46 protein-coding genes and 2 riboswitches are annotated in these 43,248 nt (G+C 28.4%); of the genes, 41 read left to right on the forward strand and 5 right to left on the reverse strand.

Translation table 11 applies throughout. The features are described 5' to 3' along the window. Positions 1–63 precede the first annotated feature (63 nt). Positions 64–184: riboswitch (SAM riboswitch) on the forward strand. A gap of 83 nt (positions 185–267) precedes the next feature. Beyond that, positions 268–368, forward strand: a riboswitch (SAM riboswitch). 121 nt (positions 369–489) lie between these two features. The 5 genes from KPL54_RS11950 to rbr all read left to right on the forward strand — a co-directional run bounded on the left by KPL54_RS11950 (position 490) and on the right by rbr (position 5,008). Beyond that, on the forward strand, positions 490–1,485 hold the full coding sequence (locus KPL54_RS11950) for a methionine ABC transporter ATP-binding protein (RefSeq protein ID WP_216106768.1): 996 nt from the start codon (positions 490–492) through the stop codon (positions 1,483–1,485). Beyond that, positions 1,486–2,142, forward strand: a complete 657-nt coding sequence (locus KPL54_RS11955; RefSeq protein ID WP_216106769.1) for a methionine ABC transporter permease — start codon at positions 1,486–1,488, stop codon at positions 2,140–2,142. Between the two features lie 80 nt (positions 2,143–2,222). Further along, complete coding sequence (locus KPL54_RS11960; RefSeq protein ID WP_216106770.1) at positions 2,223–3,023, forward strand: MetQ/NlpA family ABC transporter substrate-binding protein; 801 nt, start codon at positions 2,223–2,225, stop codon at positions 3,021–3,023. A 121-nt stretch (positions 3,024–3,144) separates the two neighbouring features. Next, the gene (locus tag KPL54_RS11965) at positions 3,145–4,329 is read left to right on the forward strand and encodes a MalY/PatB family protein (RefSeq protein WP_216106771.1); all 1,185 of its coding nucleotides are present in this window, start codon (positions 3,145–3,147) and stop codon (positions 4,327–4,329) included. Between the two features lie 94 nt (positions 4,330–4,423). Continuing rightward, positions 4,424–5,008 (forward strand): rubrerythrin, encoded by a 585-nt coding sequence (gene rbr / locus KPL54_RS11970; RefSeq protein ID WP_216106772.1) that lies wholly within the window; start codon positions 4,424–4,426, stop codon positions 5,006–5,008. Between the two features lie 73 nt (positions 5,009–5,081). Here the strand turns inward: rbr and KPL54_RS11975 are convergent, their stop codons facing one another. Next, positions 5,082–5,801, reverse strand: coding sequence for an EcsC family protein (locus tag KPL54_RS11975; RefSeq protein ID WP_216106773.1), 720 nt, complete (start codon positions 5,799–5,801; stop codon positions 5,082–5,084). Positions 5,802–6,056: 255 nt separating this feature from the next. On the opposite strand from KPL54_RS11975, the gene KPL54_RS11980 reads away from it, so the two are divergent. The 7 genes from KPL54_RS11980 to KPL54_RS12010 all read left to right on the forward strand — a co-directional run bounded on the left by KPL54_RS11980 (position 6,057) and on the right by KPL54_RS12010 (position 12,525). Then, on the forward strand, positions 6,057–6,749 hold the full coding sequence (locus KPL54_RS11980; protein ID WP_071614550.1) for an iron-sulfur cluster assembly scaffold protein: 693 nt from the start codon (positions 6,057–6,059) through the stop codon (positions 6,747–6,749). Positions 6,750–6,771: 22 nt separating this feature from the next. After that, positions 6,772–7,773 carry a GGGtGRT protein gene (locus KPL54_RS11985; RefSeq protein ID WP_216106774.1) on the forward strand — a complete coding sequence of 334 codons (1,002 nt, stop codon included), beginning with the start codon at positions 6,772–6,774 and terminating at the stop codon, positions 7,771–7,773. A 123-nt stretch (positions 7,774–7,896) separates the two neighbouring features. Then, positions 7,897–8,856 carry a tyrosine-type recombinase/integrase gene (locus KPL54_RS11990; RefSeq protein ID WP_253203450.1) on the forward strand — a complete coding sequence of 320 codons (960 nt, stop codon included), beginning with the start codon at positions 7,897–7,899 and terminating at the stop codon, positions 8,854–8,856. A gap of 983 nt (positions 8,857–9,839) precedes the next feature. Next, positions 9,840–10,502: a hypothetical protein gene (locus tag KPL54_RS11995; protein ID WP_216106776.1), complete on the forward strand. Its 663-nt coding sequence runs from the start codon at positions 9,840–9,842 to the stop codon at positions 10,500–10,502. Between the two features lie 111 nt (positions 10,503–10,613). Continuing rightward, positions 10,614–10,973, forward strand: coding sequence for a cyclic-phosphate processing receiver domain-containing protein (locus KPL54_RS12000; RefSeq protein WP_216106777.1), 360 nt, complete (start codon positions 10,614–10,616; stop codon positions 10,971–10,973). Positions 10,974–11,181: 208 nt separating this feature from the next. Beyond that, entirely contained in the window at positions 11,182–12,174 is a 993-nt protein-coding gene (locus tag KPL54_RS12005) for a hypothetical protein (RefSeq protein WP_216106778.1), read from the forward strand. A 45-nt stretch (positions 12,175–12,219) separates the two neighbouring features. Then, on the forward strand, positions 12,220–12,525 hold the full coding sequence (locus KPL54_RS12010) for a tetratricopeptide repeat protein (protein ID WP_216106779.1): 306 nt from the start codon (positions 12,220–12,222) through the stop codon (positions 12,523–12,525). Between the two features lie 487 nt (positions 12,526–13,012). On the opposite strand, the gene KPL54_RS26080 is transcribed toward KPL54_RS12010, so the two are convergent. After that, the gene (locus KPL54_RS26080; RefSeq protein ID WP_253203445.1) at positions 13,013–13,864 is read right to left on the reverse strand and encodes an HNH endonuclease; all 852 of its coding nucleotides are present in this window, start codon (positions 13,862–13,864) and stop codon (positions 13,013–13,015) included. Positions 13,865–14,089: 225 nt separating this feature from the next. On the opposite strand from KPL54_RS26080, the gene KPL54_RS12020 reads away from it, so the two are divergent. Further along, a complete protein-coding gene (locus tag KPL54_RS12020; protein WP_216106780.1) occupies positions 14,090–14,311 on the forward strand; it encodes a hypothetical protein in 222 nt (73 codons plus the stop codon). A gap of 226 nt (positions 14,312–14,537) precedes the next feature. On the opposite strand, the gene KPL54_RS12025 is transcribed toward KPL54_RS12020, so the two are convergent. The 3 genes from KPL54_RS12025 to KPL54_RS12035 form a co-directional block, all read right to left on the reverse strand. Continuing rightward, the gene (locus KPL54_RS12025; RefSeq protein WP_216106781.1) at positions 14,538–14,786 is read right to left on the reverse strand and encodes a hypothetical protein; all 249 of its coding nucleotides are present in this window, start codon (positions 14,784–14,786) and stop codon (positions 14,538–14,540) included. A 33-nt stretch (positions 14,787–14,819) separates the two neighbouring features. Continuing rightward, the gene (locus KPL54_RS12030; RefSeq protein ID WP_216106782.1) at positions 14,820–15,020 is read right to left on the reverse strand and encodes a hypothetical protein; all 201 of its coding nucleotides are present in this window, start codon (positions 15,018–15,020) and stop codon (positions 14,820–14,822) included. 830 nt (positions 15,021–15,850) lie between these two features. Beyond that, on the reverse strand, positions 15,851–16,054 hold the full coding sequence (locus KPL54_RS12035) for a helix-turn-helix domain-containing protein (protein ID WP_216106783.1): 204 nt from the start codon (positions 16,052–16,054) through the stop codon (positions 15,851–15,853). Between the two features lie 317 nt (positions 16,055–16,371). Here KPL54_RS12035 and KPL54_RS12040 point away from each other — a divergent pair, with 317 nt between their 5' ends. The 28 genes from KPL54_RS12040 to KPL54_RS12175 all read left to right on the forward strand — a co-directional run. Further along, positions 16,372–16,623 carry a hypothetical protein gene (locus tag KPL54_RS12040; protein ID WP_216106784.1) on the forward strand — a complete coding sequence of 84 codons (252 nt, stop codon included), beginning with the start codon at positions 16,372–16,374 and terminating at the stop codon, positions 16,621–16,623. Positions 16,624–17,382: 759 nt separating this feature from the next. After that, the gene (locus KPL54_RS12045; protein WP_216106785.1) at positions 17,383–17,535 is read left to right on the forward strand and encodes a hypothetical protein; all 153 of its coding nucleotides are present in this window, start codon (positions 17,383–17,385) and stop codon (positions 17,533–17,535) included. A 188-nt stretch (positions 17,536–17,723) separates the two neighbouring features. Beyond that, positions 17,724–17,909, forward strand: a complete 186-nt coding sequence (locus KPL54_RS12050; protein ID WP_216106786.1) for a hypothetical protein — start codon at positions 17,724–17,726, stop codon at positions 17,907–17,909. 308 nt (positions 17,910–18,217) lie between these two features. After that, positions 18,218–19,129 (forward strand): hypothetical protein, encoded by a 912-nt coding sequence (locus KPL54_RS12055; RefSeq protein WP_216106787.1) that lies wholly within the window; start codon positions 18,218–18,220, stop codon positions 19,127–19,129. A gap of 36 nt (positions 19,130–19,165) precedes the next feature. Next, complete coding sequence (locus tag KPL54_RS12060) at positions 19,166–19,966, forward strand: type II toxin-antitoxin system HicA family toxin (protein WP_216106788.1); 801 nt, start codon at positions 19,166–19,168, stop codon at positions 19,964–19,966. 63 nt (positions 19,967–20,029) lie between these two features. After that, positions 20,030–20,215, forward strand: a complete 186-nt coding sequence (locus KPL54_RS12065) for a hypothetical protein (RefSeq protein ID WP_216106789.1) — start codon at positions 20,030–20,032, stop codon at positions 20,213–20,215. 29 nt (positions 20,216–20,244) lie between these two features. After that, on the forward strand, positions 20,245–22,299 hold the full coding sequence (locus KPL54_RS12070) for a hypothetical protein (RefSeq protein ID WP_216106790.1): 2,055 nt from the start codon (positions 20,245–20,247) through the stop codon (positions 22,297–22,299). Positions 22,300–23,150: 851 nt separating this feature from the next. Next, a complete protein-coding gene (locus tag KPL54_RS12075) occupies positions 23,151–23,339 on the forward strand; it encodes a hypothetical protein (protein ID WP_216106791.1) in 189 nt (62 codons plus the stop codon). Positions 23,340–23,378: 39 nt separating this feature from the next. Further along, positions 23,379–26,765 (forward strand): hypothetical protein, encoded by a 3,387-nt coding sequence (locus KPL54_RS12080; protein WP_216106792.1) that lies wholly within the window; start codon positions 23,379–23,381, stop codon positions 26,763–26,765. A gap of 683 nt (positions 26,766–27,448) precedes the next feature. Continuing rightward, the gene (locus KPL54_RS12085) at positions 27,449–27,673 is read left to right on the forward strand and encodes a hypothetical protein (protein WP_216106793.1); all 225 of its coding nucleotides are present in this window, start codon (positions 27,449–27,451) and stop codon (positions 27,671–27,673) included. A gap of 2 nt (positions 27,674–27,675) precedes the next feature. Beyond that, positions 27,676–28,032 (forward strand): hypothetical protein, encoded by a 357-nt coding sequence (locus KPL54_RS12090; protein ID WP_216106794.1) that lies wholly within the window; start codon positions 27,676–27,678, stop codon positions 28,030–28,032. Positions 28,033–28,208: 176 nt separating this feature from the next. After that, positions 28,209–28,367 (forward strand): hypothetical protein, encoded by a 159-nt coding sequence (locus KPL54_RS12095; protein ID WP_216106795.1) that lies wholly within the window; start codon positions 28,209–28,211, stop codon positions 28,365–28,367. Between the two features lie 210 nt (positions 28,368–28,577). Further along, entirely contained in the window at positions 28,578–29,705 is a 1,128-nt protein-coding gene (locus KPL54_RS12100; protein WP_216106796.1) for a hypothetical protein, read from the forward strand. Between the two features lie 132 nt (positions 29,706–29,837). Beyond that, complete coding sequence (locus KPL54_RS12105) at positions 29,838–30,602, forward strand: hypothetical protein (protein ID WP_216106797.1); 765 nt, start codon at positions 29,838–29,840, stop codon at positions 30,600–30,602. Between the two features lie 27 nt (positions 30,603–30,629). Beyond that, positions 30,630–31,070 carry a hypothetical protein gene (locus tag KPL54_RS12110; RefSeq protein WP_216106798.1) on the forward strand — a complete coding sequence of 147 codons (441 nt, stop codon included), beginning with the start codon at positions 30,630–30,632 and terminating at the stop codon, positions 31,068–31,070. Continuing rightward, on the forward strand, positions 31,063–32,631 hold the full coding sequence (locus KPL54_RS12115) for a phage terminase large subunit family protein (protein ID WP_253203446.1): 1,569 nt from the start codon (positions 31,063–31,065) through the stop codon (positions 32,629–32,631). The genes KPL54_RS12110 and KPL54_RS12115 overlap by 8 nt, the downstream gene beginning before the upstream one ends. An 18-nt stretch (positions 32,632–32,649) precedes the next feature. Further along, positions 32,650–32,985, forward strand: a complete 336-nt coding sequence (locus KPL54_RS12120) for a hypothetical protein (protein ID WP_216106799.1) — start codon at positions 32,650–32,652, stop codon at positions 32,983–32,985. A 38-nt stretch (positions 32,986–33,023) separates the two neighbouring features. After that, entirely contained in the window at positions 33,024–34,418 is a 1,395-nt protein-coding gene (locus KPL54_RS12125; RefSeq protein ID WP_216106800.1) for a phage portal protein, read from the forward strand. Beyond that, positions 34,399–35,205: a hypothetical protein gene (locus KPL54_RS12130; RefSeq protein ID WP_216106801.1), complete on the forward strand. Its 807-nt coding sequence runs from the start codon at positions 34,399–34,401 to the stop codon at positions 35,203–35,205. Before KPL54_RS12125 ends, KPL54_RS12130 begins: the two co-directional genes overlap by 20 nt. A gap of 853 nt (positions 35,206–36,058) precedes the next feature. Continuing rightward, complete coding sequence (locus KPL54_RS12135) at positions 36,059–36,634, forward strand: site-specific integrase (RefSeq protein ID WP_216106802.1); 576 nt, start codon at positions 36,059–36,061, stop codon at positions 36,632–36,634. A 563-nt stretch (positions 36,635–37,197) separates the two neighbouring features. Further along, on the forward strand, positions 37,198–37,722 hold the full coding sequence (locus KPL54_RS12140) for a hypothetical protein (RefSeq protein WP_216106803.1): 525 nt from the start codon (positions 37,198–37,200) through the stop codon (positions 37,720–37,722). A gap of 34 nt (positions 37,723–37,756) precedes the next feature. Beyond that, complete coding sequence (locus KPL54_RS12145; protein WP_216106804.1) at positions 37,757–38,107, forward strand: hypothetical protein; 351 nt, start codon at positions 37,757–37,759, stop codon at positions 38,105–38,107. Positions 38,108–38,167: 60 nt separating this feature from the next. Continuing rightward, positions 38,168–39,904, forward strand: a complete 1,737-nt coding sequence (locus KPL54_RS12150) for a hypothetical protein (RefSeq protein ID WP_216106805.1) — start codon at positions 38,168–38,170, stop codon at positions 39,902–39,904. Positions 39,905–40,109: 205 nt separating this feature from the next. Then, on the forward strand, positions 40,110–40,667 hold the full coding sequence (locus KPL54_RS12155) for a capsid assembly scaffolding protein Gp46 family protein (protein WP_216106806.1): 558 nt from the start codon (positions 40,110–40,112) through the stop codon (positions 40,665–40,667). Between the two features lie 149 nt (positions 40,668–40,816). Continuing rightward, positions 40,817–41,647 carry a hypothetical protein gene (locus tag KPL54_RS12160; protein ID WP_216106807.1) on the forward strand — a complete coding sequence of 277 codons (831 nt, stop codon included), beginning with the start codon at positions 40,817–40,819 and terminating at the stop codon, positions 41,645–41,647. 89 nt (positions 41,648–41,736) lie between these two features. Beyond that, on the forward strand, positions 41,737–42,072 hold the full coding sequence (locus KPL54_RS12165; RefSeq protein WP_216106808.1) for a hypothetical protein: 336 nt from the start codon (positions 41,737–41,739) through the stop codon (positions 42,070–42,072). A gap of 15 nt (positions 42,073–42,087) precedes the next feature. Further along, positions 42,088–42,501 carry a helix-turn-helix domain-containing protein gene (locus tag KPL54_RS12170; RefSeq protein WP_216106809.1) on the forward strand — a complete coding sequence of 138 codons (414 nt, stop codon included), beginning with the start codon at positions 42,088–42,090 and terminating at the stop codon, positions 42,499–42,501. Between the two features lie 34 nt (positions 42,502–42,535). After that, positions 42,536–43,248, forward strand: a 713-nt coding sequence (locus tag KPL54_RS12175) for a hypothetical protein (RefSeq protein WP_216106810.1), incomplete at its 3' end; no start/stop codon positions are given.

Below are 43,248 nucleotides of genomic sequence, written 5' to 3' on the forward strand. Positions count from 1 at the left end.
TGGTTACTTCTTTACATATTAAACATATAGTGATACTATAGATATAATTTAATAAGTTAGTTATTCTCATCAAGAGAGATAGAGGGACCGGCCCGATGATATCTCGGCAACCATCAGACAGTAAATGCCTGAATAGGTGCTAATTCCTGCGTTAAGTTCATAGTAACTTAGCGGAAGATGAGAGAGGTGTCATTGAATATTTATACCTCTTTCATCGTTATTGGTGAAAGAGGTTTTTTGATTTTTTATAAATTAAAATTTAATAATGTCTTATCAAGAGAGGTGGAGGGACTGGCCCTATGAAACCCGACAACCAGTATCGCAAGATACATGGTGTTAAATCCTGCAGCATGGCTGCAAGATAAGAATAAGTTTGGAAGTAGTGCCCAAGTTTATTCTTGGGCACTACTTTTTTAGGAAAATAGATAACAATGGTTACAATAAAATTACAAAAATGAATTGTAAGGCATAAAGAGGAGCAGAGATATTATGATTAAAGTTAGTGGTGTAAGTAAAAGGTTTTCAGAGGTAAAAGTGTTAAGTAATGTTTCGTTTACAGTAGATAAGGGTGATATTTATGGTGTTATTGGTCATAGTGGTGCGGGAAAGTCTACTTTACTTAGATGTTTTAATGGACTTGAGACATATGATACAGGAACTATTAACATAATGGGCAAAGTGGTTAATGAGCTAAGCCGTAAAGAGCTTCGTGAGTTTAGAAAAGATGTAGGAATTATATTTCAAAGTTTTAACCTTATTAATAGTAAAAATGTTTTTGACAATATAGCATTTCCACTTGAAGTATGGGGGAAGGATAAGAGCTATATTAAGGAAAGAGTAGATAGCTTGATAGATTTGGTAGGTCTTAATGATAAAGTAAAAACAAACGTAAAGCAGTTAAGCGGAGGCCAAAAGCAAAGAGTTGGAATAGCAAGGGCATTAGCTCTAAATCCTAAAATATTACTTTGTGATGAGGCGACTTCTGCACTAGATCCTAAAACTACAAAATCTATATTACAGCTTTTAAGAGATATAAATAACAAATTTAATATAACAATCGTTGTAGTTACCCATCAGATGGAAGTGGTAAAAGAAATTTGTAATAAATTTATTCTTTTAGAAGGTGGTAAAATTAAAAGTCACGGATTTACGGATGAATTATTTATTAAACCAACAAAAGAGATGAAAATACTTATTGGTGAGGAAGAATTACTACCTAGTATTGGTTATAACATTAAAATATTTTTCACAAAGGAAATTACTCAAAGTTGTTTAATAACATCGCTAGCAAGAGAACTTGATATTGATTTTTCAATAGTATGGGGAAGGCTTGAAAAGTTTCGAGATAGTGTAATGGGTAGCCTTATTATAAATACGAATGAGGAAAATAAAGAAAAAATATTAAAGTATTTAGATGATAGATCTATAGAATGGGAAATTGATCTTGAATTAGAACAAGATGAATTAAATAAGGAGGGAGTATAAATGACATTTGAAGAGATTTTAATACAAATTTTACTGCCTGCGTTATTAGACACGTTATATATGGTAACATTATCCACGATTTTCACAGTTATTTTAGGGTTTATTGCAGCGGTTGGGTTAATTATAACTGGGCCTAAAGGGCTAAGACCAAATAGCTTAGTTTATAAAAGCTTAAATTTAGTAGTTAACATACTTCGTTCTTTCCCATTTATAATACTTATGATATCTATATTCCCTTTAACGAAGTTAATTGTTGGAACTACTATAGGTTCAACTGCAGCTATAGTTCCACTAACACTTGGAGCAGCTCCTTTTGCTGCAAGAATAATAGAATCTGCACTACTTGAGGTGGATTACGGGATTATTGAAGCAGCTAAATCCTTTGGTGCAAAAACTCATCAAATCATATTTAATGTTATGTTAAAAGAGGCACTTCCATCTATAGTTCTTGGAATTACATTAACTGTTATAAATATTATAGGATATTCAGCTATGGCTGGAGCAGTTGGTGGTGGAGGTCTTGGAGATGTAGCACAAAAATATGGATATTATAGATTCCAGACGGACATAATGATATACACGGTAATAATACTAATTATAATTGTGCAAGTCATACAAGCATTAGGAAATTTATTGTATAGAAAAATGATTAAATAAGATATTAGTGATATTTAACATCAAATATGATGATTGAATTATAAATTGCCAAAAAAGAAAGATTAAGAGGGGGCTTTAAAATGAAAAAAATATTAAGCATATTATTATCAGTAGTTGTAATTTTTACATTAGGTGCTTGTGGTACAAAGAAAGAGCCAGTAACAACTGATAAAAAAATTATCAAAGTAGGTGCTTCACCAATTCCTCATAAAGAAATATTAGAAGTTGTAAAACCAATCCTTGCGAAAGAAGGATACACTCTTCAAATAGTGGAATTTACCGATTATGTAACACCAAACACAGCAGTAGCTGAGAAGCAACTTGATGCAAACTTCTTTCAACATGTGCCTTATTTGACAGAATTCAGTAAGTCGAAAGGGTTAGATCTTGTTTGGACTGTAAAGGTCCATATTGAACCTATGGCTTTGTATTCTGCTAAATATAAAAAACTTAGTGATATAAAAGATGGAGCAAGTATAGTTATTCCAAATGATCCTACAAATGGTGCAAGAGCACTTAGAGTACTTGAAAAAGCAGGTTTAATAAAATTAAAAACTGGAGACCTTATTTCTAAAATTGATATTACAGAAAATAAAAAGAAATTGAATATAAAAGAATTAGAAGCTCCACAACTTCCAAGAGTTCTAAAAGATGTGGATGCAGCAGTTATAAATTCTAATTATGCAATGACTGCTAAATTAAAATTAACAGACGCTTTAGCCGTTGAAGCAAAGGATTCACCTTATGCAAATGTACTTGCTGTTAGAAAAGAAGATAAAGAGAAGCCTTATATAAAGGCACTTTCAAAAGCATTAACTTCTCCAGAAGTTAAGAAATTTATTTTAAGTAAATATAAGGGCGCTGTAATTCCAGCCTTTTAAAGTTAGGATTAGTTTTAAATAATTATAATAGTTTAAAAAATAAAATCACTTTGCTTTGAGCTTAATAGTTTAAAGTAAGGTGATTTTACAATATGATTACATAAGAAGAGGAGATTTTAATATGGAAATTAAACAATTTTGTGCACGTTATTCAATGGATAGAGTGGGGACAAATTCATTAAAGTGGGATGCTTTAGACAAGCGTTATGGCGATAAGAATTTAATTCCTATGTGGGTGGCGGATATGGAATTTAAGGTACCAGAAGTAGTGGTAAATGCAATGAAGCAAAGAATTGAACATGGGATATTTGGATATTCTTATGTACCTGACTCCTACTATAATTCTTTCATTAATTGGGAAAGGAATCAGCATAACTATGAAGTAGATAAAAAGTGGATACGTTTTTCAACTGGAGTTGTTGTATCTTTATATTGGTTTGTTAATGCATTTACAAAGTTTGGTGACTCAGTAATTATTCTTACTCCTGTGTATTACCCGTTCCACGATGCAGTAAAAGATACCGGAAGAAAATTAATTACATCTGAATTAATAAATGTAAATGGAGTATATACCATTGATTTTGAAGATTTCGAGAGAAATATTATAGAAAATGATGTTAAATTGTTTATCCAGTGCTCTCCACATAACCCAGTTGGTAGGGTTTGGACAGAAAAAGAATTGGATAAAATTTTATCTATATGTAAAAGATATAATGTACTTGTTGTCTCAGATGAAATACATCAAGATATTATAATTGGAGAAAATGTACAAATACCTGCAGCTATAGTAAGTGGTGCAAAGTATGCAGATAATATAATAACAGTTACAGCCCCATCGAAAACTTTTAACTTAGCCGGATTATTAAATTGTAATATAATTATATCTAACGAGCAGGTGATGGCAAGATATGATGCGTATTCGAAAACTATTAATAAAACAGAAGTTAACATTATGGGATTAACTGCAGCGGAGGCTGCTTATAATTATGGGGAAGAGTGGTTAAAATCCCTGCTAGAGGTAATAAAGCATAACTACAACCATGTTAAAGAAAGATTAGGTGAGAAGGCACCAAAAATAATCATTACTCCGTTAGAAGGAACTTATCTTATTTGGGTAGATTTGAGGGGATATATAGAGCCTAATGAAACAAAAACATTTATACAGGATAAATGTAGACTTGCTGTTGATTATGGTGAATGGTTTGGCGAAAATTGCAAGGGATTTATTAGATTAAATATGGCTACTAATCCTAAGTATGTTGAAAAAGCTGTGGACAATATCATAAAGAATATTAATTGTTTGTAAAATATAATAATTAAAAGAGGAAAGTTATCGTATTTATAGAATAAGTTAATATACGATTATTTTCTCTACGGAGGAAAAACTAGGAGGGATTTTTATGAAAACATTAAAAGGAACAGAAACGGCTCAAAATCTTATGAAATCATTTGCGGGTGAATCACAAGCTAGAAATAGATATACTTATTATTCATCAGTAGCAAAAAAAGAAGGGTACATACAAATATCTAACATATTCACAGAGACAGCAGCAAATGAGAAAGAACATGCTGAAAGATTCTTTAAGTTTGCAAATAAAGATCTATGTGGAGAAGTGGTAGAAATTACTGCAACATATCCTGTAGCACTTGGAGACACAAAGCTTAATTTATTAGCAGCAGCTAATGGAGAAAATGAAGAATGGTCAGATCTTTATCCATCATTTGCAAAAGTTGCTGAAAAAGAAGGTTTCCCAGAAATAGCTGTACTTTATAGAAAAATTTCTGAAGTTGAAAAACATCATGAAGAGAGATATAGACAACTACTAAGCAATGTAGAAAATAATACAGTATTTGATAAAGAAGAAGCAGTTATGTGGAAATGTGGCAACTGTGGTTATATCTTTGAGGGAAAAAGTGCTCCTAAATTATGTCCAGCATGTGCACATCCTCAAGGATATTTTGAAATATTATCCGAAAAATTCTAATTATGTTTTAAAAGTATAGAATAAAAAATAACCCTCATTTTAATTTGAGGGTTATTTTTAATGTCTATATATATTACTTTTTGAAAATTCTTGATCTATATGCATTAAGTGCTGTATCGTATAATTTGTTCATCAGTTTATAATTGGCATATGCACCAACAACTAATCCAATGCCGGGAACAAGCTGTAACATTTTTGCCAAATCTATATAATCTCTATATTCTTGTTGAAAAGTTTTCCAATCAAAAGAGGATACATCCTCAGGCAAATTTTTCACGTGATTATCCCAATTTGATATTTGAGTGTAAATTTCGATTCTTCTTTTGTCACTTGAAAAAGCTAGCTGAAAAACATATAGAATATATAATCTTTCTTTATAATCTCGAACATCAAAGCCATAAATACTAGCTATTTCATACAGAAATTTCATTTTTAAACTTAGAAGTATGGGGAAGTCTGCAAGACCAATTAAAAGTCCCGCACCACCAGTTCCAGCGCCACTAACAGTTGCAGCTTTTCTATAAAAATCAATACTGCCTTTTGCCAAAATTTCACGGTCCTCAAGAGAGGTATTAGTAAGTGGAGGTTTTGCTGTATATTCAGAACCAGTGAGTACAAGCTTTGTCATATTTTCAATTGAAATATTAATAATATCCTGAATTTTATCAGGAAGTAAGTTATTCATTTTGTTTTGTATGCCTTTTGCAAAATCGCTTGAAAAAGAAGGTTCCTTTTTCATCTTTTCTTGCCATAAAAACATTTCCTTTAGTGAGTTTTCTTCATAATTATTCATATTTGTCCCCTTAAATTATACTTGTCACGTGGGTGGCATCTATAATTATAATTAATTTAGAGGAAATATTCAATTAATTATTTAAATAAGTTTGTAACTAAACTATCAACTTCTATAATACTATTGTTAAATTAGATTATGTTTGCTAAAATAGACTTGTTAAGACATTTCAATATTGACCCAGTGGGATTTTTTAGTGCCCGCTAATTATAAAGTTTATTAAATTACCATCTACATAAGGAAGGAGATAATATTATGATTTATTCAACAGAAGTTTCAGAAATGATTTGTGTTGCTAAAGGACCTAACCATGGTTCAGCACCAATTCCTGAAGAAGGAAAATGGGTACAAAGTAAAGAAATTAAAGATATCTCAGGTTTAACTCACGGAATTGGCTGGTGCGCTCCTCAACAAGGTGCCTGTAAGCTTACATTAAACGTAAAAGATGGAATAATCCAAGAAGCATTAGTTGAGGTAATAGGATGCTCAGGTAGTACTCACTCAGCTGCAATGGCTGCAGAAATACTTCCAGGAAAAACTATTTTAGAAGCATTAAATACAGATTTAGTATGTGATGCAATAAACACAGCTATGAGAGAATTATTCCTTCAGATAGTATATGGAAGAACTCAAACTGCATTCTCAGAAGGTGGACTACCTATCGGTGCTGGACTTGAAGACTTAGGCAAAGGCCTTAGAAGTCAAGTTGGTACTATGTATGGAACACTTGCTAAGGGACCAAGATACTTAGAAATGGCTGAAGGTTATGTATCTAATATTGCACTTGATAAAAATAGTGAAATAATTGGTTATAAATTCATTCAACTTGGAAAAATGATGGATATGGTTAAAAAAGGTATGGATGCTAACGAAGCTATGGAAAAAGCTACTGGAACTTATGGTAGATTTGACGAAGCAGTAACAGTAATCGACCCAAGACAAAAATAATATAAAAAGGAGGAATAATATAATGGCTTTATTTGAGAGTTATGAAAGAAGAATAGATCAGATATTACCCGTATTAAAAAAACATGGAATAAATTCACTAGAAGAAGCAAGAAAAATATGTGAAGATAAAGGTATCGACGTTTTTGGAATAGTTAAAGGAATTCAACCAATAGCATTTGAAAATGCTTGTTGGGCATACTGCGTAGGAGCAGCTATTGCAATTAAAAATGGTTGTACTAAGGCTGCAGATGCTGCAGTTTATATAGGCGAAGGACTTCAATCATTTTGTATACCAGGTTCTGTTGCAGATGATAGAAAAGTTGGAATTGGTCATGGTAACTTAGCAGCTATGCTACTTCGTGAAGAGACTAAATGTTTTGCATTCCTAGCTGGACATGAATCATTTGCAGCTGCTGAAGGCGCAATTGGTCTTGCAAGAGCTGCTAATAAAGTAAGAACTAAACCTTTAAAAGTAATACTTAATGGTCTTGGAAAAGATGCAGCTTATATAATTTCAAGAGTTAATGGATTTACTTATGTTCAAACAAAATTTGATTACTATACTAGTGAATTAAAAGTGGTTAAAGAAACAGCTTATTCTGATGGAGAAAAAGCTAAAGTTAGATGTTACGGTGCAGATGATGTACGTGAAGGCGTTTCAATAATGCATTCAGAGGATGTAGATGTATCAATTACAGGAAATTCTACAAACCCAACAAGATTCCAACATCCAGTTGCTGGAACTTACAAGAAAGAATGTATCGAACAAGGTAAGAAATACTTCTCAGTAGCATCAGGTGGTGGTACAGGAAGAACACTTCACCCAGATAATATGGGAGCAGGTCCAGCTTCATACGGAATGACTGATACTATGGGAAGAATGCATTCAGATGCACAATTCGCAGGTTCTTCATCTGTTCCAGCTCATGTAGAAATGATGGGACTTATCGGTATGGGAAATAACCCTATGGTTGGTGCTTCAGTTGCAGTTGCAGTTGCAGTACAAGAAGCAATGAGTAAATAAATTTAGATGAGTTAAATTAAAAGTATTTCCCAAAAACAAGTCATGTTATTATAGTAGAAATTTTGCTATACATGGCTTGTTTTTTTACGCTATTTTATAGATAGGAGATGGTATATTGTGGGAATGAAATTAAAGATTAAATTAGATGAGAGTATTACTTTTGAAAAAGGATTTGAAGAATATTTAGATAATTGTAAAGCAAGAAATTTAAGAAAAGCAACTATTACACATTACGAGGAAGGATATAAAGCAGTTACTAAATATATCGACAAGGAGATGAACATAGGAGATATTAATCAATCAACTGTAAGTAAATTCATAATAGAATGTAACAAAACCAATGTGAGCTCGCAGACTTTATACACTTATACTAGAGATTTTAAAACTATATTATATTTTTTTATGAGAATGGGTTACTTAAAAGAGTTCAACATTAAATTACCTAAACTTGATAAAAAAGCAATAGAAACATACACAGATGCAGAATTAAAAAAGTTATTAAAGAAACCTGATTTAAAGCATTGTACATTTGTGGAATATAGAGACTGGACTATAATTAATTTTTTATTATCTACTGCCGTAAGATTAAGTAGTTTCACTAGCATTAAAATAAAAGATTTAGATTTTGAAAATGAAGTAGTTTATATTAATATAACTAAAAATAGAAATCCATTAATAATACCGTTAAATGCAACTATTATAAAAATATTGAAAGGTTATTTAAAAATTAGACAATATAAGAGCACAGAGGAGTATTTATTTTGTACTGCCTACAATAAAAGACTTGTCAATAAATCTATCAATGGAAGTTTAATTAAATATAATCGTGATAGAGGAGTAATGAAGACAGGTATACACAGATATAGGCACACATTTGCAAAGAAGTTTATTATAAAGGGTGGTTCGCCAGTCATATTGCAAAAAATATTAGGGCATTCAAGTTTACTAATAACGGAAAATTATTTAAATATACTCGTAACTGATATTAAAAATGAAATGAGCAAGTTTGATATATTGAGTGAATTTAATAATAATACTCATATAAAAATTCATAGTTCTTCAGAAAATAATTCTAAAAAATAGAGGAGTGGATTAGTATAGACCATTTAGTTGACCAATTTGATGCTTTTATAGATTTTGATTTCAGTTGCTTCAAAGAAGAATGGGGAAGTGGGGAATATAAAAAGTTTAATGAATGTCCTAGCTTTCCAACTCTAAGTACAACAATTAAGAGCGTAAATATTCTACGTAAATACATGAAATGGGAGTTATTAACTGTAAAAAACATGTTGTTAGAAAACAATTAAATTTAATTAGAATTTAATTAGAATTGGTAGCTTGTATTGCAACTATAGCAGTACCCAATATGTTAAAAAGGCTACACCAATAGAAAAAAGTACAAAAAATAAAATAAGGCTTCGTAATTACCAGTTACAGAGCCTTTTGAAAAACTTAAACAATCCAACAGTCAAAATTGAATATTGTTTAAAATATATTACTACTTGATTATATCATTTTTTAAAATATATAGTCAAGGGGTTTTATTTCCTATACCAAAAATTTAAGGTGTAGGTAGTGGAACATAGAAAAACACTATAGAAAATCTATGGCTAACCCCCGATAAAAAAAGGGTTCGGACTTAAAGTATTACCTTCCATATACTTTTAGTTCGTCAGCTGAGTAAGATGCGATACTCTCAGCGTTAATAGAACAAACAAAAGTATAGTGGGTGGATTCGTACGTGTAGCAATACAGGAACTCACACAACCGTTTAGGGTAGCTTATGGGCGTATTGTAAGTTATTAAAGTGTGTTTAATGAACAAGGAAGGTACTAACGAGGGATACAATTCAGTTAAACTCAAGATAGTTTGCTTACCCTATTGAAAAATAGGGTAATTACGTCACTCAGAACGTGTCCACAGATTCCTCAAGATTAGTAGTTCAAAACCTATATGTCAAGTTAATAACTAATATTTAAAGCAATATTATTAATATATTGTTAAATATTATATGATATAGTAAAATAATCTTATAATTTGGGTTTTAGATTGAGGGGGATTTTGTTATGACCAAAAAAAAGAAAGTAGCAATTTTGATATCAACAGTAGTAACGATAGCAGTAATTGTAGTAACAGCAAGTACAATTAATACAAATAATCAGTATACTAAGAAAATGTTACAAGCAGATGCCTTGGCGACAAGTGGTAAATATAAAAATGCATTAGCAGTATATGAGGAAGCTTTAAAAATAAAGACCAACTCTGAAGCTCAAATCAATATCAATAAAGCACTACTTCTAAAAAAATCACAGAGTGCTTTAAAAAAATCAGCAGATGATTTTACTGTTGGTATGGGTTACTTTAATACTGATAATTATAAAACTGCTTCTGAGTATTTTAAAGCTGTAATAAAAGAAGATAGTATGAATTATAAAATAGCCGTAGGCAAAATTAAACAATGTATAAAACTAGAGGATGAATCTGAAATGAGACAGGCTCAAAAATCTACTGAAGATGAAGCGACTGCAAAAGCAGATGCAGAACTACAAGCAAGAACGCAAGAACCTACAATAGGTATGACAAAAGATAAAGTCAGAAAAGGTGCATGGGGAGACCCTCAGAGTATCAATAAAACTACGACAGAGTATGGGACTAGTGAGCAATGGGTTTACAATTCTAAATATTTATATTTTGATGTCAACGGATTGCTAACAACGATACAGGATTAATTTTATTATGTAATACATAATGATAAATAGAAGGCATCAATATAGTGGATAGTCTTTTAATATCTAACAATACGGTTTAGTGAGAATTAAAATTAGGGAGAGTTGAAGATTATGAAAGAAAAAATAAATTTATATGTTGATGATTTACGTGATTGCCCACTGGGGTTTACCATAGCAAGAACGGTAGAAAATGCAATATATTATCTTGAAAATTTTGAAGTTGAGATTCTATCGCTTGACCACGATTTAGGGGTTGATGAAGAAGGTGAACTTTTCCTTAATGGGTATGATTTAGTCAAGTATATTTGTGAAAAACATTTAAGAGCACAGAAAATTTTTCTTCATACCGATAATGTCGTAGGAAGAGAAAATATGTATCAAACTCTATTGGGGGCACAGAAAAGGGGATTTATTGATAAGGATATTAAAATCTATTATTACTCAATAACCCCAAATAAATATTCAGAATAATAGGATAATTAAGCTATTAGATTAAATAAAAATTTATTCAAAGGTGACGCGGGGGGGTAAGATAGCTTATTATTTCTTAGAATTTTAATTGAAAATATAAAATGAAGTTCAAATATCAGCAAGGCTTTTACTTAGCTGATATATATATATAAATAAATGAACAAAACATTTAACACGGTATAATTTTCATTAGGGAGTGATTTTGAATATGAACTTTGAAAAAGATTTAAGAGAACAAATAAGTCAATTATTAAAGGAAGACAAAGTTGGATTCAATGAACAAGATTCAATGTGTAGATTATTAATAAGTTATCTACAGTCATTAAATAGAGGAATACCAATTAAAAAAAGAAAAGTATTTATCTCTGATAATATTGAAAAAATAATTAAGGGCAGTAAGTTAGATGAAATATATATAAACGCTTTATTAAAATTTAAATGTAATTTTGAAGATGGAATAGATATGAAGTGCCATTTAAGTACAAACATATTTTATTCATATATATCTGTTAGTAAAAAAAACAAAAAATATAGTAAATCAAGAGATTATTTATTAGATGATTGGGGTATTTATCACCTTCATCTAAGAGATAAAGATGTAAAGAATAAATGCGAAATGTACAGTGATAAAAATGATGAAGAAACAGGAAACAGGTCACAGTACTTACTGTTTGTTAAAGTAACTGATAATGAAGTTTATTTTATAGATATATTAAACCATAACGAGAAAAATGTATTTGCAAAACAAGAACTAGTAGAAACTTTGGATAGAAATTGGCATTCTCTTTTAGAAGAATATAATATACCTAATCTTCTTTCAGTTTCAAAACTTACGGATAAAGAAGTAAACAATGCAAGGCAAAATGGTAAGTATATACTTTATAATATTAATAAAAAAGTATATAGACCCATGGGTGGGGGACTAACAAGTGTTGGGACAAATATAATGCATACAGAGAAAGCAGAAGAAATCTTAGATGATATAGAAATCATTGAAGCAGATATTAAAAATAGATTTGAGGAGATTAGAAAGCAAATTCAGAAACAAGAAAAAAATTATGATAAACGTTTGAAATTAAAATTACAATTATCAACAAATGGGTATCTAATTACTGAAATTAATACCAATTATAAGATGCTTTATCACATAGAGGGAAATAAGCTTGGAATTTACTATGATGGATTTTCAGTAATATATTAATTGGTGTTGACAGACTAGTAAGGCAACAGTGGGAGGTAAGTAATTATGAATAAATTTGATAAACAAGTAGATAGAAATTTAAAGGGTATTGAGTATGAAAAATCTAGTGAGCTAAATAAAGCAATTAATTTATATGAGAAAAATATAGCAGAAAAATTTGAAGGTAATCATCCATATGATAGACTAGCAATAATATATAGAAAACAAGGGAAATTAGAGGATGAAATTAGGGTGCTACAAAAGGCTATTTTTGTGTTCGAAAATATTGTTTATAAAAGCAGAATGGATAGAAAGCCAAAGTTGGAGAAATTTAAAAAGAGATTAGTAAAGGTTCATGAACTGATGGGTTAGGAAGGGGAAAAATATATTAAAATATTAGCATTTATAAAAGGTGATCGCAATACTTGTCTATTAGAAATATTCTAATTAAGAATATACCAAAATAATCATAATCATTTATTATATTTTGTCGTTCGTTTACCCACCTATAGATATTATTATATTATTATATGTGTGATGAAGTAAGTATTCTGATCACCTCTGCAATTTATAGGTGAATACTAAAAATACCTATGATTAAAAAATCACAGGTATTAATACTAAACTTATGACTGACATTGTTCCTAAAATCACTGCTAATTTAATTTGTATTATGCTTTTTTTCTTAGACTTAATCATTTTTCAGTTACCTCGTTTAATGAATACTGTATCTAAGAATATTGCCAAATTAGTTGGGTTTTAATCATGTTATAAGAAACTAAGTAGTAACAACCTTTTTTAATTTATTTACATTAAAATTATTACTGGAATCCGTAAGATAAGATTTAAGTTATTTTATTTACTTTTGAAAAATAGTATCTCTATGATACATTAAATATTTTAAATGTCCTTCTTCTAAATCAATTTTCATATTCTCATTAATATTATATAGTTTTTTATTAAATTCATCTAATTTTGAAGATATAATGATTGCCCCATTATTATTAAAGCTTATATAACCTTTATCATAAACTTTATCATGGTTAGGACAAAATAAAAATACATTAAATATATCTAATTTTTCAAAATCATTACTATGCTTGTTGTCCCAGGGTTTACTATGACTTAAAATTAATAATTCTGAAATGCTTGCATTACAAAGTTTACATCTGCAATCGTATTTTAAAAGGATGTCTCTTAATTCATCTTGTCCTCTTCTGCCCTCTGTATTAGTGGAATATGAAGTTTTTCCTATATATTTATCGTGTATTTGTAATGATTCTAAACTTTTAGGCTTAGGGTTTAGTTTTAAATATCTAATATATAGTTCATTGTTGGGGTTATTTGGTTCACCATATATTTGTATTAATAAATCAAGTATGGCAATCTCACAATCTTCAAACCTTCGATAACTTCGTGAAAATTCTGAAATAGGTTCCTGAATAGATGAGATAATTACATCTAAATAATTTTCATAACAATAATCATTAAAAGTTTGCTTTTTAAGCATTTTATGAATTACTCTTATTACATTTGTATCATTAAAAGTTGTTGTTAAGCAATCACAAATATAAGACTGAGCGTACAAAATACTACAATTTGTCCAAGTATCACCAACAAGCTTTCTATAGTCTGAAAATAGTGATTTGCAACTTGTATTACAATCATTTAATATAGAATTAGTAAAACATATTTTTTCATTTGTACACATTAAAGCACCTCTTGTAATCAAATTTTGTCGGATTCAATCGTATTGTATCATATGATGTCGAACAATACAAATGGTTCAGGTGGTAGAAATAGATACTTGATACTTTAATTTGCTCTGTATTACTACCACGGTCATTTTGTATCATTTTATGTTTTATATAATTGAATATATGGTTTATTATTAATATATATGATATTATTGGTAATAAGTAAAAGGGGTGTATTGATGGTTAGTGATTTTGAATATAATGGGGTTAAAGTATTATTTCAAGAAACAAGAGATAAATCTAAAAAAAACTTATATATTGCAAACATTAGAATTAATGGTATTTTAGATGAGGTTAAATCTTATGATAAAGAAGATTGTATATCAGAAGTGAAGAGAGTAATAGATAGAACTATAGGGTATTTGAAAATGGAGTATTTAAGAAGTAAAAAGTCAGAGTAAGCAAATCATAAATTTTAACAATATAGCTTAGAGTGGGTATATGGTCATAGGATCGCTTCTAAGGGAATGAAAATCCTGACTAATAATTGTACATATCAATTCGGAATGTAGTTTAGAAGTAATGTCAAAAGTTTATAAAGGTATTGTGAATTGAGATGATTATCAGAAAATCATAAAATAAAAAGCACCTAAATTAAATTGGATGCTTATTAATAATTATTTTGTTTTATATTACACTATCATTTCTTTCATTATGATAATGTTTTGTTTTATAGTTACAATATGAACATTTAGAAGTAATTTCTAAATCAATATAGCCTCTTTGACCAATAGTGCTTATATTCTTTACTATGGCATCGGCATTAACATTTTCTTCCCAATTGTAATTTTTATTACAAACTTGACACTTGATTTCACCAATTAAATTTTCATTTTCATTTCTTTTAATTAGATTATTTTCTTCATCATAACTCATTGTTAATCATCTCCTACTAAATAATTAACGCACCTAAATTTTTTTTAACTCTTCGGAGGGTGTACTCGTCATAAGTTCTGCAGTAGCATAGAATTTTCTATATGTTTGTTGAATTTTTTCTACAGTATACTCACTGCCATTACTTGCACTATAATACAATTCAGTTAACTCCATTGCTACATCATTTATATTTCTTTGTATTGGAGTTGGATTTACTTTAACTTGATCACTCATTATCAATCATCTCCTCGTAACAATATTCTACAATTAATAGGAAAAATCCTTCTTATTTACCATATTTAAATAAAATCATTTTGTATATTTGACTCTATTTTATATTAATAATGGTATGCCAAAGTATTTTACGATGGATATATGGACGTTATAAATTAAATTTAACTAGTCCCCTATATGGAGGTCAGTTTAAAATGCCCCTTTCGCAAAATAGAGTTCACACGTTCGACAAAAGTGAGGAGTGGCTTAATATCAATTCTAAGACATTATAAAATCAGTCTATAGACTTATACTTAATAACTTTTATAGTAGCTTAAAAACGAAATAGAATGTCATAGAATTAATTTTAACAGTATTCGTTTCGCAAATTAGTGAAATACAAATATAATAGTTTCATAATATCGTCTGTAATGAATTTAAAAACTCACTATACGGATTATACATAAAGAATATTAACATGCTTTAAAATTGAAATTAAATGCCTTAGAATTGATTTTGATATGACCTAAAGATACTTGTTTTTGTTATTATAATTAGGAGATGCTATTAATTTAATGAACCTACACTTTACCATTTTAAGCCATTCATAGCTTTCGGTTTAAAGTGAAAGCCTTATAATGCTACGTTTGTTTGAGGTCACTAGATACAATATTAAAGTTTAGGGGTATTCATAAAAGGACTATGGCAATTAGCAAGACTACACCATTGTTTTGTTAATTATATATATAATATCTCGATTTTTAAAAACTCTATATACATTGGTATATATCATTCTAAAAATAAATAGGGTGTTCATGAGTGCGACACCTATATGACACCCACTTTAAGTGTCAGTCCTCTACGATTTCTATAATATCAGCCACACCTACGCCCAACGTTCTGGCTATAGCCTCCAAGTTCTCAAATTTAATACTATCCGTATTATTATTTGTGAGTTTTTTTAAATTGTTATATCCAAGCTTACTATTTTTTGCTAACCAAAAGCAAGTTTTATTTTGTTCCTCTAATATCTTATCTATATTTATTCTAATCATAATTCCCTCCAATAATGTAATATCTATAATATAACATATAATGTCAAGGGATATATGGCAAAAGATATACGTTCACAAACTGTTAACAATATATAACCTTGACAGATAGCTGTGCAAGTTATATAGTTAAGACATGGAAAACAAAGAAAGATTTCCAAATAAAATTTGTTAAAGGAGTGTAATGGATATTTATATTTTATTGGATTATGTTATTAGATGTAAATTAAATAAAATAGAGCCAACTACCGAAGGATTATATAAATTTAAAGCTAAATTTTGGAATTAAATTACAAGCTAAAAAATAGGGGGAATTATTAATGAGAAAATTATTTGGATATGGTTTAAATTCAGGGGAGTATGGCACTGGAACTCAAAAGGATATTAATGAATTATGCAAGGAAATAGGAACTACAGTATATCGTCAAGAATTAGCAGATTTTTCTGATGCAGAATGGTCAGTTTGTGGTGGTTGTACCCTAGCTGATGGAATGTACATCATAAAAGAAGGGATTTTATTAGCCAGTGAAACTGGAATCGAAATAATCTCCACACTTAAATTATGTGCTTAGATAAACATAAACATAGAATAGTTGTACTAAAAAGTAAAGGAAATAAATGTATGACAAGTTGCGTTACTTTTCGGGGCGAAGTTGTGGACAGTTCTCGCAAATAGAAAAAGGGAGATATAGCAAGGATTCACAAGGGTTTGACAAAAGTGTCACATCCATAATAAATATATAGAAACCTCCACTAAGTCCCCAGTATCAACAAAAACACCTAAAAAGTATAATGGTCTCTTAGGGAGCAACGTATAAGTTTGATTTAATAATATTAATGTAACGAAATAGAAATATAGTATTATCCTATGATTATTCTACTTTTTACCTCCTTAGATTAATTAGGGGTATATAGAAGTTTAATATAATTGTCTACAATTCATCAAAAGTAAGATTTCTTAATTATTTTTCGTACCCTCTTAGCACCCTATTTTCAATGGCTCACAGAGTTGGCAAAAAAAAGCTCTAGATTCCTTAATGTAAAGAAAAGAAATAATGACCACTTTCAAATATTATTTTCCTTTTTCTGAGTGTAAAAATGATGCAAATTTACCTCCAATGGCTAACTTGAGTCTTTAACATTCAATTTTTGTTGTGTACACACGCTTTAAAAATTTCTATCTACCTTGTATATGATACAATAATCAATTTTTTATATTTGTAATATCTTTCAACATATAAATAGTGATCTAAGTTAAATATTACGTCTCGCAAAATATAATAAATGATTAGTTGGGTTAGGTATAGTCTGCATAACAGGAATTAAGTATCATGGAAAAAGATATAAATGGAAAGGGAATACAAGGAGGGGGAAGAAAATGGGTCAATAAAACATGCTACATGATAGGTATATCAACACTTGCATGGGATTTAAGAGCGAAAAAACAAACGTTTTATAAAGGTACAGACAAGACAATAAAATAAAAAAAATGAACATAAAAACAGCAAAAAATTGTCAACAACATAGTATAGATGTTGCTATGACTAACTTTGCGAAGTTTCCAAATGGAAAGAAATAAATTTATTTTTCCATACTTAGAATTAAAAGTAAATTTATGAAGTGAAATATATATTTTTTAAGCAACAAATGTGACAAAGGAGGTATTATAGTAATGGAAATTCAAGAATTACAAGAAAAGGTTAATTATTTGATAGAGAAGAAAGGTGTTAAGCCAGTATTTTTTTGGAAAGAAATTGGAGCAGAACGTTCCGTATTCTGTAGATGGAGACAAGGAGAAAACAGAAAACTTACTCAAAGAGCAATCATATTATTAGAAAAAATACTAATTAATTATTAAAAAATAAAATATATCAGTAAACACAAATAAACCAAACAGAGTCATTGGTGTTTTTATATTAAAATATTCTATTATAAAATGTCGGTTTTTATGTACCCAAATAACAGGAAATATTATGACTATTTTCTGCATTGCTTTTTCATTAAAATTTTATTTAATTATATTCTTATTACTAACATATTAACATCATTGGACATAAGTGTCAAGATTAAACGCACTTTTATTTTTAATTAACGCACTTTTAAGTTATAGATCAGTTGTAGGTAGGTAAAAAAATCAAAATAAATAGCGAAAAGGAGACTATTATTATGGAATTTATAAAGAGAACATGTAAAAAATCACGACAAGAATTATTAAACGTACTACTGACAGAAGAAATCGAAATACTAAGAAAGAAAATGCTTCCATATAAGAAAAAAAAATTGTTAAGATGTGAGGTTATTATTAAAGAAGCAAATTTTGAAGATAAATCCCAAGCAGGACAATATAATTTTACAGACAATAAACATATTATTCTAATAGATAAATTAACAATATATAGTTGTCACAAGATGCCAACTTTTTGGCTTAGACAGTATTATAAGAGACAAGTTAAATCTATTATCAAACATGAATTAATACATGCTCTAGTAGAACAGGAGTTTGAACATATTTATAAAAATATTAAAGGTAAAAATAGAGATGCCAGTCCAGTCTTCTTAACTGTTTTGAGTTGGTGTGGTGGAATTAGTAATCACGATTGTATGCGTAATTTTAGACATACAGATAATTACATAGAAAGTATGAATTGTTTAGATAAATATGAAGATTTATATGATTACATAATCGAGATGCTATATAGCTATAACGAAGTAATAAGGGACTTAGAAACACAAAATAACGATAAAGAGTTCCTTGAACAGAACGGCAAAATAGGATTAAAAATGAAAACAAATAAATTTGAATTTGCTAATAGGAAAAGTGGATTTTTTAAAAATAGTGAGATTAAAAGAATTAATATATTTAAAGAGAATAATAAATTTGCTAAAAATACTAATGTAAATATAATAAATACGTTTGAGATTGGATGCAATGTTTTACCTTCCCAAATACTTGAATTATTTAATAAAAAACAAGATTGTTATGCTGATAATTATAATTATGTTAAATCTGTATGTGAAATTAAAAATGGTGAAATGAAAACTATAAAAGTTGTTAAAGAAAAAAAGAATTTTGGTTAAATATATAAACTGAAAAAATATAAAATAGGAGGGAGAATGATAATAATGGTAAAAATGAAATGTAGAGATATGAAATTAATGAAAGACTTTAAAAAAATGGAATATGAGATAGAAAACTATTTCATGGCAGAAATTACGGATATTGTATCAGAGTTTTCAGATAGAAAAGGTCAAGAAAAGTATAAGTTAATGGAGAATTTAAGTATAGAATTAAAGGAAACTATGGCACAAATGCTTGATTTAGAGAGTTATGAAAAGAATATGCCTGAATATGATAAGAGGTTTAAGAAATTAGATACTGCAAGAATGGATATAGAAAAATATTTTGAAATAGTAGGAGAATTTACGAATGAATTAATTGGAGAAATAAAAGAATCCATACAACCTAAAATTGATGGGCTTCAGGAACTCATTGCAATGTCAGAATTTAAACATTTTGATAGAAGTACAAATAATCTAAAATTTGAATTTAAAAAGTTTGTTGATAGAATAACTTTTATTATTAATGGTGCAATTGGAGATACTGTACAAGCTTATAAAAATGCAATAGATGAAATATTAATACCATTACAGAAAATAATAACTAAAAAAGCAGATTATTATGATGAATTGACTGCACCTAAGACAATAATTGATATTAAAAAGGATAAAATTAAGAAAATTATTGATTGTGAAGTTATGGATAATTTATTATTAGAAAAAGGCTATGCCCCAATTAGGCAGAATGGTAGCCATTTAATTTATTCTGATGGAGTAAAGAGTATTCCTATTCCCCAACATTCAAGTCTTAATAAATATTTAGGTTATGGCATACAGAAACAAATTAGAAATAGGTGAGGGAGTAGTGTTCTCCCTACTAGAAATAAAATGATATAAATTTAATATAAGGAGTTGTTGTAAGTGAAAAATAAAATTAACTATAGAATGATTGATAATAAATATCTTTCACAAGGATTGGCATTTTTTGGATTTAGATTTATGCAGTTTGGTTATGGTAAAGATGCTAAATATTCATTTGAGGATTCCGTGGAACTAACACAAACAATAGGTAAGTTATTAACTATAAAAAAAGAATTGGGTAGATAAAATAGAAATTAAGGATGGTGCGATTATTAATGGCAAAAGAAATAAATAAACATAGTATAATATCAAAAAATTTAATGAACTCTTATGAGTTTGATGTAAGAACTAGAACAGTAGGTGTACATGATATAATCAAATTAGATAGCAAGGGGAAAATGATGGTAGATAAGACTATGAAACTCTTTAAGGATACTATGCTAAGTTTTGGAACTGTAATTAATGAACAACAGGAAGAATTCGCTTTTAGGACTGCAAAATTAATATTTGGTCAATTACAAAATGGTAAAATAAATTTAGTATCTGCAAAATGTGGTTTTGGTAAGTCTGTATTGATACAATGTGCAATGAAAATATTAGTAGATAATTTAACAAATGGATTCTCTACACACCATAATGAGGGAGCAATAATAGTAACTGATAAAATCAAAAAATTAGAGGACTTTAAACTATTTGTTGATGGAACTTTAGAAAATAAAAAAGGACATAGAGTATATTTATTACAGTATACACCTCAAAAAGAGTATGAAACCGATGAAGAATATTATGCAACTATATATGCTCAGAGAAAAGAACAAGCAAACTATCCAATAGTATTAATATCTTCTCAAAGACTTAGTATGTTAAATGAAAAAATAGATATATTTAATGTATGGAATGATAAGGAGAAAGAGGAACATGATAGAACTATTAAAATAATTGACGAGAAACCTGAAATATTTGACATGATGAATGTTGATAATAATTTCTTTGCTATAATTATTGATGCAATTAATCATGCAAAAGTAATTGACAAGGTTAAAGACGTAGAAAATAAAAATTATCTCCTAACAGAAATACAAAATATAGTTACTAATATAACAGAGTTATCAAATAAAATGGCTATTAATGGCAAACAAATTGATATATATTCAGCAGTTGAGGGGGCAACTCTAACAACTAATGATACAAAATTCTTTGATATGTGTGATAAGTACTTAAATAAATTTATAAATAGTAGAATAGGTTATTTAGTAAAACTATGGATTGATGAAGGTGGAATATTCTGTAATTCAACAGATAAAAAAGGAACTAATATAAGATATTTTAGGACTTTAGGACTTAAGCAGATTAATACTGGAATCAAGACTATAATTTTTGATGCTACATCACATTATGATATGAGTTATTTAGATGAAGACATATACCAATATATAGATATTGATGATGAAAGAGACTACAACAACTTAGATATACATAACATTCCTGTCAATATGGCAAAATGGGCAATAACAGAGGATAGTTGCAAGAAATTGAAAGTATGTGCAGACTATTTAAAAAGTAGATTTTCAAATTGTAAGGATCTTTTTCTAGTAACATATAAGGATGTAAAATACATATTAGACAAACAGTTAAATAATGAATTGAATTTAGTAAAGTTGGATGATAATATTCCTAGTTTTGGTGCGACGAAAGGTAAAAACAACTGGAATCAATGTACTAATATGATTCATTTAGGATTTAACAGAATGAGAGAAGTAGAGTACATATCAAGATATTTAAGTATAATGTTATATGGTCAAAATGTAGAATTTTTTAAAGGAATGATAGAGTTTCCACAAGATAAGAAATCATTAGTAGAGAGTTTTGAATTAGTTAAAGGTGACTTTAGAAATAAAAACATACAAAAATACATGATTTCAAGTCTACTAGTTGATTTTGAGCAAGAAATATTTAGAACTAAAATTAGAGAATTTACAGATACAACTACACCGGTACATATATATGTATTCAATATGTATGAGGATATGATTGGCAGAGTTGAGACTAGATTTAAAATTAAGATAGTGCAAGAAACTGAACCTATAGAATTTATGGTAGATACTATTAAAACTAGAAAAACTAAGGATGGAAAAGAAACTAATCCACAAAAAATATTGAGTTGGATTGATAATACATGGAATGGTGAAGAAATTAAATGTAAATCTATGTTATTAGAAATTGGACTGACATCTAAACAATTTAATAAGGCTAAAGAACATAATACTAAATTAGTTGAAATACTTAGTACATATATGATTAGTAAGAGCACATATAAAAAAGTAATATAAAGTGACCCCTAATTACTATTATTATTATATAGTAAATAGGGGTAAAAATAAATTTTAAATTATTAGGTAAAGTTTGGAATGTATGAAATCATAAAATATAAATACATATTGAGAATTTTACCAATCTTTTAAGGTAAAACGAACAGTACATACTTTTGTCCTGCTTTTGGACACAAGTATGTTTAACTCTCCAATTACTATAATGATACAAAGTTAAGCAATAAAATTAAAATGTAGGGTATCGCTTCAGCGATTATCTGTCCGATATAGGACTTGAGCTTGGCTCAACTTAATACTGTAATAGAATAGAGAAAAGAAAGACCAACAAGGAGAAATCCACAAAAAAAGCTATTCGCTTTTATTTATGTATTTGTCGTACTACGTCCGACAACTAATGTTATTAATTTTATTATTATAATGAACTATTGCATAAATAAATGTTATAGTTAAAGTTTATTTATATTTATTACAATTCTAATATACAGTAAATACTATTTTGAACGAGAATGTAGTAATAGCAACACTTTATAGCAGATTAAGGTAATTGTAATATATTTATAGCATGACCTTGACAGATAGTCGTTGAGGTGATATTATATAAGTATAACTTTTATAATCTTAACAAAAAATTATATTTATATATTTAGGTGATAAGGCTCATTTTTGGACTAAGTTGAGTGGATCATCACAGCCTATCATACATTTTGCACGTTATTATAATATGTGATTTAGACGTTTAATGTATTTTATTTAACTTTGACATATATCTCTCAACATATATCATACAAGGTATATAAATAATGGAATCATATAAATTATCAAAAATATACCAAAAGGAGTGAATTATTAATATGGAAAATAGTATCAAGAAAATATTTAGTTTAAAAGTAGCAGTAGAACTCAGGGATTTAGGTAATTTCCAGATGTTTGAACAAGAAAACACCGAAAGGCAAGGTTTTAAGGTGTTCTGTTTCGCAAAAACTCAGCAACTATTGAATGACCTCACAAAAATCACTAATAGGAATAAGAGAACAATCTAAAATAAAATCTAAAATAAGTATCGAAAGGAGTTTTTAATATTGACAAATAATAATGCGCAAGATTTAACAGAAGGATTATACATACCATCAATCGAGGCAATGTGGCTTAAAAAGCTAAACAATGAAACAGGAGACTATGCAATAAATATGAAATACATAGATAAATTGCTTAAAGGTAAATTGGATTATTCATTTGAATTGATAGAGAATAAAGATTTAATAGATAATATTGAAATTAAGGAGATAGATGGCAAAAAATATACTTTAGATATTGTAAATGTTAAATATAATACTAAATATAATATGATTGAAGATAAACAAGTTATCGGAGTAATGGGAACTAGAAAATTAAGAGATTGGAGTTATACAGATGGTTTCAAATTTAACAACAATAAAATGGAAAACTGGAAAAGATCAAGTGGAAAATCGAGAGTTGGCGAGAATATGTTTTGTTTATCTAGCATAAGAGATAAAAATTTAGATTGGGCGAGAATGAACTTAAAATTTGAAGGTAAACAAGATATAGGCTCAATTCGTGCATATGAAAGTTTACCATTATCGAGCGTAATCGGTGAAATAGAAATTGAACCCTCCCACATATTAATCGTTGAGGACTTCGAGAGTAAATTCGACTGGACTATGAGTAAAACTTATTTAGTTAATGATGATTTAGAAACAGAAACAGTTACTACACAAGAAAAAAATAGCATTTGGGATGGAGAAGGAATTTTATCTGATAAGATTTTCCAATGCAATCCAATACTTTTTGGTCATAGTGTAGGATTATTAAGAAATCGGTACATGAAATGTGCTGGGTTCTGTGGTCGTATATCATTATTCTTTCATAATTATATTGATAAAGTTAACAAGTATAATGAATTACATGATATTGCAGAAAGACTAGATTATGATACTTATGAAATTCAAGATATGTATGGCAATTGGATAAAAGTATGTAATATAGACCTCATTACGACTCCTTCAGCTATTAAACTAGCTAAATATAATCATGTAGTATTAGCAGAGAAAGTTGATTACGTTCAATATGGTGAGGGTGCATGGTTGGCTTATTGGAAAGATAACTGTGGGACTAAATTTGGCATATGCAAGGTAGACAAGGCTAGTTATTTATGCCAAAAAGATGAAGATGGAAAAATAACTAACTATAGAAACACATTATCATATCAGCATTTGAATACTATTCCATTCACAAAAGAGGAATTAATTGAGTTAGTTACTGAAGATAAAAAATATGTAGAGGATTTAAAGAATAATTTAGATTTCTTTCTACAAGAGATAACTAAGAATGATAGTTTTAACATTGAAGATGAAATTGATGCTAAATTTGAAGTTAAAAGTAATATTGATGCTACTGGTGCATTTATAGAATTATGTAAAAAGAAACCCGAATTTGCACAAAGTAAAGTATTCAAAGACTATAGAAAAAATTATATTACTGCATATAAAAATAAGCTTAGAGCAGGTAAAATCCATATAAATAATTGTGACTATGCAATTGCCTGTGGGAATCCTATAGAATTATTATTATCTACCGTAGGAGAATTTGATAGAGAAAATCCTATATCTACATTAGTAGGAAATGAATTATATTGTAGTAGATTTGGCAAGGAAACTATGGACGTTGTTGGTTTCCGTAACCCTCATATTATGGTTTCAAATTGTGGTGTTCAAGTTAATAAATATTGTGAAGAGATTGAAAAATATATGGTAACTTCTCCAAGTATTGTATATTTGAACAGTATACTAAGTCCCATTTTGTCGATTTATAATGGTGAAGATTATGATATTGACTGCAACCTCCTAACCATAGACAAAACTATAATTTCAGCTTGTAGTAGAATAGTAACAGTTGCCACAGAGGGTATAAAGGAAATAGTAACACCTATTCCACAAAATGATATACAACCTGATAAAAAGAATAATAAAAAAGAATTAACTGGCTTAAATATGAGTAGTGTAGATACAATTATTGCACAAAATTACATAGGTTCAGTAATAAATTTATCTATGGAGATCCACTCGAAAATGAATGATATTAGATATAAAAATCCTACTCCTACTATAGAAGTAGAAACAGAAATTAATAATCTTTTCAAAAAAGTTAGTAAACTTTCGAGTATTTCTCAGGTGGAAATTGACAAGAGCAAAAAGACATTTGAACATTTAAATGTTACAAAAGAATTAGAAAAAATGAAAATAGGAATGGAACTTGTTGATGATAAAAAAGTATTAAAAGTTAGAGAGGAAATTGCAGTAATAAAAACTGAATTATCTAATAAGAAAATTGAAATTAATAGAATAAAAATTATAGCTAGAAAAGTTTTATCTAAGGAGTTAAGAGGACTACAAAATACACTAAGAATTAATTCACTAGTGAAGTTAACAGATGAAGAGGTAGTGTCAACAACAGACATAATTAAGACGTTAGAAAGCGAATTAGAGGGTGTTGAAACAACAGATAAAATTGCAAGAAAATTAATAACTAAACCATTAGGATTAGCAAGAAAATCATTACAAGAAGATATTATTGTTAAGTTAACAGATGAAGAATTAATTTTATTAACAGATAGAATAATAGCATTAGAACATGGAATAGAAGTAGTTAATATGTTTAATCAAAATAAACTTGATAGAATTAAGAATAAAGTTAATGTTAAAAATATTGAACTAACTAATTTGGACAAAAGGAGAATTAAACCATATTTCTTTAAATTTATTGGTGATAATGAATCTAAGAAACAACGTAAAACCACTAATAAAAAACATAGAAAAATGTTAGATGCTCCTATCATAGAAAAATATTGTGCTGATAATAGAATTGATAAAGTTGATAAGAAGGATAAGAAATTAATCGAATTATTAAAAGCAAATACAATAATACAAGAAGCGTGGGAAAATAAAATTTATGATAGAGAGATGGAGACTCCCATGAACTGGTTGCAGGATGAACTTGATACTATTAAAGATAGTAATAGAAGTGCTACATTCCAAGTAATTCAATTAGTTAATGCAAGTCATCATGTAAGTGATAATGATAAGGTTGCAACAGTAATTAAACTTATAAAGGATTTAGACAGTAAAATAACTACATATAATATAGATACAGATTTGAGTTATAAAGATAAACTTGATAATATTCAAAATGCTAAAGCTAAAACAGTTGGACTTATAAGAAAATTACAATTAAATAAGGCTGATATGTTCGGTACTATGCAGAAAGGATTAAATACCGTTAAGAAAGTTAAAGTAGATAAGACAAAGAAAAAAGTTAAGAAGGTAAAATCAACTAAAGAAATTAAAAAAGTTAAGAAAGTAAAAGTTGATTATCTTAGTGGAATAGAGAGCATAACAATAGAAATAATGTTTAGGGCATTTGGAACAAAGTTATTAGAAATGTTTATATAGTATGTGGGGGGCGAAAACAGATACTTAAAACACCCTACAAGACCCTATTTACCTACGTTTAAGAGGCTGAAAAGTGTGTTATTTAAAAGTTAGATAAAGGGGAAGAGTATGTAATAAGCAAAAATTTCCTCTACCTAATAATAGGTAACGCTATAGCAATTGTTTGTTGAATCAATATTAAAAATATCAACAGGGAGTAGGGGTTAATCTCCTACTTTTATTATATATTTTTTAATGTATGATTATATACTTCATTACTACAATTATACCACTAACAAAATACGAATACAATAGGTTATGAAAATAAATATAGATTTTTAGGTTATATATTAAATATATATGATTAATAAAGTCTATATGATTAGGCTTTAAATGATTATGTGATAGTTCTACATAATTGTTTATATTCTTTCATTTAAAAATTCGGAACGTTTATACATTCGTGTGGTTCGATACCATCGCCCTTCAAGATTAATAATGAAAATGTATTAAGTGTAGGACACCAAAAGGTGCAAGGAGAATAATATTCTTCTGTTATAGAAATATAATTTCCACGCAAAGTGTTAGGATTCACAATAAAAAATCCAACCTTAATTGATATTTAAAGTTACACAAATATAGTGAGACTAGGTGCGTAAAATTTAAGTTATGGCTTTCCTCTAAAAGCTAAAGGAGTAATAATAATGACTGAAATAGAAAAAGATGTTACACAAATTATAAAAGAAAATTATGAAAGAAGTTCTGAAATGTTTGAGAGAAATACTAATAAATATATAGAAAGTTTAGAAAGACAAGATAGAAAGTTTGAAGAGTTTTGTATTAAATTTGATGAATCATGCAATAAAATTTTAGAAATTAATAATAAAACTATTAAAATATTAGACAAATATAATGAAAAGGTTGTGTAAATTTGATTAATTTTAATGAAGATGAAGTAAATTTTATTAAATCTGTGTGTGAAGGAGTAATGGACATTTGGAACAATGGAACAAAAGAAGAATTAAAACGTTATATAACTGAATGTACAGGTAGTTGTTTAGAGACAGTTTTATCATTAGAAAACAATAACTGGGAGTCTTTAAAATTAATAAATACCAATCCATCAATTAATGAACATGTTAAAGATTTTTGCATAGATGCACAAGGAATGTGGTATTGGAATTACATAGATTGTGATACTGCACAAGAAGTATTTAAGTATATGAAAGATATAAATTATTGTAATATATATGTAAAAATATATAGATTTGATGATGATGATGAATAGTAATTTATATTATAAAGTAGTTGAGGAAATTCAGTTACTAGAAGATAAATTAATACTTGATTCTAATGGAAAAATAATTAAAGGTAATGCAAATAATAAAAATATCTTATTACAATTAAAATGTTGGGAGAAAATGAAAAACTACATATACATATATTAATTGGAGGTGTTTATTAATGGAATTAATTGATGAAATAAAAAAAATGACTAAAGATATAGAAATGGTAGCAATTGACCAAAAACAAATATACAAAGATCAACATAGTATTTTGTCTAGGTTGGAAGAAATATCTGAAATTATGGAAGAAATAATTGAGATTGGTAAAGTAAAATAATACATAAGGTTTTGGTGAATAATTATCACCCCATAGCCTAGATTTAGTTGTATGTAATTGAAACATGAGAACATAACACAAATATACTCTTTATTGGGTTACTAGTCCTTCCTCTTTAGAGGGTAGACATTTGTATTATGTTCTGATGCTTTAAGCATACAAAGTTGACAACTAACATAAAGTTGTTGAAAAAGGAAGGACTTAAATTACATGAGCAAAAACACAAATAAAGTTTTAGGAGGTTCAAGTGATAATAATATAATATCTGTACAAGAATTTAATGGTGTAGAGGTAGGATTTAGAACAAATAAGGTTACTGGTACTAGTGAGGTTAGAATAAATGAAATTGCTAAATTTTGTGGATGGACTACTATAGCAAATAGTGGAAATGAAACAATAAGATGGGCAAGAGTTAATGAAAAATTAGCAGAATTAGGCATTGCCAAACTTGGCAACGGTGATTATATTCAAGAATATATAATGTATCCATTAATTGGAAAAGCTAATAATGAAAAAGCAACTCAATTTATGTTATGGGTAGGAAAAACGTTAGTAGATTTAAGGACTAAAGGTGTAGTTATATTAGAGGGTGCAACAGAATCAGCAATAGATTATGAGAGGAAGTTTGGCAAATATAGAATTAGAAAAACTTTCACTAATAGTAAGAGTATTGTAGAAGATTATAAGCAATTTGTAGAATTATCTAAAATAGAATGGAAAGCTAAAAGGCTCAACAATGTAGATAGGGTTAAATTATGCTCCATAGTAGTTAATACATTACATGAGAGAATAAATACCAATGTACTTGATATGAAAGCCAGTGAAATATTAATGTTGCAAGAACTTATATGTGATATTAAAACAGATATTATTAAATTAAGTAATAAGAAAAATGGTGGCATAAAAACAAGTCAGACGAAAGTCATTAAGAAACTTCAGGAACAATTAGAAAATAATATGAATACATATCCTAGACAATCAGAATTTATAACACTTGATATTAGTGGTTTCAGCAATAACTACATGTACAAATATAGTAATGGTGGTACATATAAATCAGATGCCTACAAGAATTGGATAAGAAATTTTCCTACAGAGGAAACACCAAGTATAGAAGAATGGGAATGTGATTTTACTAAACCTATAGAGGTTTTTATAAATTATACTGCAAAGAAAGATTTTGATATTAGAAATTTTGATAAGAGTTTTATAGACGTTATCTTTAACAATCTAGGAGTCGATGATAATATAGTGGAATCAGTCCACAGTCAAAGAGTTGGTACAGTATCAACTTATCAAGAATGTAAAATATCGTTTTTTATTCGTAACAAGCAATGATATATCAATTTATTATAACATAACTAAATGTCAAACGCAACATAAATTTTGAAATTTAAGCACATTGAGATGATGCTGAAAAAATATATGGTTTAAGGCTTTTCCTCAAAAGCATAAAGGAGAATATTAATTATGAAATCAAAAATGAAAGTTACAGAGGACAATTTACACGTATTAGGAATTTATGCAATTCAAACTAAGGAGGGAGTACCAATATACGTAGGTAGCAGTAGTATGGAGGTAGTTTCAGCACTTGGCAGACATTTATATTTCCTTAAACGTGGTCAATATGCAGACACAAACAAAGCAGAAATGCAAAAACTATATGATATGGAATGTTTGGAGTTTGTTATATTAAAAGAGATTGAAACAATGGATGTATATAGAAATATGAGTACATTAGAAAAAGAACAATTAAATGAATGTATGAGTGTGTGGGAGCAACTATATATCGACATGTATAGAGATACGATAGTAAACTCACATAATACTGTTCACAGACATTCAAGTAATAAAAATGATGGTACTACAACAGAAAAAAGAAGACTGGCAAATATTGGCTCTAAAAATCCTATGTCAAAATACAGTGAAGAACTAATTTCTAATATATTATATCTTAAAGAAAATGGATATAAACCACAGGCAATCATGGAAATGTTAGAGAAACACAATGTAAATATGGATATGGATAAACAATATATAAGTATTTTGGGTGCGAGTAGATGGGTTTATACTTCTAGTAAAAAACCTATATGGTTAGAAGAAAATAATGAGGAAATTGAACCAATACAATTAGAAAATAATATGGAACACACTATAATAAATGAAGATTTATTTAGCAAATTATATTTTGACAGTATAGTTATACCTAAATATGATAAGACAATAACAAAATAAAATAATATAAGAAAGAGGTGAAGTTTAATGGCAAAAGAGAAAAAAGTTGTTGATGAAGCTGAAAAGGTATCACCAATGGATTTTAAAAATAGTATCATGGATTGTTTATCCAATAGAAAATTATATGAATTTGTTAAGTGGTATTGTACTTCAGATCAGTCTAAAGAATCTTACGATGCCATTAAACATTTACTTAATGGAGTTGAATACGATTATGCAATGAGTAATCATTTAACACGTTCAGATATACAAGAGGCTATTAAGTTATGGACTAAGAAAACTAAAGATATGAATATGCTTAAAGTTTACAATGTCATGTTAAATAAAGCCTTAGAGGGTGATGTGAAGTCAGCAGACTGGTTAAGTAAATTTAATTCTAGTGATTTCTTTAAAGAGGAAGAAGACTCAGAAATACATGATTTTATGGCAGGATTAAATGTAGATATGACTGGTGAAGAAAATGAGTAAAGTTACAAATTCTGATATGTTGAAATTAAAATTCCTATGGAAAGATGAAAATAAAATATTATGGATACAAACATTTGTGAAAATAGTTGATAAGAATAAAAAAGTAGTTCCATTTATATTGACTAAGGAACAGAAGTATTTTATTGATAATTTAGGTAGAGAGAATGTAATTTTGAAGGGAAGGCAAATAGGATTGACAACATGTACTATTGCCTTAATGATAAGAGAATGTGTTATACACCCTAATAGTAGTTGTCTGATGGTAAGTTATGACCAAAAGAGTTGTAACGACGTGTTCGACAAACTTAAAGAGCAATATAATTCATTACCATCATGGTTATCAGTAAAATTAGTGGCAAATAATAGGCAAGAATTGAAATTAATTAATGGTAGCAAGATCACATGTGTATGTGCAGGTAATAATGACCTTGGCAGGGGTGGAAGTAAGAGTTTTGTACATTTTACAGAGTTTGCATTTGTAAAAGATGCTAGTAGACATTTAAGTTCTGTTAGAAAAACATTAACTAATAATAGTACATTAATATTAGAATCTACTGCTAATGGTATTAATTTACACCATGATTTATTTTTCAAGGCTAAGAATAAAGAAATAAGTATGAAAGATTTCTTCTTTAGTTGGATAAATGCTAGTAGTTTATTTGCAGAAAAGTATAGACAAGCTACAGAGGAATATATGGCTATACATGATAATGTAATGTTAGATGAATCTGATTTTGATGAGGAAGAGAAGGAACTTGTAGAGTTGGGTTGCACCATTCCTCAATTAATTTGGAGAAGACGAGAAGTGGGAACAGATGGAATAGAAAAGTTTCATCAAGAGTATCCTAATACTCCTATTCAAGCATTTATACAAACTGGTTCAAGTATTTTTGATAGCAAACGTGTTAATCAAGCTATGATGGCTTTAAAATTGACTAAAGTTAAACCAATAGCTAAGGCAAATATTATATTACCAATAGAATTAAAACTTTTATATGGTAAAGATTTATTTATATGGGAACTACCTAAGATTGGAGAAAAATACTCAATTGGCGTAGATATGAGTGAGGGGTTAAATCAAGACTATCATGTAATTGAAGTATTTAATCAAGATATGGTTCAATGTGCAGAGTTCGCAAACAATAAAATTAAACCTTGGGAAATGGCAACAATTATTAATTCAATTGGTCATTTTTATAATAGGGGTTTGCTATGTATAGAACGTGCTAGTGGTGGAGGAAGTGCAATCTCTAGGTTACGTAAAGAATATAAATATATGAACATGCTTAAATATAAGACATTTGATGAATTTAATAGACCTAAACTTGAGATAGGATTTGATACTAATACTAAAACTAAAAGTGTTGTTGTTAATGACTTCTTGGAATTATTTGATAAACATTTAATGGTAATTAATTCAGAAAGACTATTAGGAGAAATGCAAACATTTGTATCTGAAAATAATAAGATGTCTGCAACGTCAGGAAATCATGACGACTTAATCATGAGTGTTTGCATGGCAATTCAAAGTCATAAGCAGAAGTTTCAATATAAGTGGTAATGGGAGGTAAATAATAATATGAAAATATATATAAATGAAGATACAGAGGAAATTTTAAATGCACTAGTAGATAGAAATATAGTATTTAATGAAAGAGGAATGGAAGTTAAGAAACAATTTTATTATGACTATCGTATAAGAATGATTTTTTGTAGTGAATATATAGAAGTTGAATACAATGAGGAATATTTAAGATTTAGTCTAAATCGTTCAGATGAAGAAATTTTAGATAAATTAAATAATGTATTTAATGATGGAATAGATGTACATAAACAATTTTCACAATCAAGATTATGTGAATGTGCTCATGGATTAAATGATGGGGAAATAATGATTAATTTAAAAGTTAACTAGAATAATATAAAATTATGCGAAAGGAGTGAATATATTTAATGGATATTAACAATTACATAGATAAAGTATATCCCAACAATAAAGAAACATGGTTTGCAGATGAAGTTGAACAAGGATTTAATGTTGCTCGATATAGCAATGTATTGGCGAATAAGGATTATTTAACTGGTTGTCATAAGATATTAAAGAAAAAAGATTTTATATATAAAAAAGCAACTTATATAACAAGAAAACTTATTATAAATGAAGCTAAGACTATATTAAATTTTCATTCAACTTATCTATTAGGTAAACCACTATCATTAGTTGGTACTGAAGCTAAAGTAACACTATATGAAAAGATATATCGTCTAGGTAATTTCAATGATATAGATTATACAAATGCAGATAAGATGTATAAATATGGTGACAGTTATGAGTATATATATAGGGATGAGAATAAGATTATAAAAGCTAAAGTTATAGATAGTGCTGACGGAAATCCAGTTTATTCAGAAACTAATGATTATGTTGCATTTATAGAGAGTTGGATGAGAAATAACATTACATATTATGTAGTTTACTATGAAGATAGAGTGGAAACGTGGAATAATGAGGGTGGAAATGGATTAAATATGACAGATTCGTTTGTTAATTTAAGTGGATTACCAATACATTATCATAATACTAATGATTCAGATGAAAATTATGGAGAAAGTCTAATTGATGTTATTAAACCTATATTAGATGAAATAGAGGACTTATTAAGTAAAATGGGTGATAGTATATATACTTTAACTTTAAATCCTTTATTGGCAACAGTAGGACAACCTTTAGATGGTGAAATGAATAGTGATGCAGTAGGATATACCTTAGCTTTAGAAGCTGGGTGTAGTGCTAGTTATCTTAATGCTCAAATGGATTATAGTACAATTAAATTATACTTAGATACATTAGGTCAGAAGTTAAATATGGTATCACATATGCCATCAATAGTTAGTGGAGGTAACATAGCAAATGTTAGTGAGGTTAGCTTAAAGCTACTTTATCAACTTGCCGACGTTCTCGCAATGTTGAGTGAAAAAAGTGTCACTAAGGGATTAAAAAAGAGATTTGAAATTTTCGATAAACTATTAGCTAAAGATAATATTAAATTCACAGATGATGAATATGTGGGAGTATCATTTAATTATAGTAGACCACAAAATATGACAGAGTTATTAGATAATCTTGTTAAACAATTTGGAATGGATTCTATTTCTAAGAGAACTATTATAGAGAAAAGTCCCCTAACAGGAGATGTGCAACAAGAACTCGATAGACTTAAAGAAGAACAAGAAGATGATTCTCTTAACTTAGATAAAGTAGATATTACTGATATTGATAATGTAGATAATTCTCAGTCTTCAGATGTGAATGATGAGGTGGATACAAATGCCACAACTATTAAATAAAGAGGATAATGACAAGAAAGATAAGGAATTGGTGGCTCTATTTCTTATTATGTTATCTTATAAAAATAGTAAAGATTTCAAGAAATTAATGATACAATATAGAAATAATAGAGATATATTAAAGGATAGTATAGGTAAGATATATATAAAGTATATGAAGGATAATAAACTTAGTATTACCAATAAGAATATAACTAAAGAGTTGAGATTACTTGATAAGGATATAGATAAAATTGGTAGTGATCTAACTAAACAAGAGAATATTATCTTGGGTACTCTATTATATAAAACTTATACAGATACTTATAATAAGAGTATATCTATTATTTCTAAATATAAAGTTATTGATAGAAATAGTATTAGTAAACTTATTGATAAGAGTATATTGAGTATTGTAAATGTTAAGATAAATGGTAAAACTAATGTAATGAGAAATGCAGATAATAAAGCAATGTTTATTAATAATGTTAAGAAGAATATCAAGAAGGAATTAAAGTTAGGAAGTTCTATTGAGGTTATTAATAAGAGCATAGATAAAGTATTCCAGAAAAAAGGAATAGATATTACAGATAGATTAATTGATAATGAGATTAGTCGTATGTATAACGTTGCTCTTATAGATGGATATAGAGAGGTAGGTATTCAGAGAGTAATATATTGTTCTGTACTCGAAGTAGGTACGTGTAGTGACTGTGCTAACTCGGATGGTGAGGTATTTGATATAGATGATTGTATAAGTTTACCAAGGCATGTGAAATGTAATTGCTATTATAATCCTGAGATATAAGACAATAAGATAGTAGTATATAGGTAGATGTATATAGATATATAGATAGACATATGTATGTAGTAATGTATCATATATAATGTAGTTAATATTAGTGTGGATAAATAAGTATGTACTGAGATTATATTGAGTGATATGTGTATGACAATATGGTAACATAATGATACGTAATGTGAGTATGATATGAGTGTTAAGTGTTGATATATGTAGGGTATATGATAGTATATGTTAATGGATAATAGTTATTAGTTAATACAATGTAATAGGGTAACTATGATAGGTGGATAATATGAGTATATTGTTCTATATATTAGCACCGATTATTCAAACAAACAACAACTCTATCTATTCCATTAAATGTATTGTCTAATCATGTCTAATCATGTAGGTATATGTCTAATGATATAGGGTGTGTGTATACTACACGTACCATACTATGTCTATGCTATATAGGTGTATGTGTTGGTATGACTCATGTATAGTGTATGTAGGTATATCTTATATGTACTCTGTGTGCCAGTGTCCACAAGGTAGGTAGTGTATAGGTATATCATATAGGTATAGTATGTACTATGTATAAATACGTATTTACATATCTTATATATACATTGGGTCAATGGAACACAACTAGGCATATAGGCACATGATATAAGACTGATTAAAAGTAAAATTTTATAGTATCTTTACAATCTGAATCTAACAGAACTATGAAGAGTTAGATTGGGCATATGTTGATAGATAAGGCTATGACTATGCTCACGTACTATATTAAATATATTTTTAAATAGTGTTGCATTTCAATCTAACATAAACTATAATAATAGTATAATATGTTATATAAGGAGGTGCAACAATGATTGAAGTAAATGCTATACGAGAAAAGAAACAAATAGAGGGAATGAAGAGAATACTAAAGGCTAATAACATGAGAGATTATTTATTATTCGTTATTGGTATAAATGTAGGATTACGAGTATCAGACTTATTAGGACTTAGAATATCAGATGTAATTACTATTAATGGAAAGGTTAAGCCTGAAGTAACTGTACATGAAGGTAAAACTAAGAAAGCTAGGACATTTACAATTAATAAATCTGCATCAAATGGAATCAAAGAATACTTATCTTCATTAGATAATAAGTATGGGATGGATTGGTTTCTATTTAGAAGTAGAAAAGGCAATAATAAGCCTATCAGTAGAGTTCAAGCATGGCAAGTATTATCAGATGGTGCAAAATTAATAGGTATTACAGAGACTATAGGCACTCATACATTACGTAAAACATTTGGTTACTGGGCATATAAGCAAGGTATTGATATTACAGTGCTACAAGATATATTCAATCACTCAACACCTAAGATTACATTGAGGTATATTGGTATAGCTAAAGAAGATAGAGTGAATGTATATAATAACTTGAATCTATAATAGTATAGCAACAACGAGCATGTGCCATAGGTATGTGCTTATATTGCGTGGTTAATTAATCATACTGTATAAATGTTATAAGAATAGATTTAATTATATCAAAGATACATTAGAAATCATATCAAATCAATCACAAGGAACGACAAAATAATATACGATTACCCCTCTTCTCTTTTATACGTCTTAGTTAATGTAATTTTTACCCACAGTAAATTTTAACTTTGGCTATATTCCTACGTTTGCACACAATGAGCCAACTATATTTCATATTCCTACGTTCCATATCCCCATATCCCCATATCAACTATTCTTAATTAAGGACAACGTTGACCGTATCATATCATAATTACCAATCATATCTATATATATCTATCAGTCGTTACACTAACCGTTTGGTTATTCCCAATCGCTCATAATGGCTATATTACTACGCTTCAACCATATTATAATTATATTCATAGTATATTTATAACACATTATCAAACTGAATACATATGAGGTATCGACTTATATTCATAACAAATTAATAAAATAAATATACATAATAGGAGGGTTTAATTAAAATGAAAATAGCAAAATTAACAAAAATACAATTTGAAATATTAACAAAGGTATGCACAAATCAAGAAATACTAAGGTTAGTAATATATAATACTAGAAGTCCATTACAGGACACATATAAATGGCAGAGTGGAGATATTAACGTTCAACCTGACATAGAAGATAATATTTATAATGAAAATAAGAGAGTATATTTATATAATAATGGTGATGAATTTCACGATAATCTTGATTCTACAATTGTAATACGTAGAGAAAATTGTACTTTAATAGAAGAACAAACTGGCTCTATAAAAATAGATATAATATGCCCTATAGATTATTCTATACTTGATGATGCTTTAACTCAAACTCAACTTAATAGAGAGTGTGAAATAGCTGATAGAATTATTGCTATAGCAAATACTGTAAATGGAGTGGTTGTTACAAATTCACATGAAAGTGTTTCTGTTGTACATAAACAATATAATGTACTAACACTTGATCTATTATATACAGATAATTTACAAACAGTACCATTAGCCTAACATAATATAAAATTTACAATAAGGAGTTGAAACTATGACAGTATTAGAACGATTCAAATTAGAGTTATCTAATAAAGATTATTATACAGATATTGAATATACAGTATTCTTAACTGAAAACTCATTAATAGCAGATGCTACATATGATAAGACTACTATGCAACGTAATTTACTATTATCCGTAGTAGATACATTTGAGACATTAGGTAATGATGTTGATTGTATGAGAAAAATAGATGTAACTGGAATATCTAGTACAGATGTTGCTATTGCATGGATAAGACAACGTATTGAAGATGCTAAAGTTAGAATATCAACTATTCAAATTGAAGGTTCTGAAGAATTTAGTAATGTTCATATGATGTTTACTAGAGATAGGAGATAATAGCCGAACGGCGATTGAGTGATTAAAATAATATTAAGGAGAGAGAGGTGATATAGATATATGAATGATGGAGTAAAAAATGCTTATAATAATTTCAAGAAAAAATATGGAGTAGATGTTATAAAAAGAAATTTACCTTATAAGGCTATTTTGGTAGATGATACTAGTAATAACTTTATTAAGAATATACAAATGGAACAAAGTGTTATGAAATTTGGTGATTATATAGATTACTATGATGAATCTGCTAATAGATTAGATACTTATATTGTACATAGTAAAGTATTATCTAAGTTGTATTATGATGAATCTGAAATAAGACAATGTACTGAAGAACTTAGATATAATGCTACAATAGATGGAGTTCTTGGAGTAGTTCGTATTCCTACTATTGTATTTAACGGTACAATTAACGTAACAAATGGTACATATTTTGATACTCTTGATAATACTATTACGTGTGAAGTGGGAGCTAGTAAAATAAATGAAATTACACCTATTATGTCCGTTACAAAACCTTTTAGATTTATTTTAAATCATCAATATTGGAAAGTACAAGGTGCTGAGGGTTCTACAAACTTTGTTAATGGTCAAGGTACTATATTTATTAAACTAATATCAGCAAATGATGGTTCTTCTGTCGATGATAAAGTAAATCAAGTAGCATATAATGAAACTGTTCCAATTGTCACGACAAATTATGAATATACTCTTACTTCAGATAAGAAAGATATAAGTTTAGAGAATACTAGAAATTATCAAACTAACATAGTTTGTACTAGAGATAATCTTATACAATCTAATCCAGTATTAAGTATTGTGGTAGGAGATTCTAGTATATGTACTATGTCTTCAGATGGAGAAATAACAGGCTTATCCGTAGGCTCTACAGTAATCGTAATTACATATTATGATAAATCTATTACATTAAATGTAACTATATCTGCAAAAGTAGAAATATATACACTTACTGGAAATAGTTCTATGAATGATTCTATACAAAATACATATAAGATTATTGATGAGAGTGGAGTAGATAGTACATTAGATTATACATTTACAATAAGTGATGAAAGTTTGGCTCAAATAGTATCTACAACAAATAGTAGTGTTATTTTAGTTGGTAAAAATATTGAGGGTAATATAGTATTAACAGTAACTAATAAACTTACTGGTCAAGTATATACTCAATCTATTCAAACTCATTATAATGCTCATACTTATACTATTGATGCAATTGATCCTACTTCAAATATAACAGTAAATACTACTTATTCAATAGTAGCAAATTGTACAGAGGATGGAGTTGCTAGTACACCTAGTACATTAACTTATTCAAGTTCTGATACAAGTGTTGCTATAGTTTCAAATGGAGTAGTAACAGGATTATCAGTAGGGAATGCAATTATTACATGTAATTATATGAATGTAAGCGATACTATAACAGTTAATATTATTGCAGAAGTATTAGAAAAATCATACAAAATAGTTACTTCTACAACTCAAACGGATGTAGACACAGTGAGTCTTGGCTATGTAAGAACACAAAAAATTGTTAATAGTGATTTAACTGTTATTACGACAGGAGAGGTATTTACCTTTACCCTTGAGCAAAGCTCAAAAAATCCTAGTATTACTCCGTCTCAATTAATTGTTTTAATCGACAATGTTCTACCAACGTCATGTCGTCTCAATCCAAATACAAAGAATGTAATTGGATATTTTTGGCTTGTGGCAGAAACAAATGGGATAATATCTCGTAGAGAATTGAGAGTTAAATATTTAAGTGGAAATTAAATAAGCAATAATACTACGTGTTTTTAGAGCCTATGTATGAATATATGCGTATTTAGGTTTTATAAAACACGTAGTTATTAATTGTGTTCAAGAAATAAGACAATATAAAAATATAAAAAATATGATACAAAATAAAATTGAGGGTTTTATGATAGTAACTTTACATAAGGGATTATTATAGGGAACTCAGAAGGAGTTATTAATTATGGAATTTACAACAGAACAACAAGCAGAAGTAACAAGATTAGTAAATGAAGCTACAAACACAACTAAGGAATCTTATAAAGAGTTTATGTCTAAAGAGGACTCTACTAAGTTTACACAATCTGAAACCGATAAGATTAGAACTGAATATTCAAAACAGATTAAGGGGTTTGAGGATAAAATTGCAGAGTTGAGTCCAATAGCTAAAACTGATTCTGAAAAAGCTATAGATGCAAGATTATCAGCAGTAGAGGAAAGAGAAAACTTGGCTACATCTAAAGAAAAACTACTAAATACGTCAGATATGTTGAAAAAACAGGGTTTACCAACTGAATTAGCTAAATATTTACAGACAGTTAAGGCAGAAGACGTAGAAACTGAAATTACATCATTAAAGGCAGTATTTGAAGCTTTAAAAGTAGATAACGGATATAAGCCTACTAATCACAAAACTAACAATGAATCTATGACTAAAGATCAATTTAAGAAATTAAACTATGTAGAGAGGTCAGCTTTATTTACAAGTAATCCTACACTGTACAGTAAATTATCAAAATAACATAATATAAAATGATAGATTAAGCACTTTGGGAAATCTCAAGGTGCTTTTTATATAAAAAGAAAATAAAGTAATACAAATTATTAACAATATTAATTGTAATTGATGGAGATGCAAAATGGCATCCGTCACGAAAAGGAGTAATATATATGAGTTTAATAGTACCAGTAGTTTACAGTGAGATTTTAAGAGAATCATTTTTAGGTAAAGTAAAATTAGCAGGAATGGCACAAAATTTAGGAATACTTAAAAACACTACAGAAGGAGATACAGTTAGTTTTCCTAAATATAAAGCACTATCAGATGCTCAAGTAGTTATAAAAGGAACACAATCAGCAATTGATGAAATGGAACAAGTTGATAACAAAGCAGTAATCAAAATGATAGATAAAATTGTAAGAATCTATGATATTGATGATATGACTGCTCTTGGTAACTCTATTCAAGAAGCAAATTCACAACAGGCAATAGTTCTAGCAAGAAAATTAGATACTGATTTAATGACAGTAGCATTAACTAGCCCTCTTAAATCAGCTACAGTAGGAGCAAACGCAATCACTGCTGATGAAATAAATGCTGGAATACTTAAATTTGGCGATGAACAGGATACTGACACTATGTGTGGAATATTAATTAACTCTTTAGTATCTGCAAGTTTCTATAACATGCCTGAATTTGTTGGAGCAGGAAGAACTGATACTGTTCAAGGTAACGGAATCGTTGTAAATGGTGTTATAGGTTACTTTAGAGGTATACCCGTTGTTGTAAGCGATAAGGGAACATATGACTCAGTTAAAGCTGAATGTATCACTTTGATAGTTAAAGTAAATGCTCTTTCATACATGGAGAAGAAAGTTATAGATGTAAAAGAAGAAAGAGAAGAAAAATACCATTGTTCTGATGTAATTGGAACTTATATATATGCAGTAGCATTAACAAATGATGCAGGAGTCGTAGTAATCAGAAAGACAATAGTATAATACATATTCATAATTAGGGGGAGTGGGGATTTTCCCTACTTTCCCTTTTTTTTAGTTTTTATAAACAATAACAGGAGGGATTATTAATAATGATAAATATAGAAAGAGAATTAAATAGTAAAAGATTTATAGAGGATATAATTAATGAATTTAGAAATGAATTTGGTATTTATTTTGAGGTTCAAGGAAATAAAATTGATTTAGAATATGTAAAAGTGGAACAAAATGGGTTTATAGCAAATTCAGAATATATTGTAGTTAATATAGGCTATATAAATAAAACTTATTCCAATAGAAAACCTAAACAATTATATATCAATATAGATGAGATAGTCTTATATAAGAAAATTACAAATATGACATATACAAAGATAATTTTAAAATCAATAATAGAAAAATTGATCTTTAATAATGGAGATAACTAGGAGGGATAAATTAAAATGTTAGATTATAGACAATTGAAACATCTAAGATTATTACATGAATTAACACAGACAGAAATAGCAAAAGAGTTAAAAATTAGTAGAAATTATATAAGTATGGTGGAGAATAATACACGAAAATACAGTCAAGAGTGGCACGATAACTTTGTTAAAACTATTTACATACTGCATGAGAGAAAAAAGAATGGCATTAATATAGTTGATGAAATTATTGAAATTGCTGAAGTGCTTGACGAACCATCTATAAAGGATATTGAGGTTACAGAGCAACCTATTATAGAAACAGAGCCTACTATAGATATTGCTAAAGAAATTGAGGAATTTGAAGTTACTGAATCTATAAAAGTTGTTGAAGTTAAAGATAAAGTTATTCCTAAAAAGAAAGCCTTATCAAGAAAGAAAAATAAATAATATATAAAATAATGTGAAAGGATGGTGAGCATGTATGGAAATTGAGGTTCTAGCAAAAAGTTATGTTGTAAACGTAGATTTATTAAATGGAATTGATTTTCCTAATATTAAATTTGTACGTAATGACAATGCAAATAGGATTATATTTAATATTACTAATAACGTAAAAGAAGTATTCCTTGATAATAAGACTATTACTGTAAATATTAGAAAATTAGATAATACTAAGGTCATTTATGGTACTAAAATAGTAAATGGTCAGGCTATTTGGGATTTAGACTTAAATGGTGTTGCTTGTTTGGGATTAGTTGTAGTTACAGTAGAAGTATATGAGGGTGCTACAAGGCTAACGTCTGAGAAGTTTAATTATACTGTAGGTGATGAAATAGGTGGAATTAAAGTTGATTCTTCTAATGATTTACCAGTTTTAACACAATTAATTGCTGATGTAAACTCTACTAAATTAGATTCTACTGAAATGGATGCTACTTTAAGAGAGACTATTGATATAGCAAATACTGTTAGATTACAACTTGATAAAAGTGTTATTGATGGTACTCCACTCAAGGGAGATAAGGGAGACACTGGATATACACCTATTAAAAATGTAGATTATACAGATGGAAAAGATGGTGCTAAAGGTGATAAAGGATATACTCCACTCAAAGGGACTGACTATTTTGACGGTAAAAATGGAATTAATGGAACTAACGGTATTACTCCTATCAAAGGGACTGACTATTTTGA

The sequence above is a fragment of the Clostridium estertheticum genome (genome assembly GCF_018861295.1).
Taxonomy (GTDB): Bacteria; Bacillota; Clostridia; order Clostridiales; family Clostridiaceae; genus Clostridium_AD; species Clostridium_AD estertheticum_D.

What these genes read in the sequence shown, in the direction of transcription:
- KPL54_RS11950 (WP_216106768.1), top strand. Translation starts at nt 490, where the DNA reads ATGATTAAAGTTAGTGGTGTAAGTAAAAGGTTTTCAGAGGTAAAAGTG.
- KPL54_RS11955 (WP_216106769.1), top strand. Translation starts at nt 1,486, where the DNA reads ATGACATTTGAAGAGATTTTAATACAAATTTTACTGCCTGCGTTATTA.
- KPL54_RS11960 (WP_216106770.1), top strand. Translation starts at nt 2,223, where the DNA reads ATGAAAAAAATATTAAGCATATTATTATCAGTAGTTGTAATTTTTACA.
- KPL54_RS11965 (WP_216106771.1), top strand. Translation starts at nt 3,145, where the DNA reads ATGGAAATTAAACAATTTTGTGCACGTTATTCAATGGATAGAGTGGGG.
- rbr (WP_216106772.1), top strand. Translation starts at nt 4,424, where the DNA reads ATGAAAACATTAAAAGGAACAGAAACGGCTCAAAATCTTATGAAATCA.
- KPL54_RS11975 (WP_216106773.1), bottom strand. Translation starts at nt 5,801, where the DNA reads ATGAATAATTATGAAGAAAACTCACTAAAGGAAATGTTTTTATGGCAA.
- KPL54_RS11980 (WP_071614550.1), top strand. Translation starts at nt 6,057, where the DNA reads ATGATTTATTCAACAGAAGTTTCAGAAATGATTTGTGTTGCTAAAGGA.
- KPL54_RS11985 (WP_216106774.1), top strand. Translation starts at nt 6,772, where the DNA reads ATGGCTTTATTTGAGAGTTATGAAAGAAGAATAGATCAGATATTACCC.
- KPL54_RS11990 (WP_253203450.1), top strand. Translation starts at nt 7,897, where the DNA reads ATGAAATTAAAGATTAAATTAGATGAGAGTATTACTTTTGAAAAAGGA.
- KPL54_RS11995 (WP_216106776.1), top strand. Translation starts at nt 9,840, where the DNA reads ATGACCAAAAAAAAGAAAGTAGCAATTTTGATATCAACAGTAGTAACG.
- KPL54_RS12000 (WP_216106777.1), top strand. Translation starts at nt 10,614, where the DNA reads ATGAAAGAAAAAATAAATTTATATGTTGATGATTTACGTGATTGCCCA.
- KPL54_RS12005 (WP_216106778.1), top strand. Translation starts at nt 11,182, where the DNA reads ATGAACTTTGAAAAAGATTTAAGAGAACAAATAAGTCAATTATTAAAG.
- KPL54_RS12010 (WP_216106779.1), top strand. Translation starts at nt 12,220, where the DNA reads ATGAATAAATTTGATAAACAAGTAGATAGAAATTTAAAGGGTATTGAG.
- KPL54_RS26080 (WP_253203445.1), bottom strand. Translation starts at nt 13,864, where the DNA reads ATGTGTACAAATGAAAAAATATGTTTTACTAATTCTATATTAAATGAT.
- KPL54_RS12020 (WP_216106780.1), top strand. Translation starts at nt 14,090, where the DNA reads ATGGTTAGTGATTTTGAATATAATGGGGTTAAAGTATTATTTCAAGAA.
- KPL54_RS12025 (WP_216106781.1), bottom strand. Translation starts at nt 14,786, where the DNA reads ATGAGTTATGATGAAGAAAATAATCTAATTAAAAGAAATGAAAATGAA.
- KPL54_RS12030 (WP_216106782.1), bottom strand. Translation starts at nt 15,020, where the DNA reads ATGAGTGATCAAGTTAAAGTAAATCCAACTCCAATACAAAGAAATATA.
- KPL54_RS12035 (WP_216106783.1), bottom strand. Translation starts at nt 16,054, where the DNA reads ATGATTAGAATAAATATAGATAAGATATTAGAGGAACAAAATAAAACT.
- KPL54_RS12040 (WP_216106784.1), top strand. Translation starts at nt 16,372, where the DNA reads ATGAGAAAATTATTTGGATATGGTTTAAATTCAGGGGAGTATGGCACT.
- KPL54_RS12045 (WP_216106785.1), top strand. Translation starts at nt 17,383, where the DNA reads ATGGAAAAAGATATAAATGGAAAGGGAATACAAGGAGGGGGAAGAAAA.
- KPL54_RS12050 (WP_216106786.1), top strand. Translation starts at nt 17,724, where the DNA reads ATGGAAATTCAAGAATTACAAGAAAAGGTTAATTATTTGATAGAGAAG.
- KPL54_RS12055 (WP_216106787.1), top strand. Translation starts at nt 18,218, where the DNA reads ATGGAATTTATAAAGAGAACATGTAAAAAATCACGACAAGAATTATTA.
- KPL54_RS12060 (WP_216106788.1), top strand. Translation starts at nt 19,166, where the DNA reads ATGATAATAATGGTAAAAATGAAATGTAGAGATATGAAATTAATGAAA.
- KPL54_RS12070 (WP_216106790.1), top strand. Translation starts at nt 20,245, where the DNA reads ATGGCAAAAGAAATAAATAAACATAGTATAATATCAAAAAATTTAATG.
- KPL54_RS12075 (WP_216106791.1), top strand. Translation starts at nt 23,151, where the DNA reads ATGGAAAATAGTATCAAGAAAATATTTAGTTTAAAAGTAGCAGTAGAA.
- KPL54_RS12085 (WP_216106793.1), top strand. Translation starts at nt 27,449, where the DNA reads ATGACTGAAATAGAAAAAGATGTTACACAAATTATAAAAGAAAATTAT.
- KPL54_RS12095 (WP_216106795.1), top strand. Translation starts at nt 28,209, where the DNA reads ATGGAATTAATTGATGAAATAAAAAAAATGACTAAAGATATAGAAATG.
- KPL54_RS12100 (WP_216106796.1), top strand. Translation starts at nt 28,578, where the DNA reads ATGAGCAAAAACACAAATAAAGTTTTAGGAGGTTCAAGTGATAATAAT.
- KPL54_RS12105 (WP_216106797.1), top strand. Translation starts at nt 29,838, where the DNA reads ATGAAATCAAAAATGAAAGTTACAGAGGACAATTTACACGTATTAGGA.
- KPL54_RS12110 (WP_216106798.1), top strand. Translation starts at nt 30,630, where the DNA reads ATGGCAAAAGAGAAAAAAGTTGTTGATGAAGCTGAAAAGGTATCACCA.
- KPL54_RS12115 (WP_253203446.1), top strand. Translation starts at nt 31,063, where the DNA reads ATGAGTAAAGTTACAAATTCTGATATGTTGAAATTAAAATTCCTATGG.
- KPL54_RS12120 (WP_216106799.1), top strand. Translation starts at nt 32,650, where the DNA reads ATGAAAATATATATAAATGAAGATACAGAGGAAATTTTAAATGCACTA.
- KPL54_RS12125 (WP_216106800.1), top strand. Translation starts at nt 33,024, where the DNA reads ATGGATATTAACAATTACATAGATAAAGTATATCCCAACAATAAAGAA.
- KPL54_RS12130 (WP_216106801.1), top strand. Translation starts at nt 34,399, where the DNA reads ATGCCACAACTATTAAATAAAGAGGATAATGACAAGAAAGATAAGGAA.
- KPL54_RS12135 (WP_216106802.1), top strand. Translation starts at nt 36,059, where the DNA reads ATGATTGAAGTAAATGCTATACGAGAAAAGAAACAAATAGAGGGAATG.
- KPL54_RS12140 (WP_216106803.1), top strand. Translation starts at nt 37,198, where the DNA reads ATGAAAATAGCAAAATTAACAAAAATACAATTTGAAATATTAACAAAG.
- KPL54_RS12145 (WP_216106804.1), top strand. Translation starts at nt 37,757, where the DNA reads ATGACAGTATTAGAACGATTCAAATTAGAGTTATCTAATAAAGATTAT.
- KPL54_RS12150 (WP_216106805.1), top strand. Translation starts at nt 38,168, where the DNA reads ATGAATGATGGAGTAAAAAATGCTTATAATAATTTCAAGAAAAAATAT.
- KPL54_RS12155 (WP_216106806.1), top strand. Translation starts at nt 40,110, where the DNA reads ATGGAATTTACAACAGAACAACAAGCAGAAGTAACAAGATTAGTAAAT.
- KPL54_RS12160 (WP_216106807.1), top strand. Translation starts at nt 40,817, where the DNA reads ATGAGTTTAATAGTACCAGTAGTTTACAGTGAGATTTTAAGAGAATCA.
- KPL54_RS12165 (WP_216106808.1), top strand. Translation starts at nt 41,737, where the DNA reads ATGATAAATATAGAAAGAGAATTAAATAGTAAAAGATTTATAGAGGAT.
- KPL54_RS12170 (WP_216106809.1), top strand. Translation starts at nt 42,088, where the DNA reads ATGTTAGATTATAGACAATTGAAACATCTAAGATTATTACATGAATTA.